The organism is Pseudomonas sp. BIGb0164, assembly GCF_024810135.1.
Taxonomy (GTDB): domain Bacteria; phylum Pseudomonadota; class Gammaproteobacteria; order Pseudomonadales; family Pseudomonadaceae; genus Aquipseudomonas.
Window position 1 is genome coordinate 744464 of record NZ_JANUEA010000002.1, and the last position, 56696, is coordinate 801159.

The window sequence follows — 56696 nt, forward strand, 5'->3', positions numbered from 1 at the left end:
ACCCGAACCCAGTTCGACGTAGTCAGCCAGGTACACCGGCGACAGACGGTCGTAGAACGGGTGACGGAAGTTGATCAGTTCCAGCGCAGAGCCGGTGGTGGTGGCGATCACCGAACCTTGCAGCTCGTAACGGGCCAGGCAGGCTTCAACCATTTCCTCGGCCAGGACCAGCAGGCGATCACCGACGTCCACCAGGGCGTAGGTGAACTCCGGGTGCACGTTCAGCGCCTGGTTGGCAGGGATGGTCCATGGGGTGGTGGTCCAGATCACGATGGCCGCAGGCTTGCTCAGGCTAGCCAGGCCAAAGGCCTCGGCCAGCTTGGCGTCGTCGGCGATCGGGAAGGCCACATCGATGGTCGAGGACTTCTTGTCTTCGTACTCGACTTCCGCTTCGGCCAGGGCCGAACCGCAGTCGAAGCACCAGTTCACGGGCTTAAGGCCCTTGAACACGAAACCGCCCTTGACGATTTCGGCCAAGGCACGGATTTCACCGGCCTCGTTCTTGAAGTTCATGGTCTTGTACGGGTTGTCCCACTCGCCCAGCACGCCCAGACGGATGAATTCGGACTTCTGGCCTTCGATCTGCTCGGTGGCGTAGGCACGGCACAGTTCGCGGGTTTTATCCGCGCCCAGGTTCTTGCCGTAGGTCACTTCGACTTTGTGCTCGATCGGCAGGCCGTGGCAGTCCCAGCCCGGCACGTACGGCGCATCGAAGCCCGACAGGGTTTTCGAGCGCAGGATCATGTCCTTGAGGATTTTGTTCAGCGCATGACCGATGTGAATCGTGCCGTTGGCATAAGGAGGGCCGTCGTGCAGGACGAATTTCGGACGATCCTTGCCAATTTCGCGCAACTTTCCGTACAGGCCAATACTGTCCCAGCGCTGCAGGATCTGCGGTTCGCGCTGTGGCAGGCCGGCCTTCATTGGGAAGGCGGTGTCCGGAAGGTTTAGCGTGGCTTTATAGTCGGTCATTTAAGGCTCTTCGGTTAGCGATGGGCGCTAGGTGCGGCTAGTGCACGGGCGGCGGCGACATCCGCATTGATCGCCGCTTTCAACGCCTCAAGGGAGGCGAAACGCTGCTCTTCACGCAGCTTCTGGTGGAAAACCACCGTCAAACGCCGGTCATACAGATCACCGGCAAAATCCAAAAGGTGAACCTCCAGGTGGGCCTTGCCATCACCTGCAACCGTGGGCCTGACGCCTATGTTGGCGACTCCCGGCCACGATTGACCGTCGATGTCGACGCTCACCAGGTAAACCCCGGTCAGCGGCACGCGACGGCGCTTGAGTTGCACGTTGGCGGTTGGCGTGCCCAGTTGGCGCGCCAGCTTCTGGCCGTGCAGTACCCGTCCGGCAATGCGGAACGGGCGACCGAGCAAGCGCTCGGCCAAGGCGAAGTCGGCAGCGGCCAGGGCGTTACGTACCTGGGTGCTGCTCACGCGCAGGCCGTCCAGTTCGACGGTTTGCGCGGCTTCGACGGTAAAACCCTGGCTGACGCCAGCGTGCTGCAGGAAATCGAAATCACCGACGCGGTCGCAACCAAAACGGAAGTCGTCGCCGACCTCCAAGTGCTGTACGCCCAGGCCATCCACCAGGATACGGTCGACGAACTCGGCGGCGCTGAGGCTTTGCAGGCGCTGGTTGAAAGCCAGGCAGAGGACGCGGTCCACGCCTTCTTCGGCCAGCAGTTGCAGCTTGTCCCGCAAACGAGCCAGGCGTGCCGGCGCCGTCTCAGGGCTGAAATATTCCCGCGGCTGTGGCTCAAAAATCACCACGCAGCTGGGCACGCCCAACTCGACCGCCCGCTCACGCAGCCGCGCCAGGATAGCCTGGTGACCACGGTGAACACCGTCAAAGTTGCCAATAGTGGCGACGCAGCCCCGATGCTGGGGGCGCAGGTTGTGGAGACCTCGAACCAGCTGCATAACGCGCTTCTTGCTCATAAAGTGGTCGATTATAACCACACCCGGCCCCGGACGACAGGCAACAGAACAGGCCAAATGGATTGAATCGATAAAACACCCGTTTTATCGCGGCAAAGTCTCTACCCCAAGGACTTGCGATTGAAATCCCGCAGACGGAAGCCCTGCAGCAGCAACATCCCGAAGTACACCACTACGCCAGCGACCACCAGCACGCCAAGGCGCAGGAAGCGTTCCAGCATAGGGCCTGTGTCCCAGGCGGGCATGAAGTGCATCAACCCCAGCAATACCGCCGACATCGCCGCCACCGCCACCAACAGCTTGAGGGCAAACATGCCCCAGCCCGGCTGCGGCAGGAACATCTGCTGCTTGCGCAGTTGGTAGAACAGCAGGCCAGCATTGATGCACGCCCCGGCACTGATGGCCAACGCCAGACCGGCATGGGCCAGCGGACCGATAAACACCAGGTTGAGCAGTTGGGTGACGATTAACGTGAATACCGCGATTTTCACCGGCGTACGGATGTTTTGCTGGGCATAGAAGCCCGGCGCCAGCACCTTGATCACGATGATGCCGAGCAGACCAACAGAATAGGCGATCAGTGCACGCTGGGTCATGGACGCGTCAAACGCGCTGAATTGGCCGTATTGGAACAGCGAGACGGTCAACGGCTCGGCCAGGATCCCCAGGGCCAGAGAGCATGGCAGCACCAGCACAAAGCACAGGCGCAGGCCCCAATCGAGGATGCGCGAGTATTCCTGACGGTCCTTGCTGGCATAGGTGCGTGACAGGGTCGGCAGCAGAATCGTACCCAGGGCCACACCCAATACGCCGGACGGCAGCTCCATCAGGCGATCGGCGTAGTACATCCACGACACCGAGCCCGAGACCAGCAGCGAGGCGAACGCCGTGTTGATGATCAGCGAAATCTGGCTCACCGACACCCCGAGGATCGCCGGCAGCATGTTGCGCATCACGCGCCACACGCCGGAGTCCTTGAGGTTCAGGCGTGGCAGCACGAGCATGCCGATCTTCTTCAGGTGCGGCAGTTGGTAGAGCAGTTGCGCCAGACCACCCGCCAGTACGGCCCAGCCCAGGGCCATCACTGGCGGGTCGAAGTACGGCGTGAGGAACAGCGCGAAGATGATCATGCTGACGTTCAACAGGGTCGGCACGAATGCGGGCACCGAGAAGCGGTTCCAGGTGTTGAGGATCGCACCGGCCAGGGATGACAGTGAGATCAGCAATATATAAGGAAAGGTTACCCGCAGCAGGTCGGCGGTCAGCGCGAATTTTTCCGGGGTATTGGCAAATCCGGGGGCCGTGGCCCAGATCACCCAGGGGGCGGCGAGCATGCCGACGACAGTCACCAGCATCAACACCAGGGTCAGCAAGCCCGATACGTAGGCAATAAAGGTGCGAGTGGCTTCCTCGCCTTGCTGGGTCTTGTATTCGGCCAGGATCGGCACGAAGGCCTGGGAAAATGCGCCTTCGGCGAAGATCCTTCGCAACAGGTTGGGCAGTTTGAAGGCGATGAAGAAGGCATCCGTGGCCATGCTGGCGCCAAAAATACGCGCCAGCAGAGTGTCACGCACAAACCCCAATACCCGGGAGATCATCGTGATAGAGCTGACGGCGGCCAACGATTTGAGGAGGTTCATTGAAAGAGTTTGCGCCTATTAGATAAACAGCAGGCGAACAACGCGCCCACTTATGCGATACTGCGCGCCTGCAACAGCACAGAGCCAAAGCTCGCGAGTTTACAGGTCAAGCGCCGGAAATAAATCACCCGCCTCTTCAGATCGACCACTCAGCAGTTCGCATCAGCCGCCCTTGACAACCCATCAAGTCATCGGCATGATTCGCGGCCTATTTTGTTTGCTATTTCCTAAAAAGTCTTTCGAGGAGCTCGACGGTGGCCAACACACCTTCCGCCAAAAAACGTGCAAAACAGGCTGAGAAGCGTCGCAGCCACAACGCCAGCCTGCGTTCCATGGTTCGTACCTACATCAAGAATGTAGTTAAAGCCATCGACACCAAAGACGCTGAAAAAGCTCAAGCTGCTTACGTTCTGGCTGTGCCTGTTATCGACCGTATGGCCGATAAAGGCATCATCCACAAGAACAAGGCCGCTCGTCATAAGAGCCGCCTGAATGGCCACATCAAGGCTCTGAACGTCGCTGCAGCAGCCTAAGTGGTAACAACTGCCACGCAATCCAGGTTGCGTAACAGTTAAGAAATGCCCCGTACCGAAAGGTCCGGGGCATTTTTGTTTGTGCCTCATATTCGGAAACACAGATCAAAACGCGGGAGCAGGCTTGTGTGGGAGCTGGCTTGCCTGCGATAGCGGTGGATCAGCTTGATATGGGTTTCTGGCCCACCGCCATCGCGGGCAAGCCCGCTCCCACATTTTTTGACCGCATACATTCTCAGGCACAAAAAAAGCCCCGAACAGGTCGGGGCTTTTGGCTACCTATTGATCAAACCACAATCAATGGTGGTGACCGCCTTCACCGTGGACGTGGCCGTGAGCCACTTCTTCCTGGGAAGCGTCGCGGATGGCAACGATCTTCACTTGGAAGTTCAGGCGCTGGCCAGCCAGAGGGTGGTTGCCGTCGACGGTCACGTCGTCGCCGTCCAGGTCACGGATGGTGACGATCTGCATTTGGCCGTCCGGCGCGGAAGCGTGGAACTGCATGCCCACTTCCAGTTCGTCGACGCCTTCGAACATGCTGCGGCTCAGGGTGCTGACCAGTTCGGCCGAGTACTCGCCATAGGCATCTTCAGGTTCTACGGCAACGGTCAGCTCATCACCGACGTTCTTGCCTTCCAGTGCCTTTTCCAGGCCTGGGATGATGTTACCTGCGCCTTGCAGGTAGACCAGCGGCGCGCCGCCGGCGGAGCTGTCGATGACCTCACCAGCGTCGTTGGTCAGGGTATAGTCGATGGAGACAGCCTTGTTAGCGGCGATCGTCATGGGGCGAGACCTTTTGCATAAGAATGAAGAACGGACAAGTCTAAACAAGGATTTGCCCGAAAGCGAACAGAACCCGGACAGACGGGGCCGATCGACGGCATCCTTCATCATCGGGTTCCACTTGGACGACGACCAGCACTGGGTGGCCGAGCTGTCCTGCGGCCATACCCAACACCTGCGCCACCAGCCGCCCTGGCAGTCCCGCGCCTGGGTGCTCGACCCGGCGCAACGCCTTGAGAAAATAGGTCAGCCCTTTGCGTGCGGCTGGTGTGCGCAAGCACGCGAATAACGATAACCTTGGCGCCTGATCACCGGTAGGCACTCAGTCATAGGGCGCCACCGAAGCCATGCACCTCCAGAGAATTCGCATGCAGACTTTTTTTATCGCGCCCACCGATTTTGGTGTGGGTCTGACCTCCATCAGCCTTGGGCTGGTGCGTACCCTTGAACGAGCCGGGCTGAAAGTCGGCTTCTTCAAGCCGATTGCCCAACCGCATCCGGGCGACACCGGCCCCGAACGCTCCACCGAGCTAGTGGCGCGCACCCACGGCCTCAAACCGCCGCAGCCGCTGGGCCTGGCGCACGTAGAGCGCATGCTCGGCGACGGCCAGCTCGACGAACTGCTCGAAGAAATCATCACCCTGTACCAGCAAGCCGCCGTGGGCAAGGACGTGCTGATCGTCGAAGGCATGGTGCCCACCCGCAGCGCCAGCTATGCGGCGCGGGTCAACCTGCACCTGGCCAAGAGCCTCGATGCGGAAGTGATCCTGGTCTCCGCACCGGAAAACGAAGTGCTCACCGAACTCTCCGGGCGCGTGGAATTACAGGCCCAGCTGTTTGGTGGCCCGAAAGACCCGAAAGTGCTGGGTGTGATCCTCAACAAGGTGCGCACCGACGAAAGCATGGAGGTGTTCTCGGCCCGCCTGAAAGAACACTCGCCATTGCTGCGCAGCGGCGATTTCCGCCTGCTCGGCTGCATCCCCTACCAGCCGGAACTCAACGCCCCGCGCACCCGCGACGTGGCTGACCTGATGGGTGCGCAGATCCTCAACGCCGGCGACTACGAAAGCCGGCGCATGACCAAGATCATCATCTGCGCGCGCACCATGCGTAACACCGTGGAGCTGCTCAAACCCGGCGTCTTGGTGGTAACCCCCGGCGATCGCGACGACATCATCCTCGCCGTCAGCCTGGCCGCGATCAACGGCGTGCCCCTGGCCGGCCTGTTGCTGACCAGCGACACCCTGCCCGACCCGCGCATCATGGACCTGTGCCGTGGCGCGTTCCAGGCCGGGCTGCCGGTGCTGTCGGTGAGCACCGGCTCCTACGACACCGCCAACCAGCTCAATAGCCTGAACAAAGAAATCCCCATCGACGACCGCGAACGCGCCGAGATCATCACCGACTTCGTCGCCAGCCACCTCGATGCACGCTGGCTGCACCAACGCTGCGGCACGCCACGGGAAATGCGCCTGTCGCCCGCCGTGTTCCGCTACCAGTTGATCCAGCGCGCCCAGGCTGCCAACAAGCGTATCGTGCTGCCCGAAGGCAGCGAGCCGCTCACCGTGCAAGCCGCCGCGATCTGCCAGGCGCGTGGCATCGCCCGCTGCGTGTTGCTGGCCAAGCCGGCTGATGTGGAAGCGGTCGCCCGCGCCCAAGGCATCGAATTGCCCGAAGGCCTGGAGATTCTCGACCCGGACCTGATCCGCCAGCGCTACGTCGAACCGATGGTGGCCCTGCGCAAGAGCAAGAGTCTCAACGCGCCGATGGCCGAGCAGCAACTGGAAGACACCGTGGTGATCGCCACCATGATGCTCGCCCTGGATGAAGTGGACGGCCTGGTCTCCGGCGTCATTCATTCCACTGCCAACACCATCCGCCCTGCCCTGCAGTTGATCAAGACGGCGCCGGGCTGCACGCTGGTGTCGTCGGTGTTCTTCATGCTGTTCCCCGAGCAGGTGCTGGTGTACGGCGACTGCGTGATGAACCCGCACCCAAGCGCCGCCGAGCTGGCAGAGATTGCCTTGCAAAGCGCCGACTCGGCGGCGGCGTTCGGCATCACCCCGCGCGTGGCGATGATCAGCTATTCCAGCGGCGATTCGGCCAGTGGCGAAGAAGTTGAGAAAGTCCGCGAAGCCACGCTGCTCGCACACGAGCAACAAAGCTCACTGCTGATCGACGGCCCGCTGCAATACGACGCCGCCGCCAACGAAACCGTAGCCCGGCAACTGGCGCCCAACAGCCAGGTCGCCGGCAAGGCCACGGTGTTCGTGTTCCCCGACCTCAACACCGGCAACACCACGCACAAGGCCGTGCAGCGCAGCGCCGATTGCGTGAGCCTGGGGCCAATGCTCCAGGGCCTGCGCAAACCGGTCAACGACCTGCCACGCGGCGCCCAGGTAGACGACATTGTGTACACCATCGCGCTGACTGCGATCCAAGCCGCCAACCGACCTATGGATATCTAAATGCTGGATTTTCTACCTACTGCCGTGCGCGGGGTAATCGCATCGCTATTGTTGGCGCTGAACACGATCCTGCTGTGTTCGTTCCTGTTCATCGTCGCGCTGTTCAAGGCCTTGCCGTTTGCCAAGCGCTTCAGTGAATGGCTGATGAACCACACTCACGAGGCCTGGGTCACCAACAACAAGGGTTGGATGAACCTGGTGCGGCGCACGCGCTGGCACGTGACCGGCCTGGAGGGGCTGGATTACCAGCACTCGTACCTGGTGACCAGCAACCACCAGAGCTGGGTGGACATCATGGTGTTGCAATACGTGCTCAATCGGCGGGTTCGTCCACTCAAGTTCTTCCTCAAGCAGGAACTGATCTGGGTGCCGGTGATTGGCCTGGCGTGGTGGGCACTGGGCTTTCCATTCATGAAGCGCTACACCAAGGCGTACCTGGAAAAGCACCCGGAGAAGAAAGGCAAGGACCTGGAAACCACCCGTAAGACCTGTGCGAAGTTTCGCGACAACCCGGTGGGCATCTTCAACTTTGCCGAAGGTACGCGGTTCACGACGGGCAAGCATGCACAGCAGAAGTCGCCGTTCCGTTACCTGCTCAAGCCCAAGGCAGGCGGTATCGCGTTTGTGCTGGATGCCATGGGTGAGCAGTTGAAGTCACTGGTCAACGTGACCATTCACTACCCGGCCGGCCGCCCTGGGTATTGGGATTTGCTGTGCGGGAATGTGCAGGACGTGGTGGTGCAGTTTGAAGAGGTGCAGATCCCGGCCGCGTTTATTGGAAAGAATTATGAGCAGGATGGGGAGTATCGGACGGCGTTTCAGGGGTGGATCAATAAGCTGTGGGAAGACAAGGATGCGCTGTTGGATCGACTGCACACTGAATTCCCAGGCAAACAGTGATCAAAATGTGGGAGCTGGCTTGCCTGCGATAGCGGCCTTCCAGTTGATACATGTGCAGCTGACCCACCGCTATCGCAGGCAAGCCAGCTCCCACATTGACCGTGCCCAATCTTAAGAATGTAAAAAGCCCGCCACCGAGTGATCGGTGGCGGGCTTTTTTTGTGCGCGTGACGCTTAGATCGCGCCGCGCTTGCGCAACAGCTCCAGCACCTGCTTGACGCTCTCTTCCAGCGACAGGGCCTGGGTGTCGATCACCAGATCGGCGTTCAACGGCACGTCATACGGGAAGGACTCGCCCGGGATGTTATCCCCACCCGCAGCGTACAGGCCTTGCGGATCACGCTCGGCGCACACCAGCGGCGACGCTTGTACGTAAACGGTGAGCAGACGGTCGCCGCCGATCAGCGCCTTGGCCTGTTCGCGGCCTTCGGCATCCGGTGCGACGAACGCAGCCAGGGTGAGCAAGCCCGCTTCGTTGAACTGACGCGCCACGTGAGCGGCACGACGCCAGTTCTCGGTGCGGCCGGCACGGTCCTGCGGCAAGCCCTTGTTCAGGTCGTGACGCAGGTTCTGGCCATCGAGCACGAACACCGCACGGCCCATGTCGAACAGCTTGCGCTCAACGGCATAGGCCAGGGTGCTCTTGCCAGCGCCTGACAGGCCGCTGAACAACACGGTGGCCGGTTGCTGGCCGAAGCGCAGTGCACGCTCTTCGGTGGCTACATGGGCCAACTTGCCGTGCTGCGCCGCGCCGCCATGGCTGACCGGTGGCGCGATGATCATGCCCGCTGCCACGGTGCCGTTGGTCAAGCGGTCGATGACGATAAACGCACCGGTGGTGCGGTTGCTGTCGTAACCGTCCAAGGCGATAGCGGCGTCGAGGCTGACCTTGACCCGGCCAATCTCGTTCAGCTGCAGCGAACTCGCCGGGCCTTCGGCCAGGGTGTTCACGTCCACGCGGTGCACGATGCTGGTGATGGAGCCCGGCACGTAGCTGGTGGCGCGCTTGATGTCGTATTTCTTGCCCGGCAGCATCGGTTCTTCGGCCATCCACACCAGCATGGCGTCGAAGGCGTCGGTCACTTGCGGCACGTTGTCGGCGTGTACCAACAGGTCGCCACGGGAGATGTCGATCTCGTCTTCCATGGTCAGGGTCACGGCCTGGCCTGGCCCTGCGTGTTCCAGCTCACCTTCAAAGGTGACGATGGATTTGACGCGGCTGCTCTTGCCCGACGGCAGCACCACCACTTCGTCGCCCTTGTGCACGATGCCGCTGGCCAGGGTGCCGGCGAAACCGCGGAAGTTCAGGTTCGGACGGTTGACGTACTGCACCGGGAAACGCAGGTCGGTGTAGTTGCGGTCGTTGGCGATCTCGACGGTTTCGAGGATCTCCATCAACGACTGGCCGGTGTACCAGGGCGAACGCTCGCTCTTGTTCACCACGTTATCGCCCTTGAGCGCCGACATCGGCACGAAGGCCAGGGTGCTTGGCTTGAAGGCGATGCCATCGGCGAACTTCAGGTAATCGGCCTTGATCGACTCGAACACGTTCTGGTCAAAGCCATTGATGTCCATCTTGTTGACGGCCACCACGATGTGCTTGATGCCCAGCAACGAGGCGATGAAGCTGTGGCGACGGGTCTGGGTCTGCACGCCGTAGCGGGCGTCGATCAGGATGATTGCCAGGTCACAGGTGGACGCACCGGTGGCCATGTTGCGGGTGTACTGCTCATGGCCGGGGGTGTCGGCGATGATGAATTTACGCTTGGCGGTAGAGAAGTAGCGGTACGCCACATCGATGGTGATGCCCTGCTCGCGCTCGGCTTGCAGGCCGTCGACCAGCAACGCCAGGTCGATGTCGTCACCGGTGGTGCCGACTTTCTTCGAATCGCGGGTGATGGCTTCCAGGTGATCTTCGTAGATCATCTTGGAGTCGTGCAGCAGGCGCCCGATCAGGGTGCTCTTGCCGTCGTCGACGTTGCCGCAGGTCAGGAAACGCAACATCTCTTTGCGCTCGTGCTGGCCCAGGTAGGCGAGGATGTCCTCGCTGATCAAATCAGATACGTGCGACATGACAACCCCTTAGAAATAACCCTGACGTTTTTTATCTTCCATCGAGCCTGCACCATCGTGGTCGATGACACGGCCCTGGCGCTCGGAAGTTCGCGTCAGGAGCATTTCCTGAATGATGTCCGTCAGCGTCTCGGCTTCGGACTCCACCGCGCCCGTCAACGGGTAGCAGCCAAGGGTACGGAAACGGACTTTCTTTTTGACGATCCGGGCTTTGTCTTCGTCGGACAGGTGCTCGAGGATGCGGTCGTCATCGATCATGATCAACGTGCCGTTCTTCTCGATCACTTCACGTTCGGCGGCGAAGTACAGCGGAACGATCGGGATGCCTTCCAGGTAGATGTACTGCCAGATGTCCAGCTCGGTCCAGTTGGACAGCGGGAACACGCGGATCGACTCGCCCTTGTTGACGTTGCCGTTATAGACGTTCCACAGCTCCGGGCGCTGGTTCTTCGGGTCCCAGCGGTGCTTGCTGTCGCGGAACGAGTACACGCGCTCTTTGGCACGGGATTTCTCTTCATCACGACGGGCACCGCCGAACGCGGCGTCGAAACCATGCTTGTCCAAGGCCTGCTTGAGGCCTTCGGTCTTCATGATGTCGGTGTGCTTGGCGCTGCCGTGGGTGAACGGGTTGATGCCCTGCGCCACGCCGTCCGGGTTGACGTGGGTGATCAGGTCCAGGCCCAGCTCTTCGACCATCTTGTCGCGGAACTTGTACATCTCCTGGAATTTCCAGCGGGTGTCGACGTGCATCACCGGGAACGGCAGCTTGCCCGGGAAAAAGGCCTTGCGTGCCAGGTGCAGCATCACGGCGGAGTCTTTACCGATCGAGTAGAGCATCACCGGGTTGTCGAACTCGGCGGCGACCTCGCGGATGATGTGGATGCTTTCCGCCTCCAGCTGTTTCAGATGCGTCAGTTTGTCGACCATGGCTACTCACGAAAACGATCTTATGGACGGCCAGCGGGCCGTGTTCGAGCGGGGCATGCTAGCACAGCACCTGCTTCTATTCAGGGAGCCAACTAGATCGAAACGGTATATGGATATACCGCCTCGTTCGGTGGGCACAGCCCTTGTAGGAGCCGGCTTGCCGGCGATGGCGGCCGATACATCGATGCATTCTCCAAGGGCCTCATCACCGGCAAGCCGGCGCCTACGGGGTGATCAAATGGGGTTGGGGCAATCGATGAACAGATGCTCCAAGGCAAAGCGCCGTGCCAGGTAATCGCCCAGCGCCTGCACGCCATAACGCTCGGTGGCGTGGTGGCCAGCCGCGATGAAACTGACGTCGTTTTCGCGCGCGCTGTGAAAGGTTTGCTCTGAGGCCTCACCACTGATGAAGAGGTCGACGCCTGCTGCAATCGCCTGGTCGATATAGCCCTGGCCACCGCCCGTGCACCAGCCGACGCGGCGGATCATTTCACTGCCTTCGATCAGCAGCGGCTCGCGCCCCATGACGTCCTGCACACGCCGCGCGAAGTCGCGGGGTGACAGTGGCTCGGCGAGGGAACCAACCAGGCCGACGACCTTGGGGTTGCTCGGGTCCAGCGGGCCTTCGACGGTGATGTCCAACTGGCGGGCCAGTTGCACGTTGTTGCCGACGTCGGGGTGCAGGTCCAGCGGCAGGTGATAGGCCAGCAGGCTGATGTCGTGCTTGAGCAGCGTCTTCAGGCGGCGCTGCTTCATGCCGGTGATGCAGGGGTTCTCGCCTTTCCAGAAATAACCGTGGTGCACCAGGATCAGATCAGCCTGGGCTTCGACGGCCGCGTCCAGCAGGGCTTGGCTGGCGGTCACGCCACTGACGATGCGCATCACCTGCGGGCGGCCTTCGACCTGCAGGCCATTGGGGCAATAATCGGCAATTTTTGCGCTGCCGAGGTAGCGGTCCGCTTCCTCGACGAGGGTGCTAAGGGGGACGGCCATAAAAGACTCCTAAATATCCCGTTCCGAGGCGCTCGCAGCCTCGTATAATGCGCGACATTATGGGCGCTCTCCCGCCCCCTGCAACCTGTCAGGACTTACTTGATGCTCAAGGCACTGCGTTTTTTTGGATGGCCATTGTTGGCTGGCGTGCTGATCGCGATGCTGATCATTCAGCGCTTCCCCGAGTTTGTAGGCTTGCCCAGCCTTGATGTGAACCTGCAACAGGCCCCGCAGACCAGCGCCGTGGTGCAAGGCCCGGTGACCTACGCGGACGCCGTCGTGATCGCTGCCCCCGCCGTGGTCAACCTGTACACCACCAAGGTCATCAACAAGCCGGCTCACCCGTTGTTTGAAGACCCACAATTCCGCCGCTATTTCGGTGACAACGGGCCCAAGCAGCGCCGCATGGAGTCCAGCCTGGGTTCCGGGGTGATCATGAGCCCCGAGGGTTACATCCTCACCAACAACCACGTGACCACCGGTGCCGACCAGATCGTGGTAGCCCTGCGCGATGGCCGCGAAACCCTGGCCCGCGTGGTCGGCAGCGACCCGGAAACCGATCTCGCCGTGCTCAAGATCGATCTCAAGAGCCTGCCGTCGATCACCATCGGCCGCTCCGAAGCGTTGCGCGTAGGCGACGTGGCGCTGGCGATCGGCAACCCGTTCGGTGTGGGCCAGACCGTCACCATGGGCATCATCAGCGCCACCGGGCGTAACCAGCTGGGGCTCAACAGCTACGAAGACTTCATCCAGACCGACGCGGCGATCAACCCGGGCAACTCCGGGGGTGCACTGGTGGATGCCAATGGCAACCTGACCGGTATCAACACCGCCATTTTCTCCAAGTCCGGTGGTTCACAAGGCATCGGGTTTGCGATCCCGGTGAAGCTGGCCATGGAGGTGATGAAGTCGATCATCGAACACGGCCAGGTGATTCGCGGCTGGCTGGGGATTGAAGTGCAACCGCTGACCAAGGAACTGGCCGAATCGTTTGGCCTGACCGGGCGCCCGGGCATTGTGGTCGCGGGGATTTTCCGCGACGGCCCGGCGCAGAAAGCCGGCCTGCAATTGGGTGATGTGATCCTGAACATCGATGGCGAGCCGGCCGGTGACGGCCGCAAGTCGATGAACCAGGTGGCACGGATCAAACCGACCGACAAGGTGGCGATCCAGGTCATGCGCAACGGCAAAGAGATCAAGCTGATGGCCGAAATCGGCCTGCGCCCACCACCTGCGCCGGTGAAAGAAGAGGAATAACGCCCGCGAACAGGTGCTCGTTTGCGGGCACCTGTAAGGCAATGTTTCGAAGCGATTCATTCTCATTAGGCATGTTATATTATTTCAATATCGCTATTGGAACGCTCTATCATGCCGTCTCGAAAGTTTGCCCCCTTGGCTGGCCTGGCCTTGGGTTTGCTGCTCGACCCCGCCTACGCCGAAGACAACACCGTTGAACTGGACACCATCAGCGTCACCTCTGACGCTTACGAGTCCGCCACTGGCCCGGTCAACGGCTATCGCGCCACCCGCTCCGCCAGTGCGACCAAAACCGACACGGCCCTGCGCGACATCCCACAATCCATCAGCGTTATTCCTGCCAGCGTACTCAAGGACTTGGGCAGCACCAGTGTGGAACGCGCGCTGGAATTTGCTGGCGGCGTGTCCAAGCAAAACAACTTCGGCGGCCTGACACTTTACGAATACAGCGTGCGCGGCTTCACCACCTCGGAGTTCTACGTGGACGGTTTCAGCGCCAACCGCGGCTACCCGAGCACACCGGACACCGCCAATATCGAGCGCATTGAAGTACTCAAAGGCCCGGCCGCCAGCCTGTACGGGCGTGGCGACCCAGGCGGCACCGTGAACATCGTCACCAAAAAACCCCAGCCCGACGCCTTCACCACCCTGCAAACCAGCGCCGGCAGCTGGGACCGCTATCGCACCGCCCTGGATGTGAACACGCCCCTGGACCCCGAGGGCCGAGTGCTATCACGCGTGAACCTGGCGGTCGAAGACAACCACGGCTTTCGCGACCACGTGGGCGCCAAGCGCATCTTCATCGCACCGTCCTTGAGCTGGCAATTGGACCCGGACACCAGCCTGCTCGTCGAAAGCGAATTCGTGCGCCATCGCGCCACCTTCGACCGCGGCATCGTCGACGCCCCCGGGGTATCGCGCAGAACCTTCCTCGGCGAGCCCAACGATGGCGACATCCGCAACCACAACAACCGCCTCCAGGCGGCCCTCGAACACCACCTCAACGACGCCTGGAAACTGCGCCTGGCCAGCCACTACAAACAAGGCAGCCTGTGGGGTGACGCATCGGAAAGCCGCGCACTCAACGCCGATGGGCATACCGTCAACCGTCGCTACCGCGAGCGCTCCACCGGTTGGCACGACAGCATCACCCAGCTTGAACTGCGCGGGCTGTTTGACGTTGGCAGCTGGCAACACGAGCTGCTGATCGGCACCGAATACGAGGACTACCGCAAGAAAGAACGCGTGACCGCCATCGCCGGCAGCCCCTACGCCATCGACCTCTACAACCCGGTCTACGGCCAGGCCAAACCCAACGGCCTGCGCTCGGGCACCGATTTCTTCGAGCAGACCAAAAGCCACGCGCTGAACCTGCAGGACCAAATCATCTTCACCGACCGCCTGCGCGGCATGCTCGGGGCGCGCTTCGAGCACTTCGACCAACACATCGAAGACTTCACCGGCGCGCCCAAAAGCCACCAGACCCACGACGCCGTCACCCAGCGCGCGGGCCTGCTGTATCAACTCACGCCGCACGTCGGCGTATTCGCCAACGCCTCCACCTCGTTCAAACCCAACAGCGGACTGGGCGCCGACAAAAAACCCTTCAAACCCGAAGAAGGCGTGGGCTATGAAGTGGGGATCAAGAGCGAACTGTTCGACGACCGCCTCAGCACCACCCTCGCCGCCTTCCATATCGAGAAGGAAAACGTGCTGGCCCTGGACCCAGCCACCAACCTCAACCGCGCCATGGGCAAAGCACGCAGCCAAGGGTTTGACCTGCAAATGACCGGGCAGGTGACAGACGCTGTTCGAGTGATCGGCGCGTTCGCCTATATCGATGCCGAAGTGACAGAAGGCGACAAGACGATTCCAGCCGGCAGCCGGATACTGGGCGTGGCCAAGCGCAGCGGCAGCCTGCTGGGGGTGTATGAATTTCAGGACGGCGCATTGCGCGGTTCTGACTTGGGTGCGGCGTTTACCTATGTGGGCGATCGCTCCGGCGAAGCAGGCGGAAGCTTTGAGCTACCGGCTTACCACACCGTCGACTTGCTCGCCCATTATAAGGCGACGCAGAACGTCACCCTGGGCCTGAACCTCAACAACCTGTTTGATGAGAAGTACTACGAGCGGTCCTACAGCAGCTACTGGGTCAACCCGGGCGAACCGCGCAACCTGACCGTCAGCCTCACCCTTAACCTGTAAACACGGTAAAAAAATGTGGGAGGGCTAATGTGGGAGCGGGCTTGCCCGCGATAGCGGTGCATCAGCCAACAAATCTATCGACTGACACGCCCCCATCGCGGGCAAGCCCGCTCCCACATTTTGATCTTCACTGGCTTCAGCTATAGCGACACTGGTGCTTTTTCGCACAAGGCATTCAACGCTTTCGCCCACTGCGGGTCGTCATTGAGGCACGGCACCAGCACCAACTCCTCGCCTCCCGCCTCGCGGAATTGTTCCAGCCCGCGATCGCCGATCTCTTCAAGCGTCTCGATGCAATCGGCGACAAACGCCGGGCACATCACCAGCAGCTTTTTCACACCTTGCTGGGCCAGGGTTTCCAGGCGGGCCTCGGTGTAAGGCTCGATCCACTTGGCCCGACCCAGGCGTGACTGGAAAGCCACCGACCATTTGTCTTCGGGCAAGCCCATGCGCGCCGCAAAGTCACGCGCCACACTGAAGCACTGCCCGCGATAGCAGGTGGCACGCACTTGGGGCGATGCATCCACACAGCAATCGGTGGCGCCGTCGAAGGAATGCCCCGGGTTGAGTTTTTGCAGGTGCCGTTCGGGCAGCCCGTGGAAGCTGAACAGCAGGTGGTCGTAGTCTTGCTGCAAATGCGGCCTGGCGCTCGCCACCAGGGCGTCGAGGTATTCGGGTTGATCGTAAAACGGTTGCAAGGTGGCAAATTGCAGGTCGAGCTTCTTGTCGCGCACCACCCGCTTGGCTTCTTCAATCACCGTGGTCACGGTGCTGTCGGCAAACTGTGGGTACAGCGGCGCCAGCGTCACCTTGCGAATGCCCTGGGCGGCGAGGCGGGTCAGCACGCTTTCAATGGAAGGCTCGCCATAACGCATCGCCAACTCCACCGGGCCGTGGCTCCACTGCGAAGTCATCTGCTGTTGCAGGCGGCGGCTGAGCACCACCAGCGGCGAGCCCTCGTCCCACCAGATGGACGCGTAGGCGTGGGCCGATTGCTCGGGGCGCTTGATCAGGATCAGCGACACCAGCAAACGCCGCACCGGCCACGGCAGGTCGATCACGTAGGGGTCCATCAGGAATTGATTGAGGTAGCTGCGCACATCGGCCACCGAGGTGGACGCCGGTGAACCCAGGTTGACCAGTAACAACGCGTGATCCGTCATGCAACATCCTATGGCTAGAGGCGGCTGGACAGGTCTTCCAGGGCCGCGTGCAACTCTGTGAACTGAAAAGTGAAACCGGCCGCCAGCAAGCGTTCGGGGAGCGCTTTCTGCCCGCCCAGCAACAACCCGGACAACTCGCCCAACCCGACCTTCAGCGCAAACGCCGGCATCGGCATGAACGCAGGGCGGTGCAGCACCTGGCCCAAGGTCTTGGCAAACTCGCGGTTGCGCACCGGGTGTGGCGCGCACGCATTATAAGGACCGCTGGCGTCGTTCTTGTGCAGAAGAAAATCAATCAGGGCGATTTGATCCTTGATATGCACCCACGGCATCCACTGCCGACCATCGCCGATCGGCCCGCCCAGCGCCAGCTTGAACGGCAGCAGCAGCCGCGACAAAAAGCCGCCCTGCGCCGCCAGCACCAGGCCGGTGCGCACCAGCACCACACGCACACCCAAGGCCTCGGCGCGCAGGGCGGTTTCCTCCCAGGCGATACACAGCTGGCTGGGGAAGTCATCCTGCACCGGGCCGCTTGCCTCGGTCAGTTCGCGTTCACCGCCGTCGCCGTACCAGCCCACCGCAGAACCCGATATCAGCACGGCGGGTTTGTGCTCCAAACCCTCGATCCACGCCAGCAGGGTTTCGGTGAGGCTAATGCGGCTGCTCCACAGCAACGCCTTGCGCTTGCGGGTCCAGGGGCGATCCGCGATCGGCGCACCCGCCAGGTTGATGACCGCATCCACCGGGCCGATCACCTCTTGCAGACGGCCGACGCCCAGCACTTGAGCACCACACCATTTGGCGACCGTCTCCGGCTCACGGCTCCATACCGTGAGTTGATGCCCCTGCGCCAGCCAGCGTTGGCACAGTTGGCGGCCGATCAGACCCGTACCGCCGGTCAGCAAAATATGCATGGGACACTCCTGATGTAACGTTCGCCGTCGATCACTGGTCTATTTTATAGAAAGGGATCATTTGTAAACGGGCGTAACGTTGGCTAAGCCTCAGCTTTAACCATAGGTCACACCGTTAGAACAGGCATGCCAAAACTTATACCAAAAAACAATATTGTACAGCTATTGGTGTCGGCGTAGTCTGTACCCAACGGTAAAACGAGGCCTCCCATGACTGTTCCCATCGCGATCATCGGCACCGGCATCGCCGGTCTCTCAGCCGCCCGAGCGTTACGAGACGCGGGGCATGTTGTACAACTCTTCGATAAAAGCCGCGGCAGTGGTGGCCGCATGTCCAGCAAGCGCAGCGATGCCGGCGCCTTGGACATGGGCGCACAGTACTTCACCGCCCGCGACCGGCGCTTCGTCAACGAAGTGCAACGCTGGCAAAGCAACGGTTGGGCCGAGCAATGGAAACCCCAGCTGTACAACTTCAAGTCCGGCCAACTCACCCCCTCCCCCGATGAACAAATCCGCTGGGTCGGCACGCCCCGCATGAGCGCCATCACCCGCGCCCTGCTTGATGACCTGCCGGTGGCGTTCGGCTGCCGTATCACCGAAGTGTTCCAGGGCACCCACCACTGGAACCTGCTGGATGCCGACGGCGGCAACCACGGCCCCTTCAGCCATGTGGTCATCGCCACGCCAGCCCCCCAAGCCACAGCCTTGCTGGCCGCTGCGCCCAAACTGGCGAGCGCCGCCGCTGGCGTGAAGATGGATCCGACCTGGGCCATTGCCCTGGCGTTCGACAAACCACTGGATACCCCCATGGAAGGCTGCTTCGTCCAGGACAGCCCTCTCGATTGGCTGGCCCGCAACCGCAGCAAGCCCGGACGTGACACCACCCTGGACACTTGGGTGCTGCACGCCACCAGCGCCTGGAGCAAGGCGCACCTGGACTTACCCAAAGAAGCGGTGATTGAACACCTGCACGGTGCCTTCGCCGAACTGCTGCACAGCGCCATGCCGGCGCCGTCCTTCAGCCTCGCGCACCGCTGGCTGTATGCGCGGCCGTCCAGCAGCCACGAATTTGGCGTGTTGGCTGACGCAGACTTGGGCTTGTATGTGTGCGGCGACTGGTGCCTCTCGGGCCGGGTCGAAGGGGCATGGCTCAGCGGCCAGGAAGCCGCGCGGCGCCTGATCGAACACCTGCAATGAACCGCGTCAACCCGGCCAAATTGCTGCTGTCGAAGTGGACGGCAGCCCATCCTCGCAACAAGGAAAAACACTTCCTGGTCACCGAGCTGTTTCGTGACGAAGAAGGCACCGTGCTGGAAATCGAGCTGCAAGCCGTAATGACCCGACGCGCTGAACGCCTGGCCTGGCAAACCCTGCAAAATGCCGAAGCCTGGCGGATGGGCTGGAAGTAACACTCCGCAAATACTTGTACAAAATATTTGACTTGTACAGCATCAAATCTATGATGAGATTTAGTTGTACAATTTTTTTGTCTTGTACAGGAATCCAGCAGGGGTTTGACCATGTCCACCATCGGAAAGCCGAAGATCGCCATCAGCGCCTGCCTGCTAGGCGAGAACGTACGCTTCAACGGCGGCCACAAACAATCCCTGCTGTGCAGCCAGACCCTCGCTGACTACTTCGACTTCGTGCCACTGTGCCCCGAAGTCGCCATCGGCCTGGGCATCCCCCGCGAGCCAATCCGCCTGGTCGGCGATCCTGCCCAACCCCAAGCCGTCGGCACCGTGCACCGTGACCTCAACGTCACCCAGCCACTGGATGCCTACGGCCAGCAGATGGCGGCGGAACACACCGACCTGTGCGGCTACATCTTCATGCAGAAGTCACCGTCCTGTGGCCTGGAGCGGGTCAAGGTGTATCGCGACAACGGCACCCCGGTGGACGGCGGCGGGCGCGGTATCTATGCCCAGGCCTTTTGCGCCCGTCACCCCAACCTGCCCGTGGAAGAAGACGGCCGCCTGAATGACCCGGTGCTGCGGGAAAACTTCCTGACCCGCGTCTTCGTATATGCCAGCTGGCAGCAATTGCGCGCCAGCGGCCTGACCCGTCATGGCTTGCTGGCTTTCCACTCTCGCTACAAATACTTGCTTATGGCCCACAGCCCGGTGCACTACAAAAGCCTCGGCCACCTGCTGGGCAGCATGAGCAAGGACACCCACCTCGAAGCGTTGGCCGACGGCTATTTCAGCGACCTGATGACCGGCCTGAAAAAATGCGCCACCCGCGGCACCCACACCAACGTGCTGCAACACATCAGCGGCTACCTCAAGCAGGCCATCAGCGCCGACGACAAGCAGGAAATGCAAACCGTCATCGGCCAGTACCGCCATGGCATCGTGCCGCTGGTGGTGCCGCTGACCCTGCTCAAACACTATTTTCGCCAACACCCGGACCGCTACATCGCGCAGCAGGCCTACCTGCAACCGCATCCGGAAAATCTCAGCCTGCGAAACGCGATCTAACCTATGAAACCTGCCCTGCAAGACGAACCCGGCGAAGACATTGCCAAAGCCCTTGAAGACGGCTGGTTGCCGATCCGCGAAGTGGCGCGCCAGACCGGCGTCAACGCCGTGACCCTGCGCGCCTGGGAGCGCCGCTACGGGCTGATCGTGCCCCAACGCACGCCCAAGGGGCACCGACTGTTCAGCGCCGAGCATGTTCAACGTATTCACACCATTCTGACGTGGCTCAATCGCGGCGTACCGGTCAGCCAGGTGAAAGGCCTGATCGACTCCGCGCAAGCCAACCCCGACGCCGTCGAAAACGAATGGCATGCCTTGCGCCAGAACCTGGTGACCGCCATCAGCGAACTGGCCGAGCGCCGGGTCGACGACGCGTTCAACCAGGCCATGGCGCTGTACCCGCCGCGCACCTTATGTGAGCAATTGATGCTGCCGCTGCTCCAGGAACTGGAACAACGCTGGCAGGGCCAGTTTGGCGCCCAGATGGAGCGGGTGTTTTTCTTGTCCTGGCTGCGCAGCAAGTTCGGCGCACGCATCTACCACAACAACCGTCAGCTCCAAGGCGCGCCGCTGTTGCTGGTCAATCATTCGGACCTGCCCCTGGAGCCACACCTGTGGCTCAGCGCCTGGCTGGCGAGCAGTGCCGACTGCCCGGTGGAAGTCTTCGATTGGCCATTACCGGCGGGCGAGTTGGCCCTGGCGGTGGAACACCTGCAACCCCGTGCGGTTCTGCTGTATTCGAGCAAAGCCCTGCACCTGTCGGCCCTGGCCAAACTGTTCGGCGGCGTGAGTTGCCCAAAACTGATAACCGGACCAACGGTATGCATCCACAAAGCCGAGCTGGCCGTATTAACCCGTGACATCCCTGAATTGTTCGTGGCCGAAGATCCGTTGTCGGCTCACCAGATACTGATCCAGCGTGGAATCGTTTAAATGCATTTGATCTGGCTGCGCACCGACCTGCGCCTACACGACAACACCGCCCTGGCCGCCGCGAGCCAGCGGGGCCTGATCGCGGCCGTGTACCTGATCACGCCCGGACAATGGCTGGCCCACGATGATGCCCCGTGCAAAGTGGACTTCTGGCTGCGCAACCTGACGCACCTGAGCCAGGCACTCGGCGCACTGAATATTCCGCTGTTGATCCGCACTTGCGCCACCTGGGACCAGGCGCCCGGCGTGCTGAGCACACTGTGCCGCGAGTTGTCGGCGGAATCGGTGCACGTCAACGAGGAATACGGCATTCACGAAAGCCGCCGCGATGCCGCCGTGGCCAAGACCCTGGAAGCCGACGGTGTGACGTTCCACAGCTATCTGGACCAACTGTTTTTCCAACCCGGCAGCGTCTTGACCAAAACCGGCACCTATTTCCAGGTGTTCAGCCAGTTCCGCAAGGTCTGCTACACCCGCCTGCACAGCGCTTTGCCACGCTTGGTGGCCACGCCAAAGGCCCAGGCAAAAACCGCCATCCACAGCGACCCGATCCCTGAAACCGTCGACGGCTTCGAGCCGCCCAGCGACAGCTTGCGCGCCCTCTGGCCGGCCGGTGAAGACGAAGCGCGCCGCCGCCTCGACGCCTTCGCCGACCAGCAGATCAGCTACTACAAGGACGAACGCGACTTCCCGGCCAAGCCCGGCACCAGCCAGCTTTCGGCGTACCTGGCTGCTGGCGTGGTGTCGCCACGCCAGTGCCTGCATGCCGCCTTGCAAACCAATCAGGGGGAGTTCGAAAGCGGCGACATGGGCGCCATCACCTGGATCAACGAGCTGCTGTGGCGTGAGTTCTACAAACACATCCTTGTCGGTTACCCACGAGTGTCGCGCCACCGTGCGTTCCGCCCCGAGACCGAAGCCGTGGCCTGGCGCAATGCGCCCAAGGACCTCGCCGCCTGGCAGGAGGCGCGTACCGGCTTGCCGATCATCGACGCCGCCATGCGCCAGTTGCTCGAAACCGGCTGGATGCACAACCGCCTGCGCATGGTGGTGGCGATGTTCCTGACCAAGAACCTGCTGATCGACTGGCGCGAAGGTGAGCGTTTCTTCATGCGCCACCTGATCGACGGCGACCTGGCGGCGAATAACGGCGGCTGGCAATGGAGTTCGTCCACCGGCACTGACTCGGCACCTTATTTCCGCATCTTCAGCCCGCTGAGCCAGTCGGAGAAATTCGACAGCGAAGGCGTGTTCATCAAGCGCTGGCTGCCCGAACTGGCCGCGCTGAATAAAAAGGAAGTGCACAACCCCGAGGCGGTCGGCGGCCTGTTCGGCGTGGCGGACTACCCGCGTGCGATCGTCGACCTGAAGAAATCACGGGAGCGGGCATTGGCGGCCTTCCGCAGCCTGCCTTCACGTGAAGCCGTCGGAGGTGCACATGAGTGACTTCCTGCGCCGGTTCGCCCAGGCGTTTGCCACGCTGGACAAGCACAACCTGCACCTGCTCGACAGCCTGTACAGCAAGGACATCGCCTTCGCCGACCCGCTGCACGAGGTTCACGGCCTGCCTGCGATGCACCGCTACTTTGCCGACCTGTACAGCAACGTCAGCCAGTTGCGCTTCGACTTCCACGGCTTCGACCAGGTGGCCGAAGGCGAAGGCTACCTGCGCTGGAAAATGAGTTTTTGTCACCCGCGCCTGGCCAATGGCAAGGTGATCCGAGTGGAAGGTTGCTCGCACCTGATGTGGCGCGACAAGGTCTACCGCCATCGCGATTATTTCGACGCCGGCGCAATGCTCTACGAACACTTGCCCGTGCTGGGCAGTGTGGTCAGCTGGCTGAAAAGGAGAATGGGATGAGCCGTGTACCGCCACGTCGTTATTGGCTGACCGGCGCCAGCAGTGGCATCGGTGCCGCGCTGGCCGTGGAGCTGCTCAACAGCGGCGCCCATGTCGCCCTCGGCTCACGCACCATAGGCCCGCTGGAAGCCCTCGCCCAGCGCTACCCGGGGCAGGTGCTGGTGGTGGCCGGCGACCTGACCAACAGCCAGACCGTGCGCGAGATCGGCGAACGCATCGGCGCGGCCTGGGGCGCGCTCGACACCGTGATACTCAACGCCGGCACCTGTGAATACGTGGACGCTCGGCAGTTCGACTCATCGATCATCGAGCACGTGGTGCGCACCAACCTGCTGGCCAGCAGTTACTGCATCGAAGCCGCGCTGCCCCTGTTGCGCGCCGGGCAAACGCCGCACCTGGTGGGCGTTGCCAGCGCCGTGACCTACCTGCCGATGCCACGCGCCGAAGCCTATGGCGCGTCCAAGGCCGGGCTGCGTTACCTGTTTGAATCGCTGCGTATCAGCCTGTCGCCGGAAAACATCGACGTCACGGTGATCAGCCCAGGCTTCGTCGAAACACCACTGACCGAGCGCAATGATTTCCCCATGCCTCTGAGCTGGCCTGCCGGCAAGGCCGCCCGGCACATCTTTGCCAAGCTGGAAAAACGCCCGTTGGAAATCGCCTTCCCGGCGCTGTTCATTGCCACCTTGTGGCCCTTGTCGAAACTGCCCAACCGCGCGCAGTTGATCATCGGCAAACGCATGCTGCGCAGCCCGCCGCCGCAGAAGGATGACCTGTGAAGATCGCGATTGTAGGCAGCGGGATTGCCGGGTTGACCAGTGCTTACCTGCTCAACCGTAACCACGACATCACGCTGTTCGAAGCGGGCGAGCGCATCGGCGGGCATACCCACACGGTCAACGTGACCGTGGAGGATAAAAGCTACGCGGTGGACACCGGCTTCATCGTGTTCAACGACTGGACCTACCCCAACTTCATTCGCTTGTTGGGACAGATCGGGGTGACCTTCAAACCCACCGAGATGAGCTTTTCGGTGTGTGACCAGAACGAAGGCTTCGAGTACAACGGCAATAACCTCAACAGCCTGTTCGCCCAGCGCAGCAATATTTTGTCTCCGGGGTTCTGGGGCATGTTGCGCGACATCTTGCGCTTCAATCGCCAGGCGCCGCTGGACCTGCAAGAGCAACGCATCAGTGCCGAGATGACCCTGGGCGACTACCTCCAGGCCGGGGGCTACGGCCCGCGATTTATCCGGCACTACATCGTGCCGATGGGCGCGGCGATCTGGTCGATGTCCCTGGCCGACATGCTGGGGTTTCCCTTGCAGTTCTTCGTGCGCTTCTTCAAGAACCACGGTTTGCTCTCGGTGAACAACCGGCCACAGTGGTGCGTGATCGAGGGCGGTTCCAGCAGCTATATCGAACCGCTCACCCGCAGTTTTCGCGAGCAGGTGCGCCTCAATTGCCCTGTGCATAACGTCGAGCGCACAGACGATGGCGTGGTTATCCACAGCCCGGCCGGCCGCGAAACCTTTGATCGGGTGGTGTTTGCCTGCCACAGCGATCAGGCCCTGGCCCTGCTCGCCGACCCGAGCCAGGCCGAACAAGAGATTCTCGGTGCCCTGCCTTATGCCGACAACGATGTGGTGCTGCACACCGACACCCGCCTGCTGCCGGACCGCAAACTGGCCTGGGCCAGTTGGAATTACCGGCTGACCGGCAGCGTGCAGACCCAGGCGGCCGTGACCTACGACATGAACATCCTGCAAGGCATCGACAGCGCCACCACCTTTTGCGTCAGCCTCAACCAGACGCCGATGATCAACCCGCTCAAGATCCTTGCCCGCTACACCTACGCACACCCGCAATACAGCCTGGCGGCCGTGGCTGCCCAATCGCGCTGGCAAGAGTTGCACGGCACGCGCAATACCTTTTATTGCGGCGCCTACTGGGCCAACGGTTTCCACGAAGACGGCGTGACCAGCGCCTTGCGTGTGGCCGAAGCCTTTGGAGAGCGCCTGTGAACAGCGCCCTGTACAGCGGCTGGATCGCCCATCGGCGGTTCGCGCCCAAGGCCCACGCGTTTCGTTACCGCATTGGCCTGCTGTACCTGGATTTGAGCGAACAAGACGAAGTGCTCGGGCTCTCGCCCCTGGCCGGCGCGAGCCGTCTGGCGCCCTTCGGCTTTCGCCAGCAGGATTACCTGCGTGAATTGACGCGCCACGGCATGAGCTTGACCGATGCCGTGCGCCACGAAGTCGGCAAGGCACTGGGGCGTACACCCCAGGGCGTAATCTGCCTACTGACCCAGGCCCGCAGTTGGGGCCTGGCTTTTAACCCTGTGAGTTTCTTCTACTGTTTCGAGGCCGACGGACAACTGGCTGCGATCTTGTGTGAAGTGACCAACACCCCCTGGCGCGAGCGCTATCACTACGTGCTGCCCGCCCAGGCGCTGGGTGCCGATGAGCACCAGCATTTTTCCGTGGCCAAGGCCTTTCATGTGTCGCCGTTTTTGCCGCGCGAGCTGGAATACCGCATGAGTTTCAGCCCGCCCGCCGCCAAGCTCGGTGTGCACATGGCCGACTGGCAAGGCGACTTTAAAGTCTTCGACGCCACCCTGAACCTGCAAAAAGAAGCCCTGAGCCGCGCCAGCCTGCACCGCTACCTGTGGCGCTTTCCGTGGATGACCGCCAAGACGTGCCTGGCGATTTACTGGCAGGCCCTGCGCCTGTTGCTCAAACGCACACCGATTTTTTCCCACCGGGCCGCCGATGGCGCCTCTCGCACCGCAGTCGGGTATACCAAGGATCGCCGCCATGAAAACCCCTAGCTTATCGGTCAAGGCCAACCGCCTGAACGTCAACGGCATGACCACCGCGCTGCTGCGTAAGGCGGTGCTGCGCCAACTCAGCCAGCTGCGCCATGGCCAGTTGGTGGTGATCGAAGACGGCGAACGCCAAGTGTTCGGCGCCCGGGAAGCGCACCTGCTGGGGGAAATCCAGATCCTCGATTCGGCCGTATGGGGCCTGGTGGCGGCCAACGGCTCCATCGGTGCGGGCGAGGCGTTTATCCACGGCTACTGGAGCAGCCCGGACCTCACCGCCGTGGTGCGCGTGATGGTCAGCAACCTGGATGTTCTGGACGCGATGGAGGGCGGCCTGGCACGACTGGCTCGCCCGTTCACCCAGGGCCTGCACTGGCTCAACCGCAACACGCGCAAAGGCTCGCAGAAAAATATTGCCGCCCACTACGACCTGGGCAATGACCTGTTCGAAGAATTCCTCGACCCGACGATGATGTATTCGGCGGCGCAATTTCTTACTCCCGACGACACCTTGGAACAGGCCCAGTTGAACAAACTGGAACGCATCTGCCAGAAGCTCGCGCTCAAGCCGACTGACCACTTGCTGGAAATCGGCACCGGCTGGGGCAGCATGGCGCTGTATGCGGCCCAGCACTATGGCTGCAAGGTCACCACCACGACCTTGTCCAAGGAGCAGTTTGCCTACACCGAAAAACGCATCGACACCCTGGGCCTGAACGACCAGGTGACCCTGTTGCTGCAGGACTATCGCGACCTCACCGGCCAATACGACAAGCTGGTCTCCATCGAGATGATCGAGGCCGTGGGCCACCGCTTCCTGCCGACCTACTTCAAGCAATGCGCCCACCTGCTCAAGGCTGACGGCCTGATGTTGCTGCAAGCCATCACCATTCGCGAACAGCGCTTCGAGCAGGCCAAGAACAGTGTCGACTTCATTCAGCGTTACATCTTCCCCGGTGGCGCGCTGCCCTGTGTGCAGAACATGCTGCACATTGTCAGCCGCGACACCGACATGAACCTGCTGCACATGGAGGATTTCGGCCTGCACTACGCGCGAACCCTGCGCCTGTGGCACGAGAACTTTCGCCGCGCCCATGGTCGCCTCGCCGAGTTGGGCTACGATGAGTACTTCCTGCGCTTGTGGGAGTTCTACCTGTGCTACTGCGAAGGGGGATTCATGGAACGAACGATTGGGACCGCGCAGTTGCTGCTGGCCAAGCCTGCGGCGATCAACCCGCCCTTGCTCGGGCGCTTCAGTGCTTAAACCGCTGGTCAATGCCGCGCTGTTCCAAGGCGGCTGGTTTGCCTGTGTACTCGGTGGCGACAGCCGCTGGCTGCTGGTAGGGCTCGCCGCGCTGGCCATTCATTTGCTGTGGACAAGTTCCTGGGCCGAGGAAGGCCAAGTGATCCTCGCCGTGACCTTGCTCGGTACGGTGATCGACACCTCGTTGCGCACCTTTGGTGTGTTTCATTTCAGCCTGCCCGGGCCGCTGATTCCATTCTGGCTGGTGCTGCTGTGGGCATTGCTCGCGACCACTTTGCGCCATTGCCTGGCGTGGACCGCACGCCCCTGGTGGCGTGCCAGCGTGTTGGGCGCGGCGGCCGGGCCCTTGTCGTATTACGCGGGCAGCCAGTTGGCCGGTGTGAGTTTCGGCTACGGCACAGCGCCTACCTTGATCGGCCTCGCGCTGCTGTGGGCCGTGGTGTTCCCGGTGCTGCACTGGGTTGCGCGGCAGTTGGGGCACTGACGTCCGTCAGAGCATTCATACGCGCATGACGCGCTTGCCTTACACTGCGCGCCTATGACCGACATCCCCCACTTCCAGATCCCCGAACCCGCCGTCACTTGCTCGACGTGCGCGGCCTGCTGCTGCCAGTTGGAAGTGATGCTGATCACCGACACCGGCGTGCCGGAGCGCTATATCGATACCGACGATTGGGGCGGCGAGGTGATGCTGCGCCTGGACGACGGCTGGTGCGCGGCGCTGGACCGGGACACGATGATGTGCACGATCTATGAGCGACGGCCACTGATTTGCCGGGAGTTCGAAATGGGCGCACCGGAGTGCCTGGAAGAGCGACAGGGCATTGCGACCGCTTACCGCTGATCGCGAATATGGCGATATTCAAATGTGGGAGCTGGCTTGCCTGCGATGGCATCACCTCGGTATGACTGATACACCGAGGTGCCTGCATCGCCGGCAAGCCAGCTCCCACATAGGTTTGTGGTGCTCGGGGGTTTACAGCGGCAAGGTGTAGTGCAGCGAGTAGCTTTCTACCCCGTCGTTGTTGCTGCTGATGCCCGCGTTGGAATAGTGCGTGGCGCGAATGCCCACCTCATGCCCACCGGCAAAGCGCAGGCCAAAGCCCAAGCGGTCTTCGAACTGGAAGGCCTGGCCGATGTTGTTGTCCTCGACCCGCGTGCGGGAGAACACTGCCACACCAATCCCCGCCTCGATGTACGGCTTGACCTTCTCCCCGGCAAACTCATACACAAACACCGGCGAGAATGACAGGCTGCTGACACTGGCGCGCTTGTCGCCATCCCAGTAGGTGTAGGCGCCGCTCCAGTAACCGGTCAGCCGTCCTGTATCGCTTTGCCACCAACTTTTATCCCAATCCGACGTCAAGCCCAACCGATAGGTCATGGTTGAATCGCTGGTACTCCCCACCCCGAATTCAAGGCCGGCGGCCTGTGCCGAAACCGAGTGTCCCACCACTGCGGCCGCAATCGCGGCCAAACAGAACAAGCGCTTCATAAGAAACAATCCTTTGAGAACGACGTTATTTGGTTTTGTGCAGGCTAACTCGCTATAGAAGCTGGCGTGTAGACAGAAGTTCAGCTTCTAACCCCGATATTTCACGAATTTTTCACGAGCCAAAACTACGCACAACGCCGGGAGATTTCCATAGTGTTGGTAGGATATTTCTGAGGTGGTCGGCGTCGCCGCTGGTCCAGAACTGCGCAGGCTGCGGGTTTGCGCTGGCCAACAGGTCGCGCTCACTCAGCAGGCGCTTGAGCTGACGCGCCACGGCGGCGCCGGTGTCGATCAGGATGACGCTGGGGAGCAGCATCTGGGCCAGCAGCGGCTTGAGGAAGGGGTAATGGGTGCAGCCAAGGATAATGGTGTCGCAACCGGCGCTGAGCAGCGGTTCGACATAACCCTGCAACATCTGGCGCAACGCGGGGCTGCACAAATCGCCGGTTTCAATCAGCTCCACCAGGCCCGGGCAGGGCTGGGTGATCACCCGCACGTCGGTGGCGAAGCGGTCGAGCAACGCGGCGAACTTGGCGCTTTGCAGGGTGCCGGTGGTAGCCAGTACACCGACCACACCACTGCGGGTAGCGGCAGCGGCCGGCTTGACCGCCGGCTCCATGCCCACCAACGGCCAGTCGGGATAGTCCAGGCGCAAATCCGCAACGGCGGCGACGGTCGCGGTGTTGCAGGCGATAACAAACGCCTTGGCACCTTGGCCACGGAAAAACTCCGCCACCAATCGCGAGCGCTCAAGAATATAGCCTGGGGTTTTCTCGCCATAAGGAATGTGCCCGCAGTCGGCCACATACAACAGCGATTCATGGGGCAACAGCTGCTGGATTTCGTCGAGCACCGTCAGCCCGCCGATGCCGGAATCGAACACACCGATCGGCGCGTCCTTAACCATGCTGCACTCCACACACGCTGCAGCCGGGATCGCGCTTGACCCGCAGTTCGCGAAAACGCGTGGTCAATGCATCAATCAACAGCAGGCGGCCTACCAGCGGCTCGCCAAACCCGGCCAACAGTTTCAACGCTTCCAGGGCCTGCAGGCTGCCGACCACGCCCACTAGCGGGCCGACCACGCCAGCCTCGCTGCAGGTCAGTTCGGTGTCGCTGCCGTGACCATATAAACAGTGGTAGCACGGGCTCTCGGCGCGGCGCGGGTCAAATACCGACAACTGGCCTTCAAGGCGAATCGCGGCACCGCTGACCAACGGTTTACCGGCCGCCACACATGCGGCATTTACGGCTTCGCGGGTGGAGAAGTTGTCACTGCAATCAAGCACCACGTCTACCGCCGTTACGGCGGCCGCCAGGGAATCAGCGTCGAGCGCTGCGCGATGGGCGACCAGCGTGATCTCGGGGTTGATGCCCGCCAGGCGCTGTAGCGCCGAATCGACCTTGGTCTGCCCCACGCTGTGGGTGTCATGGATGATCTGGCGCTGCAGGTTGGTCAGGTCGACGGTGTCGAAGTCCGCCAGGTGCAACTCACCCACGCCGGCTGCCGCCAGGTACAACGCCACCGGTGCGCCCAGGCCGCCGAGGCCGATGATCAGCGCACGGCCGTTTTTCAAGCGCAACTGGCCGTCGATGTCGACCTGCTGCAACAGGATCTGCCGGCTATAGCGCAACAGCTCCTGATCGGTCAGCACGGGCGGCGCCCCAAGGTAATGCGTTCGTGGTTGCCGAGGTCGATACGGCTGTGGACCTCTTCAAAGCCTTCGCCCGACAACAAGTCACGCACGGCCGCAGCCTGGTCATAACCGTGTTCGAGCAACAACCAGCCACCGGCATTCAGGTGCGCTGGAGACTGCGCGATGATCAACCGCAGGTCGTCCAGGCCGTCATGGCCCGCGACCAGTGCGCTGGCCGGCTCAAAGCGCACATCGCCCGCCACCAGGTGCGGGTCGTTGGCGGCAATGTACGGCGGGTTGCTGATGATCAAGTCGTACGTGCGGCCTTGCAGGGCACTGAACCAATGGCTGTTCAGCACCGTCGCGTTATTCAGGTGCAGGCGCTGGCGGTTGCGCTCGGCCAAGGCCACGGCTTCGAGCACGCGGTCGACCGCCGTCACCTGCCAGGCCGGACGCTCGCTGGCCAAGGCCAGGGCGATGGCGCCACTGCCGGTGCCCAGGTCAAGAACGTGGGTGGGCGTGGCCGGCAACAATTCCAGTGCCGCTTCCACCAGCAATTCAGTGTCCGGGCGAGGGATCAGGGTGTGGGGCGCGACTTCCAGGTCAAGCTTCCAGAAACCTTGCTGGCCGAGAATGTAGGCCACCGGCTCACCGCCACGGCGGCGCTGCAGGTAACCGGCGAAGGTCAACGCATCTTCGCTGCTGACGATTTTTTCCGGCCAGGTGTGCAGGTAGCTGCGAGGTTTGCCCAGGGCGGCGGCCAGCAACAACTCGGCGTCCAGGCGCGCGCTAGGCGAATCTGGCAGGTCGGCGGCGCGCAACAGGCTGGCGATGATGGTCATTTATTCACCGATCGCTGCGAGTTGGTCGGCCTGGTATTCGGCGAGCAATGGTTCGATCACCGCTTCGACGCCACCGGCGAGGATCTCGTCCAGGGAATAAAGGGTGAGGTTGACCCGGTGGTCGGTGACCCGGCCTTGGGCAAAGTTGTAGGTGCGGATGCGTTCGGAGCGGTCCCCCGAACCGACCAGCAACTTGCGCTCGCTGGCAATCGCATTAGCGGCAGCGCTGGTCTGCTGGTCGTTGAGTTTGGCCGACAGCCACGACATCGCCCGCGCACGGTTCTTGTGCTGGGAACGTTCTTCCTGGCATTCCACCACGATGCCCGACGGCAAGTGGGTGATGCGGATGGCGGAGTCGGTCTTGTTCACGTGCTGACCACCGGCGCCCGACGAGCGGTAAGTGTCGATGCGCAGGTCGGCCGGGTTGATCTCGATGGCCTCCTGTTCATCCGGCTCGGGCAATACGGCCACGGTGCACGCGGAGGTGTGGATACGGCCCTGGGATTCAGTCGCCGGCACACGCTGTACGCGGTGTGCACCGGATTCGAACTTCAGCTTGCCGTAGACGTTGTCGCCCTCGACCCGCGCGATGACTTCTTTATAGCCGCCGTGCTCACCCTCGTTCTCCGAGAGGATTTCCACGCGCCAGCCACGACGCTCGGCGTAACGCGAATACATGCGGAACAGGTCGCCGGAGAAAATCGCCGCCTCGTCGCCACCGGTGCCGGCGCGAATTTCGAGGAACACGTTGCGCCCGTCGTTGGGGTCCTTGGGCAACAGCATGCGTTGCAGGTCACCTTCCAGTTCGGCGAGTTTTTCCTTGGCCTCGCGGACTTCTTCCACGGCCATTTCGCGCATGTCCGGGTCGCTGTCCTTGAGCAGCGCCTGGGCGCCTTCGAGGTCGGCCTGCACTTTGAGCAGGTTTTTGTAGGTGGCGACAACCGGTTCGACTTCGGCGTATTCCTTGGAATAAGCACGGAACTTGGTCTGATCGGCAATGACTTCGCCATCGCCGAGCAAGGCGGTCAGTTCTTCGAAACGGTCCTGGAGCACGTCCAGTTTATTGAGCAGTGACGCTTTCATTGCGGTTTTTTATCCGAAGAGCTATCTGACGCGCCCTCACCGAGGGCAAAGAGTTCCTGGGCCATGGCCAGCGCATCGAGGCGGCCTTCGGCGGTAAGCTTTTTCAACTGTACGCTGGGGGCGTGGAGCAACTTGTTGGTCAAGCCACGGGCCAGTTGCATCAACACCTCTTCGGCGCTGCTGCCGTTGGCCAGCAAGCGCTGGGCCTTGCTCAACTCCTCGTCGCGCAGGCGTTCGCCCTGTTGACGATACGCCTTGAGCACGTCCACCGCCGCCAGTTCACGCAGGCGCACCATGAAGTCTTCGGCGCCGGTGCTGACCATTTCCTCAGCGGCCTGGGCAGCGCCCTGGCGGCTCTTGAGGTTTTCGGCGACCACTTCGTGCAGGTCGTCGACACTGTAGAGGTAAACGTCGTCCAATTCGCCGACTTCGGGCTCGATATCCCGGGGAACGGCGATGTCCACCATGAAAATCGGCTTGTGCTTGCGCAGCTTCAGTGCACTTTCCACCGCGCCTTTGCCCAGGATCGGCAACTGGCTGGCGGTGGAGCTGATCACGATATCGCTGCGCACCAGTTCGGCCGGGATGTCCGACAACAACACCGCATGGGCACCGAACTGCTCGGCGAGGATGCTCGCGCGCTCCAGTGTACGGTTGGCGACCACAATGCGCTTTACGCCCAGGTCATGCAGGTGACGGGCGACCAGGGTGATGGTTTCACCGGCGCCGATCAGCAGGGCTTGGCTGCGCTGCAGGTCGCTGAAAATCTGTTTGGCCAGGCTGACGGCGGCAAACGCCACGGACACCGGGTTCTCACCGATGGCGGTGTCGGTGCGCACCTGCTTGGCGGAATTGAATGTGGCCTGGAACAGGCGGCCCAGCAACGGCCCCACGGTGCCGGCCTCGCGGGCCACGGCGTAGGCGGATTTCATCTGGCCCAGGATCTGCGGCTCGCCCAGCACCAGCGAGTCGAGCCCTGCGGCGACGCGCATCATGTGACGAACTGCCGCATCTTCTTCGTGCACATAAGCGCTGGCGCGCAGGTCGTCGAGGCTCAAATGGTGATAATCGGCCAGCCAGCGCAGCACCCCATCCGCCGAAAGATGTTCCTGCTCTATATAAAGCTCGCTGCGATTGCAGGTCGAAAGGATCGCAGCTTCGCGGCTGTCGGTGAGCCGGCAGAGCTGCTGCAAGGCCTCAACCAACTGCTCTGGCGTGAACGCAACGCGCTCGCGCACGTCTACGGTAGCAGTCTTGTGGTTAATACCGAGTGCGAGGAAGGCCATTCAATATCGCTGATGATGTCGGGAAGCCGACAATTGTCCTACTTCGAATGATTCAGAACAACCACCGTAGGCTATTGTCCTAATGCCTTGTGTCTATAAAAGGCATCCGCTGAGTCTCGGTTATGTTTGACCGAAGGCTTGTGTCATGATGATCCGACCGCAGGTTAGTCGTCCTCTTCCTATATGAATAGATCTTCCGCGTTGCTCCTTGCTTTTGTCTTCCTCAGCGGCTGCCAGGCCTTGGCCCCCGTGTCGCCGGACGGTACGCCGCCGGTCGAAGACAGCACCCCCGCCCCTGAAAAGCCCAAGGTTTATTCCTCGTTCAAGGAAGAAACGATCTACAGCCTGCTGACCGCGGAACTCGCCGGCCAGCGCAATCGTTTCGATATTGCCCTGGATAACTACGTGACCCAGGCCATCAATACCCAGGACCCGGGCATTTCGGAGCGCGCGTTTCGCATCGCCGAATATCTGGGCGCCGACCAGGCTGCGCTGGATACTTCGCTGATCTGGGCGAAAAACGCGCCGGACGATCTGGAAGCCCAACGCGCCGCTGCCGTTCAACTGGCACGCGCAGGGCGCTATGACGACTCCATGGTCTATATGGAGAAAGTCCTGCAGGGCAAGGGCGACACCCATTTCGATTTCCTCGCGCTGTCGGCCGCCGACACCGACCAGGACACGCGCAATGGCCTGATGAAGAGTTTCGACCGCCTCCTGCAAAAGCACCCGAAGAACAGCCAGCTGATTTTCGGTAAAGCATTGCTGCTGCAACAGGATGACGAGGCCGACGCTGCACTGAAACTGCTGGAACAGAATCCGCCGGAAGACGGCGAGATCGCGCCGATCCTGCTGCGTGCACGCCTGCTGCAGAATCTCAATCGCAGCAAGGAAGCGGTTCCGCTGCTGGAAAAAAGCATCAAGAAGTACCCGGATGACAAGCGTCTGCGCCTGACGTACGCCCGCACGCTGGTCGAGCAGGACCGTATGGAGGACGCCAAAGTGCAGTTCGCCAACCTGGTCCAGCAATACCCGGACGACGACGAACTGCGCTACTCCCTGGCGCTGGTCTGCCTGGAAGCCAAGGCGTGGGACGAGGCCAAGGGGTATCTGGAAGAGTTGATCCAGCGCGAAAGCCATGTGGATTCGGCGCACCTGAACCTCGGTCGTATCGCTGAAGAGCGCAACGACCCGCAGGCGGCCTTGCTCGAATACGCCCAGGTCGGCCCGGGTAACGACTACCTGCCAGCTCAGTTGCGCCAGGCGGACATCCTGATGAGCAACGGCCGCACCGACGAGGCGGAAAAACGCCTGGCGGCGGCGCGCGATGCCGAACCGGACTACGCGATCCAGCTGTACCTGATCCAGGCCGAAACGTTATCGGCCAACAATCAGGGCGAACGCGCCTGGAAGTTGCTGCAGCAAGCCTTGCTGCAATACCCCGACGATTTGAACCTGCTTTATACCCGCGCCATGCAGGCGGAAAAACGCAATGACCTGGCACAGATGGAAAAAGACCTGCGCCTGATCATCAAGCGCGACCCGGACAACGCCATGGCGCTCAACGCCCTGGGGTACACGCTGTCGGATCGCACCACGCGCTACGACGAAGCCAAGGTGCTGATCGAACAAGCCCACAAGCTGAACCCGGAAGACCCGGCCGTGCTCGACAGCCTGGGCTGGGTGAATTACCGCCTGGGCAACCTGGATGAAGCCGAACGTTTGCTGCGCCAGGCGCTGGAGCGCTTCCCCGACCAGGAAGTCGCCGCCCACCTCGGCGAAGTGCTGTGGGCCAACGGCAAGCAGCGCGAAGCACGCCAAATCTGGGAAAAATTCCTCAAGGAACAACCCGAAAGCCCCATCCTGCGCGGCACCATCAAGCGCCTGACCGGATCCGAGACCCTTTAAGCTTATGTTCTTGCGCCACGTTGTAGTCTTCAGTTTTATCGCCCTGCTCGCCGGTTGCGCGGGCATAGGCAGCCGTGAATCCGTTGAAGGCCAGGGCAACCCGGCGCAATGGAAACAGCACAAGGACCAGCTCAGCAGCATTGACGGCTGGCAGATCGAAGGCAAGGTTGGGGTTCGCGCGCCGAAGGATTCCGGCAGCGGCACCTTGTTCTGGCTGCAACGCCAGGACTACTACGACATTCGCCTGTCCGGCCCGCTGGGCCGGGGCGCCGCACGCCTGACCGGGCGCCCGGGGCAAGTGAGCCTTGAAGTGGCCAACCAGGGGCGCTACGAAGCGGCCTCGCCGGAAGCGCTGCTGGAAGAACAGATTGGCTGGAAGCTGCCGGTGTCTCACCTGGTCTGGTGGGTGCGCGGCTTGCCGGCACCGGATAGCAAGAGCCGCCTGAGCCTCAACGGCGACAGCCGCCTGGCCACCCTGGAGCAGGATGGCTGGCAGGTCGAGTATCTGAGCTACGTCGAACAAAGCGGTTACTGGCTGCCCGAGCGCATCAAGCTGCACGGCACCGACCTTGACGTCACGCTGGTGATCAAGGATTGGCAACCACGCAAGCTGGGGCAATAACGTGACAGTAGAACGCCTGACCCTGCCCTCCCCCGCAAAACTCAATTTGATGCTGCACATTCTGGGTCGCCGTGAAGATGGCTACCACGAGTTGCAGACGCTGTTTCAGTTTCTCGACTATGGCGATGAATTGACCTTCGCCGTACGCGACGACGGCGTGATCCAGTTGCACACCGAATTCGAAGGTGTGCCTCACGACAGCAATCTGATTGTGAGGGCGGCAAAAAAACTTCAGGAGCAATCCGGTTGCCCCCTCGGTATCGACATCTGGATCGATAAAATCCTGCCCATGGGCGGCGGTATCGGTGGCGGCAGCTCAAATGCCGCGACCACCTTGCTGGGCCTGAATCATTTGTGGAAGCTGGGCTGGGATCCTGATCGCCTTGCGGCGCTGGGCCTTTCGCTGGGGGCGGACGTCCCGGTTTTCGTGCGCGGGCACGCGGCTTTCGCCGAGGGCGTCGGGGAGAAACTCACCCCTGAATACCCCGAAGAGCCGTGGTATGTCGTGCTTGTTCCGCAAGTATCTGTAAGTACAGCAGAAATTTTTTCAGATCCACTGTTGACACGTAACTCTCCTCCCATTAAAGTGCGCCCCGTTCCCAAGGGAAACAGTCGAAATGACTGCTTACCGGTTGTAGCAAGGCGTTATCCAGAGGTACGTAACGCTTTGAATTTGTTAGGTAAATTTACCGAAGCAAAATTAACCGGAACTGGAAGTTGTGTGTTTGGGGGCTTCCCAAGCAAAGCTGAAGCTGATAAAGTCTCGGCCCTTCTTACAGAGACCCTTACAGGGTTTGTAGCAAAGGGAAGCAACGTTTCGATGTTGCATCGCAAGCTGCAAAGTCTGCTCTAAAAGGAACCGAGTGTTAGGCACTCGTTGCAACAGATACAGGGGCGTCGCCAAGCGGTAAGGCAGCAGGTTTTGATCCTGCCATGCGTTGGTTCGAATCCAGCCGCCCCTGCCATTTTCTAATACTCATCCAGGTTACCCTCAGCCTCTAGGTACTGCGCGTGTCCAAGATGATGGTCTTTACGGGGAATGCTAACCCCGATCTGGCTCGGCGTGTCGTACGTCAGCTGCATATCCCTCTCGGTGACATCTCTGTCGGTAAATTCTCCGACGGCGAAATTACAGCCGAGATCAATGAAAACGTCCGCGGTAAAGATGTCTTCATTATTCAGCCGACCTGCGCTCCGACCAACGATAACCTGATGGAACTCGTCGTGATGGCTGATGCCTTCCGCCGCTCCTCAGCGACTCGAATCACAGCTGTAATCCCTTACTTTGGTTATGCCCGTCAGGATCGCCGTCCGCGTTCCGCACGTGTGGCTATCAGCGCGAAAGTCGTTGCTGACATGCTGACCGTGGTAGGCATCGACCGTGTGCTCACGGTTGACCTGCACGCTGACCAAATCCAGGGGTTCTTCGATATTCCGGTAGATAACATCTACGGCTCCCCGGTATTGGTGGATGACATTGAAGACCAGCGCTTTGAAAACCTGATGATCGTGTCCCCGGACATTGGCGGCGTCGTGCGTGCACGGGCTGTTGCCAAATCCTTGGGCGTGGACCTCGGGATCATCGACAAACGCCGTGAAAAAGCCAATCACTCTGAAGTGATGCATATCATCGGTGATGTCGAAGGGCGTACCTGTATTCTGGTTGATGACATGGTCGACACCGCCGGCACCCTGTGCCATGCGGCGAAAGCCCTGAAAGAGCACGGTGCGGCTAAAGTCTTCGCCTACTGCACACACCCTGTGCTGTCGGGCCGAGCGATCGAGAACATCGAGAATTCCGTGCTGGACGAACTGGTGGTGACCAACACCATCCCGTTGTCCGCCGCCGCTCAAGCCTGTGCGCGTATCCGTCAACTGGATATCGCACCGGTTGTTGCCGAAGCGGTTCGCCGCATCAGCAATGAAGAATCGATCAGCGCGATGTTCCGCTAAGGGTCAAACCTTCGGCACATCCCACTGACGAAAAGCGCCCCGCCCCGACATTCTGTTGGGGCGGGGCTTTTTTGCCCATGTCGAGTACGGCGCTGGTCGCAAACGCCCCTCGATGATGGCTATTTTGGAGATACAAAATGACTGACTTTATTCTGAACGCCCAAGCGCGTACTGACCTGGGGAAAGGTGCGAGCCGCCGCCTGCGTCACGCCGCCAACATCCCAGCCGTTGTTTACGGTGGCAACAAGCCTGCTGAGTCCGTGACCATCCTGGCCAAGGAAATCGCCAAGCTGTTCGAAAACGAAGCTGCCTACAGCCACGTTATCGAGCTGAACGTCGACGGCACCAAGCAAAACGTCATCGTTAAAGCGATGCAGCGTCACCCGTCCAAGCAGTTCATCATGCACGCTGACTTCGTTCGCGTTGTAGCCGGCCAGAAACTGACCGCTATCGTGCCTGTGCACTTCATCGGTGAAGAAGCACCGGTCAAGAAAGGCGGCGAGATTTCTCACGTTGTGAACGAAATCGAAGTGACCTGCCTGCCGAAAGACCTGCCTGAGTTCATCGAAGTCGACCTGTCGGCCGCTGAAGTTGGCGCCATCATCCACCTGTCCGACCTCAAAGCACCTAAAGGCGTTGAGTTCGTTGCACTGGCTCACGGTGATGACAAAGCTGTTGCCAACGTACACGCTCCACGCGTTGCACCAGAAGCTGAAGAAGGCGCTGCAGAGTAATTCACTCTGTATTGCCGGAGCTTGAGGAAACATCGCGGACCGGAACGTAGCGAGAAAGCGGGCGATAACGCGACGTTTACTCTTGAGTAAATGAGCTACTGTTGTCCACTTTCGCCGCACCAAGGTCAGGCGATGTTATCCACAACTCCAAAGGAAGGGCCCCTGTCGTGACTGCCATTAAACTGATCGTTGGCCTGGGAAATCCAGGCGCCGAATACGAACAGACCCGGCATAACGCGGGGGCCCTTTTTGTTGAGCGTATTGCCCACGCGCAAGGTGTGAACCTTGTAGCCGATCGCAAATATTTTGGCCTGACCGGACGCTTCTCGCATCAGGGTCAGGATGTTCGTCTGTTGATTCCCACCACCTACATGAACCGCAGCGGCCAAGCCGTAGCGGCGCTTGCGGGCTTCTTCCGGATAAAGCCTGAAGAAATCCTGGTGGCCCATGACGAACTGGACCTGCCACCCGGTGTTGCCAAGCTCAAGCTCGGCGGCGGGCACGGTGGGCACAACGGCCTGCGCGACATCATCGCGCAGTTGGGCAATCAGAATAATTTCTACCGTCTGCGGCTCGGCATTGGCCACCCAGGCGTTGCCAGTATGGTTTCAAATTTCGTCCTGGGTCGTGCGCCACGCGCCGAACAGGAAAAACTCGATGCCAGCATCGACTTTGCCCTCGGCGTGCTGCCGGATATCTTCGCCGGTGAATGGAACCGCGCGATGAAAAACCTGCACAGCCAGAAGGCCTGACTCTTACCGAGGGGAAACACCATGGGATTCAATTGCGGCATCGTCGGCCTGCCCAACGTCGGCAAATCCACCCTGTTCAACGCCCTGACCAAATCCGGTATTGCGGCGGAGAACTTCCCCTTCTGCACCATCGAGCCCAACAGCGGTATCGTGCCGATGCCGGATCCACGCCTGGACGCCCTGGCGGCTATCGTTAATCCAAAGCGCATCCTGCCGACCACCATGGAGTTCGTCGACATCGCAGGCCTGGTCGCCGGCGCCTCGAAAGGTGAAGGCCTGGGCAACAAGTTCCTGGCCAACATCCGTGAAACCGATGCCATCGCTCACGTGGTCCGCTGCTTTGAAGACGAGAACGTGATTCACGTTTCCAACAGCGTCGATCCGAAACGCGACATCGAGATCATCGACCTGGAACTGATCTTCGCCGACCTCGACAGCTGCGAAAAACAGCTGCAGAAAGTCGCGCGTAACGCCAAGGGTGGCGACAAGGACGCAGTGGTCCAGAAGGGCCTGCTGGAGCAGTTGATCGCGCACTTCACTGAAGGCAAGCCTGCACGCAGCCTGATGAAGAACATGGGCGCCGATGAGAAGGCCGTGATCAAGGGCTTCCACCTGCTGACTACCAAGCCTGTGATGTACATCGCCAACGTCGCCGAAGACGGCTTCGAGAACAACCCGTTGCTCGATGTGGTCAAGGCCATCGCCGACGAAGAAGGCGCGATCGTCGTGCCGGTGTGCAACAAGATCGAAGCGGAAATCGCCGAGCTCGAAGACGGCGAAGAAAAGGACATGTTCCTCGAAGCCCTGGGCTTGGAAGAGCCTGGCCTGAACCGTGTGATCCGCGCTGGTTACGAAATGCTCAACCTGCAGACCTACTTCACCGCCGGTGTGGAAGAAGTCCGTGCATGGACCGTCAAGGTTGGCGCCACCGCCCCACAAGCTGCCGGCGTGATTCACACCGACTTCGAAAAAGGCTTTATCCGTGCCGAAGTGATCGCATACAACGACTTCATTCAGTACAAGGGTGAAGCCGGCGCCAAGGAAGCCGGTAAGTGGCGTTTGGAAGGCAAGGAATACGTCGTTAAAGATGGCGATGTCATGCACTTCCGCTTCAACGTATAAGTGCTCTCTGCGGTTTTTTCCGCAAACAAAAGCCGATGCATTGCATCGGCTTTTTTGTGGGCGCTCGCCCTGACAATAACCTTCATCGCAGCCATTACGACTCACACTTCAGATTAATCCTGTTTTCTTCCGCGCCTTTATGCACCCCCTTACATATACAACTCGCCTCTCCCGGAACAACTCTTACTTTTCTTACAGGATCTTTCTCATTCATCTCTTACAGCCTCAACGAGAAACTTGGTAAGTTACCGTTATCGGCTGATATTGATAGAGCATCAGGCCAACAATGAAGTGACAGCGACAGTGGAGCACCCGCACGATGTCGGCCTCGTTTCAAATAGATACGCCAGTAGATCCACTCTTTATTGAAGGATCTGATATTGAAGAAACCATCAATACTACTGCCACCCTCAATATTGACATCCTCTTGATGGGCGAAACGGGTACCGGCAAGGACACCTTGGCACAACGGGTTCATCATTTGTCGGGGCGGCGCGGTAGCTTCATTGCTGTGAACTGTGCAGCCATCCCCGAAAGCCTTGCGGAAAGCCAGCTGTTCGGCGTCAACAGCGGGGCCTTTACCGGTGCGATGCAATCACGGGCCGGTTTTGTGGAGGCTGCTCATCTGGGGACTCTGTACCTTGATGAAATCGACAGCATGCCGCTGACTCTGCAAGCCAAGCTATTGCGGGTGCTGGAATCCCGCGGCGTGGAGCGCCTAGGCTCGACCCGTTTCATCCCCGTCGATATGCGTGTCATTGCGTCGGCCCAACACTCGTTGCACACAATGGTCGAACAAGGCACCTTCAGGCGCGACCTGTACTTTCGCCTGAATGTCGTCAACATCCAACTCCCGGCCTTGCGGGACCGGCGTGAGCGCATCATTCCGTTGTTCCTGGAAATGATCCAGCAAGAAGCTGCCCACTTCGGCTGTTCGGCCCCGCCGCCGCCTAGTGGGCTGCTGCAGCAATTGCTAAGCCATCCCTGGCAGGGCAACGTTCGTGAACTGCGTTCGACAGCCAAACGCTTCGTCCTGGGCTTACCGCTTCTCTCCACGTCCTTGAACATCAGGCAGGAATCCGTGATGGGTCTGAAAGCACGCCTGCAGCAGCTGGAAAAGGCACTGATCGAAGAGTCGCTGCTACGCCACGATTACTGTGTGGATAGCGCCGCAGTGGAGCTAAGCGTGGCCAAGCGCACGCTTTACTACAGAATGAAGCAGTTGAATATATCCCTGGCTTAACGCGCTTACAAATATTAAGAAACATCTACCACTGAAACATTTGGAACGCCTTGTTGCTAAACACCACACAACTAGGGCCACGCTCAAGGCGTTATTGACATGCTAAGGCATAAATAGGGCTTGGCTAACGGCGAACGTGTATCCCCTTCAAACATTGCAGTTGGAGTTTATTATGTCTATTCCAAGTATTACGCCCCCCAGCACCAACAATAATTTCCTGTCCGCCCCAGGAACAAAACCCGGCACAGGCAACAGCAGTGATGATCTGTTAGACAAGGCAGAGGCCATTGCTCGAGAGGGTTTCGAGTTGAGCCTGAAAGCCAAGCAAATCACCAACAAATATGCGGCAGCTAAAGAAGTTCGATAACACAACCGCCTCCCCGTGTTGTCCATCGGGGAGGCTTTCTTGTTCGCTGAAATAGCAACTTTTGATATCAGCCGTTCCAGGTAGGCTGCCTCAAGTATCGACATAGCAGGCTTTACATGAAGATAGAAGAACTTGACTTTTCAGTGCAACGCAACGCCCTCGAAGAAGCCTTTAACACACGAAGTCATCCTGCCTCTCATACAGACGTAGACTTTTTCACCTCATCGCTGAACCGCCCAGGAGCGACTACCACCCGGGTAGACAATCCTGCGGGACCTTCGCTGCTGGCAGAGGCCGGACAGCACGTCAAGGCCTTGGAAAGCCGTCTTGCGCATGCACTCAAATCAACCAACAAAGGCTCCGACCCGGACGATTTCAAGCAATACCCACGTGAGCTATCCAACGTCGTACTGACCTCCCAACTGCTGGTAAAAAGCCTGGGCAAGGCCACTCAGTGCCTCGACAAAATCTGCAACTTGCAATAATGGCCATGAACAGTTTCCTGCCTGTCGCGTTACTCCTGGCGGCTGCACTGATGTTGGGTGGCTGCAGCGATCGTGTCGAACTTCATCGCCAACTCTCCGAGCAAGAGGCCAATGAGGTCATCGCAGAGTTGGCCGACAAACACATTCGCGCGCAGAAAGTCCCGGCCAAAGATGGCGTCACCGTGGCCGTCAATGCCGTCGACATCGGGCGCGCCGTACGCACGCTGGAAGCCGCCGGGTTGCCTCGAGCGGCACGCACTACGCTGGGTGACACGTTTCGCAAGGAAGGGGTCATTTCCACGCCGCTGGAAGAGCGCGCGCGCTACATCTATGCCCTGTCCCAAGAGCTTGAGGCCACCCTGTCCAATATTGACGGTGTGATCGTTGCGCGTGTGCACGTGGTGCTGCCGGAACGCGTCGCACCGGGTGAGCCGGTCCAACCCGCGTCCGCGTCGGTATTCATCAAACATGACCCGCGCCTGGACCCCGATAACATCTGCGCCCGCGTACGCAGGATGGTCGCGAGCAGCATCCCGGGCATGACCGCTGCGGTGGACAACCCGCAAAAACTAAGTGTGATCTTCGTGCCAGCCACTGCCTATCAGGAACAGCAACGCCTGGCTTACTTCGGCCCTTTCCTGGTGCCCAACGATGACCTCCCGTTCTGGCGAACCAGCGTAACCCTTTTTCTGCTCAGCCTAGTGGCCATCACCCTCGCCGCATCACTCCTGTTTGCACGACGCCAGCGCGCGCGGCAAGGGAGGCCTGTAGCAGGCGAATCAATCGGCGCTGCCCATGACGCCTAGCATCGATCAGTCGGCGAGCGAGCAATTGGCCTGGGCACAATGGTGGGCGTTCCCTTGGAAGTACGCCCACGAAGACTGGCGAGATGACGTTCATAGTGCGATGGACGCGCTCCATCGTAGCGGTGGATGGGCCCCCTGCACGTTCCCGGGTGTTGTCGCCTGTCTGCCTCCGGAGCCTCATACCACCGTGCTCCGCCTGGCCCTTGCCTCCACGGAGCAACTCAATTTGGCGCTGACACTGGTTCACGACATCTTCAATCCGCAAGCCTCGTCAGGCTTGAGCGACAGTCATCAGTTGTGGTGCACACGACTTTCCAAGGCCCTGCCTCCTGCGCGGCCACTGCGCGATGCCGACCCGTTGCAATTGCTCTGTAGCTGGGTAGCGCCCTCCACCTGGCAGCGCCTGCGATTGCGCTTTCCCCGTGGACACGTGCAAGAAGTGGAAAAAAAAAACTCTCCGTCGAGGGAGCAACCAGCCAACTGAACACACTCTGGCAAGCCGTCGTCTGGCGGGTGACGACAACGGCAACCGACACCATCCCCCTCGACTCGAACGTGTAAGGAGAACGCCGATGCTATGCCGACACTCCCTTGAGTTGCCCAGCGGTGCCTCTGGTTTGCCACGTAATCTGATCCTCCGTGAAGAGCTTAAGGACTGGGACCAGGCCAACCAGATTTTACGCCACGCCAGTGCCCAGGCCGACGAGCTGATAAGCCAGGCAGAAAGGAAATGTGAAGTGCTGCAGCAAGAAGCCTCACTGCAGGTCTGGCAGCGCGCAGATACCCAACTCAAGCAGTGGGACCTCGACCGTCAGGCGATGTGTGACAGCCTCGAACACTATGCGACCCGCATCACCCAGCAGGCGATGCGTCGCCTGCTTGACGACATCGCGCCTCCCCAAAGGCTGGCAGCCTTGCTCAAGCAATTACTGGCCAGCCAAGTCCAAGAGGTCAATGCGACGCTGATGTGTCATCCCCATGACGTTGAAGAGATCGAACAGTGCCTCAGCCTTCGCAATGCCACGTATTGGAAGCTTCACACCGACGAAGCAATCCGGCCTCAGACACTCGTTCTGCAAACCGACGAGGGCGACTTCCGAATCAGTTGGAACTCACTGCTCGAAGCGTTCTTCAACAGCAGTCAAGAGTACTTGGATTACGACCTGAAAGTACGCGAGCCAGCGTTTTCATAACGTCTTGCAAACAGGTCTATCGCGCATTCAAACCCACCGACATGAAGGAAAAACCATGGATTTTTTTAATGATCTATCTCGCCAGCTATTAAGAAACAGCGACGTCGCCCACAAGGCCTACAAAGCGAATATCGCTGAAGTCTCAGCCAATGGTTCAGACGCCGAGTTCTTCGAACTGGCCATGAAAAAAGCCACGACGCAGATGGCCTACCTGGAGCACAACCGGGTGAATCACTTGCTGCTCAAAAGTGCCTTTGAGAGTTTCCAGTAACTATGAAAGCGCTGGTCGGTGAGTGGCTCAGAGACCGCGCGGAGCGTGCGATGAGGCCACGCTCTTCGGTTGCCTCCAGACACTGTTTAACCAACGCGATACCTGGCGCTCCGCTGCCGCGCGCCCTGTTCGGCCGGCTCTGAACCTCAAACCCACCTCGCTACGCTCGCCGTCTTACTAACAAGAGAACACCTCATGTTTAACCCCCCCTCCAAGCACACCGGCTTGCGCTTTGATTCACCGCGCTCATCGTCAAAACGAGCGGGATGGCGGTGCCTGGTCGCACTGCCATGCTTGCTGATGCCCGTCGTCAGTACCTACGCAGCCATTCCTGCCGAATGGAAAAATACCGCTTACGCCTACGAGGCCCAACAAAAACCGCTGCGAGAAGTGCTCGAAGACTTCGCGCAGACCTTTGGTACGCAACTGCAAGTGGAGGGGCTACTGGAGGGCAACGTCAACGGAAAGATTCGCGCCAACACCCCGCAATCATTGCTTGATCGACTGGGGGTCGAACATCGCTTCCAGTGGTATTTGTACAACAACACGCTCTATATCAGCTCTCTGGATCAACAGGAATCTGCACGTTTGGAGGTCTCTTCCGAAACCATCGCGGACCTCAAAAAAGCACTCACGGATATTGGCCTGCTCGACAGCCGCTTCGGCTGGGGCGAACTCCCCGAAGACGGCGTCGTCTTGGTCTCCGGCCCGCGGCGCTATATAGAACAGATCAAGCATTTCAGCAGCCAACGCCGCTCACCGGAAGAAAAACAAAGCGTGCTCAGCTACCCGCTGAAGTTCGCCAACGCGACGGATCGCCAAGTGGAATATCGCGGTGAAAAACATGCCATTCCCGGCGTTGCGAGCATTTTACGCGGGTTGTTGGAGCCCCGCGCCACCTCCTCTCTTTCGGGGCTTGGCCAACGCCCCCCTTCACAACCCTCCCCCCTTGCGCCAAACATTCCCCGGCTGAACAACCCACTGATCGGGCAGATGGTTGGCGTAAACAGCAACCCTGCGCAGTTCGAGACAGGCGGCACGCTCACCCCACGCGCACCAACACCCTCCAGCCGGATTCGCGTCGAAGCTGATGTGCGTAACAACGCGGTACTGATCTACGATTTGCCGGAGCGCCAGGCCCTGTACCGCGAGTTGATCGCTCAGCTCGATGTCGCAAGCAAGCTGATAGAGATCGATGCCATTATCCTCGACATCGAGCGCACGCAATTACGCGAGTTCGGCGTGAACTGGGGCTTCCAGAACAGTCGTTTCCGTGGCCTCGGCACCAACCAGGCTCCTGGCACCACCTCGCAGTTATCGATTGAAAATCGTGATCGCTTCTACGCGGATATACGCGCACTTGAAGCCAAGGGGCTGGCAACCATGGTCTCCAACCCTTCGGTCCTCACCCTGGAAAACCAGCCAGCGGTCATCGACTTCAACCGCACTCAGTACCTGACGCCCGGCAGAGAAAACGCAACCATTCTGCCGGTCACCGTGGGGACCAGCTTCCAGGTCGTACCGCGAGTCATCACCAGTCGCGGTGGTCACCAGGTCCACTTGGCGGTGGATATTGAAGACGGGAATTTCGACGAGACCAACCCCATGCCAGGCCAACTGGATGTGCGCCGAGGCAAGGTCAGTACCCAGGCAGTAATGGCTGAAAAACGCTCGCTGGTGGTGGGTGGATTCCATGTCACCGAAAGCACCGACAAGCAGAACAAGGTGCCTCTGCTGGGCGACATTCCGCTGCTGGGCAAGGCGCTGTTTTCCTCGACCGAACGACAGAACAATCGACGTGAGCGTCTGTTTATCATCACCCCGCGCGTCATCGGCGACCAGTCCGACCCCTCGCGCTATTTGCCCCAGGCCGACCAAGTCGATCTGCAAGCGGCGCTCACACCGCTCGCCAGGCGCAACAGCCCTCACCAGCCGGTGATCAATCGCAACGACATCATCAGCACCCTGGCGCACCTGGTCAGCGGGCAAGTCCCCCAGACCTTCAAAGCGGCGCCAATGCCACTCGGGCTGCGGACATTATGCAACACACGCGAATTGCTGGCGCTGAACGAAAATCGCAGCCAATGGTATGCCGGCCCCGAGTACAACGTGGCAGTCGTGGTGCTACGCAACCAGTTCAACCGCAATGTGCGCATAGACGAAAAAGAATGCAGCAACTCGCAGACCCTGGCAGTCAGCGCCTGGCCGCGTGCCTGGCTCAAGCCCGGTGAGGAAGCCGAAGTATTTATCGCGATGCGCCCGGTGGTGAAGGACGAACACCTCAGCGTACCCCGCCCCTCCTTGATCACCCCAGCTCAGAAGGCCAAGCCATGAATCGCCGCTTGTTGTGCATCACACTGATCAGCGCAGCGTTGTTCGTCACCGGCTGTACCCCCACGTGCAAGGGCGACTCCTGCTCACGTCCACAATCGACCCATGACCAAATGGTAATCTGGTGGCCGCCACAGATGCGCGTCGAACCCGGCCCCAGTGGTGGGCGGGCGGACTACCAGACCATCTCGCTGGAGCGCTGAGTGCTCGCCAATGCCCGATCATCAACGCCAGGTAAGTTGGAAAAACGGGTGAGCGGCGCGGCCGCTCACCTGCCACTCGCGCCCGGTATCACGGTGTGTTCACCTCACGCCGGCCAACGACCGGGGTTGGCCTTGCACGTCTCTCGCGAAGCCTTGCGAACCGGGCAATTACAACGGGTATTGGAGCAGCGTTTCGAACGCCCCTTTATTCAATGGCTATTTGACCTATCAGGATGTCAATGGCGCCCAGGTCAGCGCTGATCAAGCTCGGGGATTTCCAGCGTTTCACGCTTGGCCTCATCGTCCAGCTCACGCAAGGTGCGATAGATCAGCGCCACCGCCTGCAAGGTTTCGCGGGGAATGCTCGCACCCAACTCTTTTGTATAGATCGTGCGCGCTAGCCATATGCACTGGATCACCGGCACCTCAGCGGCCTTGGCACGATCGATCAGCCTGCGGGCCTCAGCGTCCGTGCCCTTGCTCACCAGCAACGGAAGCGGTGTTTTACCAGGGCGGTAATACAGGGCGACCGCATAGTGCGTCGGGTTGACCACCAGCATGTCCGCCTCCTCCAGCTTGGGCAGCTTCACCTTCGGCTCTTCCTGGGCCAATTGCTGGGCCAATGCGCGACGCTGGCCTTTCACATGCGGGTCGCCCTCCATGTCCTTGTACTCTTTGACGACCTCGACCTGGGTCATGCGCATGCGTTTGGCAAAAAAATACCTCACCATCATCAGGTCGATAAGCGCCAGTATCAACAACAAGCCGAGGCAGGCATGCAGCAAGTGCCGAAACAGCACGATCAACGCCAGGATGTAACTTTGCAGGTCACTGTTGGCCAAGTTGATCAACGCCCCCAAAGAGGGCCAGACCACCACATACACAATCAGCCCTATCAGGAACGCCTTGGCGATACTCATCAACAGGTTCATCAGCGATTGAGCAGAAAACATCTGCTTGATCTGGCTGACCGGGTTCAGGCGATTGAAGTCGGGCTTGAGGCTCTCTGGCGCAAACAACAGTCCGAACTGCATCCAACTGCTGATGAGCTTCACAGCAATCGCCACCCCTGCCATCAGTACAGAGAACGAGAAAAACACAATCAGGCTTTCAATCAGCACCTCCTCCAGAGCCCGTGCAAAGGGCTGATTCAGGTCTGAGATCGGCAAGATCATCAACTGCTGGAACCGTTGCAGGCTGCTCTCGGCCGTGAACAGCGCGATTTCACTGATCGACGTCAGCACCAGCAATTTACCGACGTCCTGGCTTTGGGCGACTTGGCCTTTCTTGCGTTGATCACGCAGCTTCTTGGCTGACGCCGGGTGCTTCTTTTCCCCTGAATCACTCACGGCAGTGACGCCTTGAAGAGCAACCCCAGCGAATGCCTGAGGTCACCCAGTTGGCTCATGCGCCCGACGATAAGGTCCTGCAACAACGCAAAGTACACCAATAAAATGCCGATACCCGCCAGGCATTTGACAGGGGGCGCCAGCGTGCTCACCTGTAGCTGCTGGCTGTAAACCCCCAGCAGCGCGATACCGAATTCCAGCAACAGCAACACCGCGATAAAAGGCGCGGCGTAGAGCATCATGTGGGTGAAGGTGTCGCCCAGCAACCCGACGAATACACCCATGCCATTCGGTGCCGGCAGCGGAAACCACACGGTGGGCGGCCAGATCAGGTAGCTGTCCCAGATCACCTGAGTCAACGTACCCAGTCCGAGCGTGACGATCAGAAGATAAATCGCCAACTGCTTGAACAAGTGCCCGATCGGCGTCGCATCCGGGCCCAGTGAAGGATTGAGCTGCCCCCCCGCCAAGGCTCCACGTTGGTTATCGAGCAGCGCTCCCACCGATTCGAACATCCAGAACGGCATCGACAGCAGCACTCCCAAGAGAAGGCCCAGAGCCACCTCTTTCAGCACCAGCGCACCGAGCATCAACGCGGAGTATTCCTCGACCGCCAATACGGCATGGATACCCGGCGCTGGCATCAACGCCATGACCATCACAATGGTGTGCCGTAGCATGCCGCGGATATGTTGAAAGCAGAACGCAGCCACCAAGATGGCACAAGGGTAGATGCGCGACATACCGATCATCAGGCTGGGCAGGTACTCAAGATAAAGCAGCACAGGCAGCGCCTCAGTTCAGGGCCGAGCGGCCAATCATGTCGAAGGCCAGGTTGATCAACTGGATCAGCTCAACCCCAATCCAGCGGCCGGTCAGGATCAGCGTGATACCCACGGCAACCAACTTGATGCCAAAGGGCAGCGTCTGATCCTGTATTTGCATCAACGCCTGTACCAGGGACGTCAGCACACCCACCACCACCGCCACAATCAGCGGCGGCGCCGACAGTACGACCACCAACAGCATGCCCTGCTTGAACAGCACGATCGGTTCCATAGGGTACTCAGAGGTAGGAAAGGAACAGGCTGTCGAGCAAGCGCGACCACCCCGAGACCAGCACGAACAACAGCAACTTGAGCGGCAGTGAGATGGTCATCGGCGAGACCATTTGCATCCCCAGCGCCAGCAGCAGATTGGAGACAATCAGATCAATGACGATGAAGGGGATGTAGATCAGGAAACCGATCTCAAATCCCGCCTGCAGTTGTGACAGCACAAACGCCGGCACCAGCAGGATCAAGTCCTCGCGCCGCACGTCCTGCGCCATTTGCGCAGGCCAAAGGCGCGCGGTGTTTTCCAGCAAGTGCGTCAGCGTGTCCGGGTCCACATTGCGCAACATGAAGGCGCGCAGCGGTTTGATGGCCTCGCTTCCCGTCTGCAAAAACGTTTGCACATTGCTCAGGTCCAGCGGCGAGACCTTGATGCTTTCAGCAATCTCGTACCCCACCGGAGCCATGATGAACAGGGTGGCCGCAAGCGCGATGCCATTGATCGCCATGCTCGGTGGGACCTGCTGCACGCCGAGGGCATTGCGGGTAATCATCAGCACAATGACAATTTTCAAAAACGATGTGCAGATGATCAGCAGCATGGGCATCAACGTAAGCGCCCCCAGAAACACCGCAAGAATGAGGGGGTCCAGCCCCTGGATATTCATCGACCGAACATCACGCGGGACAGCTGCAACCCCAGGCGCCCATCAACTTCCACCAACTGCCCCTGAGCAATCGGGCGGTCGCCATAATAGAGGCCTGCCATGCCCGGGGCGTAGCCGGCAATGCCCAGCACCGCGCCGGGCGCAAGGTTACGCAGCTCACCCAAGGTGAGGTTGAGCGCTCCGCAGCGTACCGTCAGCGCCATGCTCAACTCATCGAAAGGCTCATGGCCGAATACATCTACCACCGGCTCATCCTTCTCATGCTCCGAGTAGTGGGGCGCAGTAAAATTGTCGTCCACGGACGTCTCCTCGATAGCAGTAAGGGTCATGCACAAAGCGCCTTTGGCATCGTCAATACACCCTCGCAAGCACCGTCTGCCGGTGCGTACATAGCCCGTCCCGCAGGCCTGAAAAAAATGCTGCTCAAGCAACAACACGTCCCCGATGCGCAGCGCTTGTGCCTGCCCTACCGGCAAGTGCAAACGCCCGAGCGTTACGGCAATCGCCAACTGAAACGACGCCGTCATCGGCTCTGCAGTCGGGCGCCACGGGCCGGACGCGTATAACGTCAGGAAGCTTTCGGCGGCAAGCCACAGGTAGCCCACGACGCGAGATGCTCCCAGGGTCACACTCATCTGGCAGCCGAACCCGACCGGACGATCAACCTCCAGCAGTCGCACGGTGCCCAGCAGCGTTCGTACCTGCGGGCTGAGGTGGTGCTGGAATAACGCCCAAAACCAGTCGTTTGAATCGTTACCCGCCTGGGCCAACGTGACCGGGCATTCGCCCAGCAAGCTGAGCAGCGGCCCGGCCTCCGCAAGCGCGAGCACACCACACCGGGTTTCAAGGCAAACGATGTCGCCTCCGGTGGGCGGGCGCCCGGGTTCCAGACGCAACTCACCGTCCTGCCCCGCCACTTGAAAGGGCAGGCACAAGCCACGTCCCAATCGACGGCGAGCAGCAACGATGTCGCTCCTAATCAAAGGCAACACCAGTGACGGCACTATCATGTCGACCTGATGCAAGGTAAATGCAGGCTGACCGGCAGCCCCAACGCCGCCGCCAAGCGGCTTTCACATTGTTGCCGTACACCACTGAGCCAGCGTGCCGTTGCGTCTTGCTCAGGCTCCAGCTCAATGGCCCAAGCGCCTTGTTCACGACGCACGCTGGCGTTGATCCGCCCAAGCCTGGGCAGGTACAGCACCGCCTGAAGCGGCCACTGCGACCCCATCTGCATACGAGGGAGTAATTGATCTGCGAGGGCGCCAATCAAGGCGGCAGAGGCATTCGACTTCGCCTTCGATAGCGACGGCTCCCTCCCTGCACCCTCGTCCATATCCGCGAACAGTCGGGCGAATAATCGCCCTTGCTCCCAGGGCACGACAGCGGCGCCGATGGGCTCACGGTCTTCGCGTATTCCACGTAGGCGTGGGTACTCAGTGGGTTTATTGGAAACCTGTTTCACGTCGGCTCCTGCGCCAGTAAAAGGGACAGCTCCTGGAGTTTTTCAACCTGTCGCAGGCACTCGGTGACCTGCTTCTGGGCGCTGCCAACGCGGATGGCCTTTTCTTCCTGCTGGCCTTGCAATGCTTCCAGCCGGGCTTTGTCTCGACGGGTATTGGCCGATAAAACACGCTCCTGCGCACCCCAGGTCTTCAGGGCCTGCAACGTCATCACCTGGCCCTGGTAGTGGCTGAGCAATTGAGCACTTTCCCGCGCCTCGTCCTGCCGGCTTTCTTCAAGCGTGTCGCTGGCCTGTTCTATATGGGCAAGCAGCGTTTGCTGGGCTCGCTTCGCCTCACGCAGGCTGCGTTCGGCCCTGTCTGCCCGGTGCCTGCGCAGGCGTCGCAGTGTCTCCACATCACCAAGCAGCACGTCAGAATGGGACATGTGCGGTCAGCTCCTGAATGTGCTCCAGCGTCCTCGCCATGGGCGTGGGCTCACGCAAGTCCTGGCGCAGAAAAGCATCGACCGCCTGGCGGCTGTCCACCGCCAGGTCAGTCAGGGCATCCGTGCCAGGCTGGTACTCCCCCAGCTTGAGCATCAACTCGATCTGCTGGTAAGCCGACAACAAACGGCGCAATGCGGTGCCGGCGCGAATATCTGCCGGAGAGACAACGTTGCTCAAGATTCGCGACAGGCTCGCCAGCACGTCCACTGCCGGGTAGTGCCCACGCTCGGCCAACTTGCGAGACAACACGATATGACCATCCAGCAGTGAGCGAACCTCATCGGCGACCGGATCGTTCATGGAGTCCTGTTCGATCAGTACCGTGTAGATCGCCGTGATAACCCCCTCACGGGTCAACCCGGCACGCTCCACCAAACGGGGTAACAGGCTGTAGACCGACGGCGGAAGACCACCGCGACCCAACGGCTCACCCGCCGCCAGGCCGATTTCACGCTGGGCCCTGGCAAAACGGGTCAGTGAGTCGATCAGCAGCAACACCCGCTGCCCCTTGCGCCGGAAACCTTCGGCCAGGGCCGTAGCGGTAAATGCAGCACGCGCGCGCTCCATGCTTGAGCGATCGGAGGTCGCGCACACCAATACCGCTTTGGCACGCAGTTGCTCATCCAACTCATGGTCTAGAAACTCACGCAACTCGCGGCCCCGCTCGCCGATCAAGCCGAACACGATCACATCGCACTCAACGTTACGGGCGATTTCAGCCAGTAACGTGGTCTTCCCGCAACCCGCCCCGGCAAACAGCCCAACACGCTGGCCTTCACCCAACGTCAACAAACCATCGATCGAACGGACTCCGGTAGCCAGTGCGCGGTGGATCCTCGGACGCTCAGTGGGCAACGGCGCTTCACACAGCACTGCACTCGTATCAGGCAAGTCCGCCTCCACAAAAGCACTGGCACCCTCCCCCGTGATGGGCCTGCCGAAACCGTCCAACACCTGGCCCAGCAACGCATCGCTGACCTGTACCCGATGCGCCACACCCAGGCGTTCAACGCTGGCCCCCACCCGCACGCCCTCCAGGTTGCCCAGGGCGCTGAGCACCGCATCCTGCTGATCGAAGCCAATGATCTCGGCGAGCATGCAATCACCCGGGGCTTTCTCGACCTGGCACAAGTCTCCGATACGCGCCAGGGGCAGCCGGCACTGCAGCAGCATGCCGTTGACGCGCTGGATACGACCGCGCATCGTCACCGGCGCAAAAGCCGCCAGTGACTGAGATTGGCGTTGCTGCCAGGCCTCCAGACGCGCTTGCAGTTCCAGGCTCACCAGCGCACCTCATACCGCTGCGCACCGTCAAATACCACTTTGCTGTTATCGATCGACACCAGGCGCAGTCCTTCCACCTCATCCCCCACAAACAACCGGGTACCCTCTTCCAGAACCACATGGCCATTCGGCCCGCCGACGATCTGAACGATCTTGAAGGGCAGCGCGCTGTCGCGCACACGTACACGACTGAGTACCGGTACAGCGCTGTCGAACTGCTCTCCAAAACGGCTGAGCATCCGTGCCACCAGGTCCACATCGTCTTGGGAGACATCCCCACTGAGCGTGACCTGGCCATTGATGACTTGGAGGGAAACGCGCTCGCCCAGCTCACGCTCGCCCAGCATCTTCAACAACTGCTCGCGCACTTCAAACGGCGAGGCCAGTTCACGTTTCTGGAAGGCCTGCGGCATCAGGGAGGCCTGGGCCTCGGGCTCTCCTGTAGAGGCCATGCCCACCAGAATGAAGATGACCGTTATCACCAGCACCACAGTAATCAGGCGCTTTTGTTGTGGATGGGAAATGGACGATAAATTGAGGGTTGGCGTCGGCTCCGTGGCAGGAGCTGACACCAGCGGAGCCTGGGTCGGCGCCTGCGGCCAAGGCTCATCAGCCAGGGTGACACAGAGCCGTACACACCCCACGCAAAACACAGCGTTCGGTGCCAGGCTCGCAATCTGCGCCAAAACCTGCCCATCGGCGCCTTGCAACAGCCCCGCTTCAGCCTGTACCGACCAGTTCGAGCCGACCAGCAGCAGCCGAGCATGCTGCTGTGCAACACCAGGATCATTGAGCATCAGGTCGGCATCGGCATGGGCACCGATGCTCCACTGCTCACCGAACAGCGGCAGTGCAGCCCCTTGATGCAGACCGTCCAAAACACGCAGCTCAAACATCACCAGTGCCTCGATCGATTAGTAAATACCCACGGGCTCATGCCTGTACCCCGCGCACCAAATCAACCTGAGCAAGGTCAAAACGCCCCAGCACTTTTACCTTGGAGCTGCTTCCCAGCTCCGCGAACGACAGCACCGGCACGTAGTTGAATTCTTCGAGCAGCAATGTCCGCAGCGGGCTGCGCAAGTCCTGGGCGACCAGCATCACACTCTTGAATTTGGGCCGAACGGTAAAAGCCTGGTTGAGCAGGTTGATCATGGCTGCGCTGTGCTCATCGTCGAGCGCAAAGAAGACACCGGTCTGGGTCTGGCGCAGCGCGTCCCGCAACGTGCTTTCAGTTTGAGGCGAGAGCAACCAGGCATGCAGGCCATCAGCTTCACTGTACTGATGCATGATCTGCGCTTTGAGGGCGATACGAGCGTAATCAGCCAGTGCCTCAGGTTCGCGCTCATGCTGGCCGTACTCGATCAGCGATTCGACAATCAGCCGTACCGCGCGCAAGGGCACGCCTTCACTGGCCAAGCGCTGCAACACCGCCGAAAAACGTGACAGTGGCATGATCCGCTGTAGCTCCTGCACCAATTCCGGCTGGTTGTGCTCCAGCCAACTGAGGATCGCTTTGCTCTCCTGGATGCCCAGGAAATGTGGCCCACTGAGCATCATCGCCTGCTTCATGCGTTCAATGATCAGGCTCGCCGCGCTGAAGCGCTCCACTTGCGGGTCTTCGAGCAGCGGGTCATCAGGCGCCAGCCAGATCCAGTCCTGTTCGTCACGCTCAGCCAACCCAGGTATGCCGTGGGCGGGCTCATCCTTCAGTGCCTTGCGCTCAACAGCCAGATAGTTGACCACCGAGGCCTTGACCATCGGGACTTCATGCACACAAAAACGCATTTCATCGGTGGCCAGCGAGTCATCGAGTTCCACCTCGAATGGCGGCAGTGTCAGGCCGATATTGGCCACCAGCGCATTTCGGGCCTGGCGAATCCCGTGGATAAGGTCCGTCACTTCAGGCGTGCCACGCAGGGCCGGGGAGAACTGCAACAGGTAAGGCCGCGACGGGTCGAACCCGCGTAGATCCTCGCTGCCATTCTGCTCAGGACGCACCGCTTCGCCCGCTTCAGCGGCAGGCTGGGCTTCCCGTTGACGCTGGCGCACCAGGTAATAACCGAGGCTACCGGTGATCGCCGAGATGAACATGAAGACCCCCGTTGGCATGCCGGGCACTGCGGCGAAGACGAGCATTCCCACAGAAGCGATCACCCAACTCTTGGGTTCGCTGGTCATTTGCCGAGCAATTTCAGCGCCCATGTTACTGACGCCCTTACGCCCATCCGGCGCCACACGGGTGATGATCATGCCGGCAGTCAAGGAGATCAGCAGCGCCGGAATCTGCGCGATCAAACCGTCACCGATGGTCAGTACCGAATACAGCGCCATCGAGTCTGCAGCGCTCAAGCCGTGCTGGAACATGCCCGTAGAAAAACCGCCCAACAGGTTGACCACGACAATGATCAAACCAGCAATAGCGTCACCCTTGACGAACTTCATGGCGCCGTCCATGGCGCCGAACAACTGGCTCTCGCGGGACAGCTGCTCGCGCTTGTCTCGTGCTTGGGCGCCGTCGATCAGGCCTGCGCGCAAGTCACTGTCGATGGACATCTGCTTGCCAGGCATCGCGTCCAGGCTGAAACGCGCCGCCACTTCAGCGACCCGCTCCGAGCCTTTGGTGATCACCAGAAAGTTGACCAGCGTCAGGATCAGGAAGATCACCATCCCTACCGCCAGGTTGCCCCCCACCACAAAATTGCCAAAGGCTTCAACGATATCGCCGGCGTCCTGTTCCAACAGGATAAGGCGCGTGGTCGCGATCGAGAGCGCCAGTCGAAACATCGTGGTCAGCAACAGGATCGAGGGGAACGACGAGAACGCCAGGGGGCCGGGCAAGTAAAGCGCCAATACAATCAACAGGCATGAAATGCAGATATTGAGGGCGATCAGAATA

Annotated in this window: 58 protein-coding genes and 1 tRNA gene (2 of these 59 running past the window's edge); 34 read left to right on the forward strand and 25 right to left on the reverse strand. The window is 60.4% G+C overall.

The genetic code is table 11. The annotated features are described in order from the left end of the window. From ileS to murJ, 3 genes are all read right to left on the reverse strand, one after another. A protein-coding gene (ileS, locus tag M2394_RS07350) for an isoleucine--tRNA ligase (protein WP_178919172.1) crosses the window boundary here: on the reverse strand, positions 1-972 show its beginning. It extends 1860 nt beyond the left edge of the window; the window shows 972 of its 2832 coding nt (coding positions 1-972); the start codon lies at positions 970-972; its stop codon lies beyond the left edge, outside the window. A gap of 14 nt (positions 973-986) precedes the next feature. Continuing rightward, positions 987-1925, reverse strand: a complete 939-nt coding sequence (gene ribF, locus M2394_RS07355) for a bifunctional riboflavin kinase/FAD synthetase (protein ID WP_259171984.1) — start codon at positions 1923-1925, stop codon at positions 987-989. A 119-nt stretch (positions 1926-2044) separates the two neighbouring features. Beyond that, complete coding sequence (gene murJ, locus M2394_RS07360; protein WP_178919176.1) at positions 2045-3583, reverse strand: murein biosynthesis integral membrane protein MurJ; 1539 nt, start codon at positions 3581-3583, stop codon at positions 2045-2047. A gap of 254 nt (positions 3584-3837) precedes the next feature. Between murJ and rpsT the strand changes: the two genes are divergently transcribed. Next, positions 3838-4116, forward strand: coding sequence for a 30S ribosomal protein S20 (gene rpsT / locus M2394_RS07365; protein ID WP_003171647.1), 279 nt, complete (start codon positions 3838-3840; stop codon positions 4114-4116). Positions 4117-4413: 297 nt separating this feature from the next. Here the strand turns inward: rpsT and M2394_RS07370 are convergent, their stop codons facing one another. Further along, on the reverse strand, positions 4414-4899 hold the full coding sequence (locus M2394_RS07370; protein ID WP_003188398.1) for a peptidylprolyl isomerase: 486 nt from the start codon (positions 4897-4899) through the stop codon (positions 4414-4416). Here M2394_RS07370 and M2394_RS30455 point away from each other — a divergent pair. The 3 genes from M2394_RS30455 to M2394_RS07385 all read left to right on the forward strand — a co-directional run bounded on the left by M2394_RS30455 (position 4898) and on the right by M2394_RS07385 (position 8267). Further along, complete coding sequence (locus tag M2394_RS30455) at positions 4898-5188, forward strand: DUF3565 domain-containing protein (protein ID WP_176995259.1); 291 nt, start codon at positions 4898-4900, stop codon at positions 5186-5188. The two genes, M2394_RS07370 and M2394_RS30455, sit on opposite strands and share 2 nt — an antisense overlap. Before the next feature lie 79 nt (positions 5189-5267). Continuing rightward, positions 5268-7367 (forward strand): phosphate acetyltransferase, encoded by a 2100-nt coding sequence (gene pta / locus M2394_RS07380; protein ID WP_176995168.1) that lies wholly within the window; start codon positions 5268-5270, stop codon positions 7365-7367. Further along, a complete protein-coding gene (locus tag M2394_RS07385) occupies positions 7368-8267 on the forward strand; it encodes an acyltransferase (RefSeq protein WP_259171986.1) in 900 nt (299 codons plus the stop codon). Positions 8268-8441: 174 nt separating this feature from the next. Here the strand turns inward: M2394_RS07385 and cysN are convergent, their stop codons facing one another. From cysN to M2394_RS07400, 3 genes are all read right to left on the reverse strand, one after another. Next, entirely contained in the window at positions 8442-10340 is a 1899-nt protein-coding gene (gene cysN / locus M2394_RS07390) for a sulfate adenylyltransferase subunit CysN (RefSeq protein ID WP_178919180.1), read from the reverse strand. 9 nt (positions 10341-10349) lie between these two features. After that, positions 10350-11267: a sulfate adenylyltransferase subunit CysD gene (gene cysD, locus M2394_RS07395; protein ID WP_005784641.1), complete on the reverse strand. Its 918-nt coding sequence runs from the start codon at positions 11265-11267 to the stop codon at positions 10350-10352. Positions 11268-11501: 234 nt separating this feature from the next. Then, positions 11502-12260 carry a Nif3-like dinuclear metal center hexameric protein gene (locus M2394_RS07400; RefSeq protein WP_259171987.1) on the reverse strand — a complete coding sequence of 253 codons (759 nt, stop codon included), beginning with the start codon at positions 12258-12260 and terminating at the stop codon, positions 11502-11504. Positions 12261-12362: 102 nt separating this feature from the next. Here M2394_RS07400 and algW point away from each other — a divergent pair, with 102 nt between their 5' ends. Continuing rightward, positions 12363-13517 carry a Do family serine endopeptidase AlgW gene (algW, locus tag M2394_RS07405; protein WP_178919184.1) on the forward strand — a complete coding sequence of 385 codons (1155 nt, stop codon included), beginning with the start codon at positions 12363-12365 and terminating at the stop codon, positions 13515-13517. A 111-nt stretch (positions 13518-13628) separates the two neighbouring features. Continuing rightward, positions 13629-15722: a TonB-dependent siderophore receptor gene (locus M2394_RS07410; RefSeq protein WP_259171988.1), complete on the forward strand. Its 2094-nt coding sequence runs from the start codon at positions 13629-13631 to the stop codon at positions 15720-15722. 140 nt (positions 15723-15862) lie between these two features. Here M2394_RS07410 and hemH read toward each other — a convergent pair whose 3' ends face one another. Next, positions 15863-16885: a ferrochelatase gene (gene hemH, locus M2394_RS07415; protein WP_259171989.1), complete on the reverse strand. Its 1023-nt coding sequence runs from the start codon at positions 16883-16885 to the stop codon at positions 15863-15865. A gap of 14 nt (positions 16886-16899) precedes the next feature. Then, positions 16900-17799, reverse strand: a complete 900-nt coding sequence (locus M2394_RS07420) for a TIGR01777 family oxidoreductase (protein WP_178919187.1) — start codon at positions 17797-17799, stop codon at positions 16900-16902. 210 nt (positions 17800-18009) lie between these two features. Between M2394_RS07420 and M2394_RS07425 the strand changes: the two genes are divergently transcribed. The 12 genes from M2394_RS07425 (at position 18010) to M2394_RS07480 (ending at position 28004) form a co-directional block, all read left to right on the forward strand. Further along, positions 18010-18996 carry an NAD(P)/FAD-dependent oxidoreductase gene (locus M2394_RS07425; RefSeq protein ID WP_178919188.1) on the forward strand — a complete coding sequence of 329 codons (987 nt, stop codon included), beginning with the start codon at positions 18010-18012 and terminating at the stop codon, positions 18994-18996. Next, a complete protein-coding gene (locus M2394_RS07430) occupies positions 18993-19208 on the forward strand; it encodes a TIGR02450 family Trp-rich protein (protein ID WP_178919189.1) in 216 nt (71 codons plus the stop codon). The genes M2394_RS07425 and M2394_RS07430 overlap by 4 nt, the downstream gene beginning before the upstream one ends. A gap of 111 nt (positions 19209-19319) precedes the next feature. After that, positions 19320-20279, forward strand: a complete 960-nt coding sequence (locus M2394_RS07435) for a DUF523 and DUF1722 domain-containing protein (RefSeq protein ID WP_259171990.1) — start codon at positions 19320-19322, stop codon at positions 20277-20279. A 3-nt stretch (positions 20280-20282) separates the two neighbouring features. Next, on the forward strand, positions 20283-21212 hold the full coding sequence (locus tag M2394_RS07440; protein ID WP_259171991.1) for a MerR family transcriptional regulator: 930 nt from the start codon (positions 20283-20285) through the stop codon (positions 21210-21212). Then, the gene (phrB, locus tag M2394_RS07445) at positions 21213-22658 is read left to right on the forward strand and encodes a deoxyribodipyrimidine photo-lyase (protein ID WP_259171992.1); all 1446 of its coding nucleotides are present in this window, start codon (positions 21213-21215) and stop codon (positions 22656-22658) included. Then, positions 22651-23073 (forward strand): nuclear transport factor 2 family protein, encoded by a 423-nt coding sequence (locus tag M2394_RS07450; RefSeq protein WP_178919193.1) that lies wholly within the window; start codon positions 22651-22653, stop codon positions 23071-23073. The genes phrB and M2394_RS07450 overlap by 8 nt, the downstream gene beginning before the upstream one ends. Further along, positions 23070-23852, forward strand: coding sequence for an SDR family oxidoreductase (locus M2394_RS07455; RefSeq protein ID WP_259171993.1), 783 nt, complete (start codon positions 23070-23072; stop codon positions 23850-23852). Before M2394_RS07450 ends, M2394_RS07455 begins: the two co-directional genes overlap by 4 nt. Further along, positions 23849-25096, forward strand: a complete 1248-nt coding sequence (locus M2394_RS07460) for an NAD(P)/FAD-dependent oxidoreductase (protein ID WP_259171994.1) — start codon at positions 23849-23851, stop codon at positions 25094-25096. The genes M2394_RS07455 and M2394_RS07460 overlap by 4 nt, the downstream gene beginning before the upstream one ends. Then, on the forward strand, positions 25093-25902 hold the full coding sequence (locus M2394_RS07465) for a DUF1365 domain-containing protein (protein ID WP_178919198.1): 810 nt from the start codon (positions 25093-25095) through the stop codon (positions 25900-25902). Before M2394_RS07460 ends, M2394_RS07465 begins: the two co-directional genes overlap by 4 nt. After that, positions 25889-27160: a cyclopropane-fatty-acyl-phospholipid synthase family protein gene (locus M2394_RS07470; protein ID WP_178919200.1), complete on the forward strand. Its 1272-nt coding sequence runs from the start codon at positions 25889-25891 to the stop codon at positions 27158-27160. The genes M2394_RS07465 and M2394_RS07470 overlap by 14 nt, the downstream gene beginning before the upstream one ends. After that, a complete protein-coding gene (locus M2394_RS07475) occupies positions 27153-27644 on the forward strand; it encodes a DUF2878 domain-containing protein (protein ID WP_178919202.1) in 492 nt (163 codons plus the stop codon). Before M2394_RS07470 ends, M2394_RS07475 begins: the two co-directional genes overlap by 8 nt. A 54-nt stretch (positions 27645-27698) precedes the next feature. After that, positions 27699-28004 carry a YkgJ family cysteine cluster protein gene (locus M2394_RS07480; RefSeq protein WP_178919204.1) on the forward strand — a complete coding sequence of 102 codons (306 nt, stop codon included), beginning with the start codon at positions 27699-27701 and terminating at the stop codon, positions 28002-28004. A 132-nt stretch (positions 28005-28136) separates the two neighbouring features. Here the strand turns inward: M2394_RS07480 and M2394_RS07485 are convergent, their stop codons facing one another. The 6 genes from M2394_RS07485 to hemA form a co-directional block, all read right to left on the reverse strand. Further along, positions 28137-28655 (reverse strand): acyloxyacyl hydrolase, encoded by a 519-nt coding sequence (locus tag M2394_RS07485; RefSeq protein WP_259171995.1) that lies wholly within the window; start codon positions 28653-28655, stop codon positions 28137-28139. A gap of 112 nt (positions 28656-28767) precedes the next feature. Further along, complete coding sequence (gene murI, locus M2394_RS07490) at positions 28768-29562, reverse strand: glutamate racemase (protein WP_259171996.1); 795 nt, start codon at positions 29560-29562, stop codon at positions 28768-28770. Beyond that, entirely contained in the window at positions 29555-30310 is a 756-nt protein-coding gene (locus M2394_RS07495; RefSeq protein WP_259171997.1) for a molybdopterin-synthase adenylyltransferase MoeB, read from the reverse strand. Before M2394_RS07495 ends, murI begins: the two co-directional genes overlap by 8 nt. Continuing rightward, a complete protein-coding gene (gene prmC, locus M2394_RS07500) occupies positions 30304-31134 on the reverse strand; it encodes a peptide chain release factor N(5)-glutamine methyltransferase (protein WP_178919210.1) in 831 nt (276 codons plus the stop codon). Before prmC ends, M2394_RS07495 begins: the two co-directional genes overlap by 7 nt. Continuing rightward, complete coding sequence (gene prfA / locus M2394_RS07505) at positions 31135-32217, reverse strand: peptide chain release factor 1 (RefSeq protein WP_176995192.1); 1083 nt, start codon at positions 32215-32217, stop codon at positions 31135-31137. Further along, complete coding sequence (hemA, locus tag M2394_RS07510) at positions 32214-33503, reverse strand: glutamyl-tRNA reductase (RefSeq protein WP_176995193.1); 1290 nt, start codon at positions 33501-33503, stop codon at positions 32214-32216. Before hemA ends, prfA begins: the two co-directional genes overlap by 4 nt. A 183-nt stretch (positions 33504-33686) precedes the next feature. On the opposite strand from hemA, the gene M2394_RS07515 reads away from it, so the two are divergent. The 16 genes from M2394_RS07515 (at position 33687) to hrpT (ending at position 47493) form a co-directional block, all read left to right on the forward strand. After that, the gene (locus tag M2394_RS07515; protein WP_259171998.1) at positions 33687-35411 is read left to right on the forward strand and encodes a tetratricopeptide repeat protein; all 1725 of its coding nucleotides are present in this window, start codon (positions 33687-33689) and stop codon (positions 35409-35411) included. 4 nt (positions 35412-35415) lie between these two features. Further along, on the forward strand, positions 35416-36033 hold the full coding sequence (gene lolB, locus M2394_RS07520; protein ID WP_178919214.1) for a lipoprotein insertase outer membrane protein LolB: 618 nt from the start codon (positions 35416-35418) through the stop codon (positions 36031-36033). Positions 36034-36082: 49 nt separating this feature from the next. Further along, a complete protein-coding gene (gene ispE / locus M2394_RS07525; protein WP_218646939.1) occupies positions 36083-36886 on the forward strand; it encodes a 4-(cytidine 5'-diphospho)-2-C-methyl-D-erythritol kinase in 804 nt (267 codons plus the stop codon). 37 nt (positions 36887-36923) lie between these two features. Then, a tRNA-Gln gene (locus tag M2394_RS07530) sits at positions 36924-36998 on the forward strand. A 46-nt stretch (positions 36999-37044) separates the two neighbouring features. After that, positions 37045-37986 carry a ribose-phosphate pyrophosphokinase gene (locus tag M2394_RS07535; RefSeq protein ID WP_003171603.1) on the forward strand — a complete coding sequence of 314 codons (942 nt, stop codon included), beginning with the start codon at positions 37045-37047 and terminating at the stop codon, positions 37984-37986. 137 nt (positions 37987-38123) lie between these two features. Continuing rightward, positions 38124-38720: a 50S ribosomal protein L25/general stress protein Ctc gene (locus M2394_RS07540; protein WP_178919218.1), complete on the forward strand. Its 597-nt coding sequence runs from the start codon at positions 38124-38126 to the stop codon at positions 38718-38720. A 167-nt stretch (positions 38721-38887) separates the two neighbouring features. Then, positions 38888-39472, forward strand: coding sequence for an aminoacyl-tRNA hydrolase (pth, locus tag M2394_RS07545; protein WP_010213318.1), 585 nt, complete (start codon positions 38888-38890; stop codon positions 39470-39472). 21 nt (positions 39473-39493) lie between these two features. After that, positions 39494-40594, forward strand: coding sequence for a redox-regulated ATPase YchF (gene ychF / locus M2394_RS07550; protein ID WP_178919220.1), 1101 nt, complete (start codon positions 39494-39496; stop codon positions 40592-40594). Between the two features lie 319 nt (positions 40595-40913). Continuing rightward, positions 40914-41837 carry a sigma 54-interacting transcriptional regulator gene (locus M2394_RS07555; protein WP_178919222.1) on the forward strand — a complete coding sequence of 308 codons (924 nt, stop codon included), beginning with the start codon at positions 40914-40916 and terminating at the stop codon, positions 41835-41837. Between the two features lie 172 nt (positions 41838-42009). Beyond that, positions 42010-42204 (forward strand): hypothetical protein, encoded by a 195-nt coding sequence (locus tag M2394_RS07560; RefSeq protein ID WP_178919225.1) that lies wholly within the window; start codon positions 42010-42012, stop codon positions 42202-42204. A 116-nt stretch (positions 42205-42320) separates the two neighbouring features. Next, entirely contained in the window at positions 42321-42689 is a 369-nt protein-coding gene (locus tag M2394_RS07565) for an EscI/YscI/HrpB family type III secretion system inner rod protein (RefSeq protein ID WP_178919227.1), read from the forward strand. A 5-nt stretch (positions 42690-42694) separates the two neighbouring features. Then, positions 42695-43495 carry a type III secretion system inner membrane ring lipoprotein SctJ gene (gene sctJ / locus M2394_RS07570; protein ID WP_259171999.1) on the forward strand — a complete coding sequence of 267 codons (801 nt, stop codon included), beginning with the start codon at positions 42695-42697 and terminating at the stop codon, positions 43493-43495. Between the two features lie 572 nt (positions 43496-44067). Next, positions 44068-44688, forward strand: coding sequence for a type III secretion system stator protein SctL (sctL, locus tag M2394_RS07575; protein WP_259172000.1), 621 nt, complete (start codon positions 44068-44070; stop codon positions 44686-44688). Between the two features lie 55 nt (positions 44689-44743). Beyond that, positions 44744-44959 carry a hypothetical protein gene (locus M2394_RS07580; RefSeq protein ID WP_178919232.1) on the forward strand — a complete coding sequence of 72 codons (216 nt, stop codon included), beginning with the start codon at positions 44744-44746 and terminating at the stop codon, positions 44957-44959. A gap of 195 nt (positions 44960-45154) precedes the next feature. Continuing rightward, positions 45155-47293: a type III secretion system outer membrane ring subunit SctC gene (gene sctC, locus M2394_RS07585; RefSeq protein ID WP_259172001.1), complete on the forward strand. Its 2139-nt coding sequence runs from the start codon at positions 45155-45157 to the stop codon at positions 47291-47293. Continuing rightward, complete coding sequence (hrpT, locus tag M2394_RS07590) at positions 47290-47493, forward strand: HrpT family type III secretion system protein (RefSeq protein WP_178919234.1); 204 nt, start codon at positions 47290-47292, stop codon at positions 47491-47493. Before sctC ends, hrpT begins: the two co-directional genes overlap by 4 nt. 251 nt (positions 47494-47744) lie before the next feature. Here the strand turns inward: hrpT and sctU are convergent, their stop codons facing one another. The 10 genes in view from sctU to sctV are tightly spaced (at most 37 nt apart) and all read right to left on the reverse strand, a layout consistent with a single transcriptional unit that may run on beyond the window. Further along, positions 47745-48842: a type III secretion system export apparatus subunit SctU gene (sctU, locus tag M2394_RS07600; RefSeq protein ID WP_259172002.1), complete on the reverse strand. Its 1098-nt coding sequence runs from the start codon at positions 48840-48842 to the stop codon at positions 47745-47747. Next, entirely contained in the window at positions 48839-49627 is a 789-nt protein-coding gene (gene sctT / locus M2394_RS07605) for a type III secretion system export apparatus subunit SctT (protein WP_178919238.1), read from the reverse strand. Before sctT ends, sctU begins: the two co-directional genes overlap by 4 nt. Before the next feature lie 10 nt (positions 49628-49637). Then, positions 49638-49901: a type III secretion system export apparatus subunit SctS gene (gene sctS, locus M2394_RS07610; RefSeq protein WP_178919240.1), complete on the reverse strand. Its 264-nt coding sequence runs from the start codon at positions 49899-49901 to the stop codon at positions 49638-49640. A gap of 7 nt (positions 49902-49908) precedes the next feature. After that, positions 49909-50562 (reverse strand): type III secretion system export apparatus subunit SctR, encoded by a 654-nt coding sequence (gene sctR, locus M2394_RS07615; RefSeq protein WP_178919242.1) that lies wholly within the window; start codon positions 50560-50562, stop codon positions 49909-49911. Beyond that, positions 50559-51572 (reverse strand): FliM/FliN family flagellar motor switch protein, encoded by a 1014-nt coding sequence (locus M2394_RS07620; protein WP_259172003.1) that lies wholly within the window; start codon positions 51570-51572, stop codon positions 50559-50561. Before M2394_RS07620 ends, sctR begins: the two co-directional genes overlap by 4 nt. Next, positions 51569-52027 carry a type III secretion system HrpP C-terminal domain-containing protein gene (locus tag M2394_RS07625; RefSeq protein WP_178919246.1) on the reverse strand — a complete coding sequence of 153 codons (459 nt, stop codon included), beginning with the start codon at positions 52025-52027 and terminating at the stop codon, positions 51569-51571. The genes M2394_RS07620 and M2394_RS07625 overlap by 4 nt, the downstream gene beginning before the upstream one ends. Continuing rightward, positions 52024-52452: a type III secretion system stalk subunit SctO gene (locus M2394_RS07630; RefSeq protein WP_259172004.1), complete on the reverse strand. Its 429-nt coding sequence runs from the start codon at positions 52450-52452 to the stop codon at positions 52024-52026. The genes M2394_RS07625 and M2394_RS07630 overlap by 4 nt, the downstream gene beginning before the upstream one ends. Then, positions 52439-53797 carry a FliI/YscN family ATPase gene (locus tag M2394_RS07635; RefSeq protein ID WP_310522010.1) on the reverse strand — a complete coding sequence of 453 codons (1359 nt, stop codon included), beginning with the start codon at positions 53795-53797 and terminating at the stop codon, positions 52439-52441. The genes M2394_RS07630 and M2394_RS07635 overlap by 14 nt, the downstream gene beginning before the upstream one ends. Next, positions 53794-54693 carry an FHA domain-containing protein gene (locus tag M2394_RS07640; protein ID WP_259172005.1) on the reverse strand — a complete coding sequence of 300 codons (900 nt, stop codon included), beginning with the start codon at positions 54691-54693 and terminating at the stop codon, positions 53794-53796. Before M2394_RS07640 ends, M2394_RS07635 begins: the two co-directional genes overlap by 4 nt. A 37-nt stretch (positions 54694-54730) precedes the next feature. Continuing rightward, positions 54731-56696 carry the 3' portion of a type III secretion system export apparatus subunit SctV gene (sctV, locus tag M2394_RS07645; RefSeq protein ID WP_178919250.1) on the reverse strand. Its footprint extends 128 nt past the window's final position, so 1966 of the gene's 2094 nt are visible here — the last part of the coding sequence; its start codon lies beyond the right edge, outside the window; it ends in the stop codon at positions 54731-54733.

Excerpts from the sequence above, each read along its gene's own strand:
- ribF (WP_259171984.1), bottom strand. The coding sequence starts at position 1,925 with ATGCAGCTGGTTCGAGGTCTCCACAACCTGCGCCCCCAGCATCGGGGC.
- murJ (WP_178919176.1), bottom strand. The coding sequence starts at position 3,583 with ATGAACCTCCTCAAATCGTTGGCCGCCGTCAGCTCTATCACGATGATC.
- M2394_RS30455 (WP_176995259.1), top strand. The coding sequence starts at position 4,898 with ATGGGGCGAGACCTTTTGCATAAGAATGAAGAACGGACAAGTCTAAAC.
- M2394_RS07370 (WP_003188398.1), bottom strand. The coding sequence starts at position 4,899 with ATGACGATCGCCGCTAACAAGGCTGTCTCCATCGACTATACCCTGACC.
- pta (WP_176995168.1), top strand. The coding sequence starts at position 5,268 with ATGCAGACTTTTTTTATCGCGCCCACCGATTTTGGTGTGGGTCTGACC.
- M2394_RS07385 (WP_259171986.1), top strand. The coding sequence starts at position 7,368 with ATGCTGGATTTTCTACCTACTGCCGTGCGCGGGGTAATCGCATCGCTA.
- cysN (WP_178919180.1), bottom strand. The coding sequence starts at position 10,340 with ATGTCGCACGTATCTGATTTGATCAGCGAGGACATCCTCGCCTACCTG.
- cysD (WP_005784641.1), bottom strand. The coding sequence starts at position 11,267 with ATGGTCGACAAACTGACGCATCTGAAACAGCTGGAGGCGGAAAGCATC.
- M2394_RS07400 (WP_259171987.1), bottom strand. The coding sequence starts at position 12,260 with ATGGCCGTCCCCCTTAGCACCCTCGTCGAGGAAGCGGACCGCTACCTC.
- algW (WP_178919184.1), top strand. The coding sequence starts at position 12,363 with ATGCTCAAGGCACTGCGTTTTTTTGGATGGCCATTGTTGGCTGGCGTG.
- M2394_RS07410 (WP_259171988.1), top strand. The coding sequence starts at position 13,629 with ATGCCGTCTCGAAAGTTTGCCCCCTTGGCTGGCCTGGCCTTGGGTTTG.
- hemH (WP_259171989.1), bottom strand. The coding sequence starts at position 16,885 with ATGACGGATCACGCGTTGTTACTGGTCAACCTGGGTTCACCGGCGTCC.
- M2394_RS07420 (WP_178919187.1), bottom strand. The coding sequence starts at position 17,799 with ATGCATATTTTGCTGACCGGCGGTACGGGTCTGATCGGCCGCCAACTG.
- M2394_RS07425 (WP_178919188.1), top strand. The coding sequence starts at position 18,010 with ATGACTGTTCCCATCGCGATCATCGGCACCGGCATCGCCGGTCTCTCA.
- M2394_RS07430 (WP_178919189.1), top strand. The coding sequence starts at position 18,993 with ATGAACCGCGTCAACCCGGCCAAATTGCTGCTGTCGAAGTGGACGGCA.
- M2394_RS07435 (WP_259171990.1), top strand. The coding sequence starts at position 19,320 with ATGTCCACCATCGGAAAGCCGAAGATCGCCATCAGCGCCTGCCTGCTA.
- M2394_RS07440 (WP_259171991.1), top strand. The coding sequence starts at position 20,283 with ATGAAACCTGCCCTGCAAGACGAACCCGGCGAAGACATTGCCAAAGCC.
- phrB (WP_259171992.1), top strand. The coding sequence starts at position 21,213 with ATGCATTTGATCTGGCTGCGCACCGACCTGCGCCTACACGACAACACC.
- M2394_RS07450 (WP_178919193.1), top strand. The coding sequence starts at position 22,651 with ATGAGTGACTTCCTGCGCCGGTTCGCCCAGGCGTTTGCCACGCTGGAC.
- M2394_RS07455 (WP_259171993.1), top strand. The coding sequence starts at position 23,070 with ATGAGCCGTGTACCGCCACGTCGTTATTGGCTGACCGGCGCCAGCAGT.
- M2394_RS07470 (WP_178919200.1), top strand. The coding sequence starts at position 25,889 with ATGAAAACCCCTAGCTTATCGGTCAAGGCCAACCGCCTGAACGTCAAC.
- M2394_RS07480 (WP_178919204.1), top strand. The coding sequence starts at position 27,699 with ATGACCGACATCCCCCACTTCCAGATCCCCGAACCCGCCGTCACTTGC.
- M2394_RS07485 (WP_259171995.1), bottom strand. The coding sequence starts at position 28,655 with ATGAAGCGCTTGTTCTGTTTGGCCGCGATTGCGGCCGCAGTGGTGGGA.
- murI (WP_259171996.1), bottom strand. The coding sequence starts at position 29,562 with ATGGTTAAGGACGCGCCGATCGGTGTGTTCGATTCCGGCATCGGCGGG.
- prmC (WP_178919210.1), bottom strand. The coding sequence starts at position 31,134 with ATGACCATCATCGCCAGCCTGTTGCGCGCCGCCGACCTGCCAGATTCG.
- prfA (WP_176995192.1), bottom strand. The coding sequence starts at position 32,217 with ATGAAAGCGTCACTGCTCAATAAACTGGACGTGCTCCAGGACCGTTTC.
- hemA (WP_176995193.1), bottom strand. The coding sequence starts at position 33,503 with ATGGCCTTCCTCGCACTCGGTATTAACCACAAGACTGCTACCGTAGAC.
- M2394_RS07515 (WP_259171998.1), top strand. The coding sequence starts at position 33,687 with ATGAATAGATCTTCCGCGTTGCTCCTTGCTTTTGTCTTCCTCAGCGGC.
- lolB (WP_178919214.1), top strand. The coding sequence starts at position 35,416 with ATGTTCTTGCGCCACGTTGTAGTCTTCAGTTTTATCGCCCTGCTCGCC.
- ispE (WP_218646939.1), top strand. The coding sequence starts at position 36,083 with ATGCTGCACATTCTGGGTCGCCGTGAAGATGGCTACCACGAGTTGCAG.
- M2394_RS07540 (WP_178919218.1), top strand. The coding sequence starts at position 38,124 with ATGACTGACTTTATTCTGAACGCCCAAGCGCGTACTGACCTGGGGAAA.
- ychF (WP_178919220.1), top strand. The coding sequence starts at position 39,494 with ATGGGATTCAATTGCGGCATCGTCGGCCTGCCCAACGTCGGCAAATCC.
- M2394_RS07555 (WP_178919222.1), top strand. The coding sequence starts at position 40,914 with ATGTCGGCCTCGTTTCAAATAGATACGCCAGTAGATCCACTCTTTATT.
- M2394_RS07560 (WP_178919225.1), top strand. The coding sequence starts at position 42,010 with ATGTCTATTCCAAGTATTACGCCCCCCAGCACCAACAATAATTTCCTG.
- M2394_RS07565 (WP_178919227.1), top strand. The coding sequence starts at position 42,321 with ATGAAGATAGAAGAACTTGACTTTTCAGTGCAACGCAACGCCCTCGAA.
- sctJ (WP_259171999.1), top strand. The coding sequence starts at position 42,695 with ATGAACAGTTTCCTGCCTGTCGCGTTACTCCTGGCGGCTGCACTGATG.
- sctL (WP_259172000.1), top strand. The coding sequence starts at position 44,068 with ATGCTATGCCGACACTCCCTTGAGTTGCCCAGCGGTGCCTCTGGTTTG.
- M2394_RS07580 (WP_178919232.1), top strand. The coding sequence starts at position 44,744 with ATGGATTTTTTTAATGATCTATCTCGCCAGCTATTAAGAAACAGCGAC.
- sctC (WP_259172001.1), top strand. The coding sequence starts at position 45,155 with ATGTTTAACCCCCCCTCCAAGCACACCGGCTTGCGCTTTGATTCACCG.
- hrpT (WP_178919234.1), top strand. The coding sequence starts at position 47,290 with ATGAATCGCCGCTTGTTGTGCATCACACTGATCAGCGCAGCGTTGTTC.
- sctS (WP_178919240.1), bottom strand. The coding sequence starts at position 49,901 with ATGGAACCGATCGTGCTGTTCAAGCAGGGCATGCTGTTGGTGGTCGTA.
- sctR (WP_178919242.1), bottom strand. The coding sequence starts at position 50,562 with ATGAATATCCAGGGGCTGGACCCCCTCATTCTTGCGGTGTTTCTGGGG.
- M2394_RS07620 (WP_259172003.1), bottom strand. The coding sequence starts at position 51,572 with ATGATAGTGCCGTCACTGGTGTTGCCTTTGATTAGGAGCGACATCGTT.
- M2394_RS07630 (WP_259172004.1), bottom strand. The coding sequence starts at position 52,452 with ATGTCCCATTCTGACGTGCTGCTTGGTGATGTGGAGACACTGCGACGC.
- M2394_RS07640 (WP_259172005.1), bottom strand. The coding sequence starts at position 54,693 with ATGTTTGAGCTGCGTGTTTTGGACGGTCTGCATCAAGGGGCTGCACTG.